The 46956-nt window shown below is 69.6% G+C and carries 52 protein-coding genes (1 of these 52 only partly in view); 31 read left to right on the top strand and 21 right to left on the bottom strand.

Features of this window, described 5'->3' with window-relative positions:
• The 6 genes from IE307_RS44175 to IE307_RS44200 form a co-directional block, all read left to right on the top strand.
• A protein-coding gene (locus IE307_RS44175; protein ID WP_191305485.1) for an ABC transporter permease crosses the window boundary here: on the top strand, positions 1-878 show its 3' portion. Its footprint begins 121 nt before the window's first position; the window shows 878 of its 999 coding nt (coding positions 122-999); its start codon lies off the left edge, out of view; its stop codon occupies positions 876-878.
• On the top strand, positions 871-1803 hold the full coding sequence (locus tag IE307_RS44180) for an ABC transporter permease (protein ID WP_373306090.1): 933 nt from the start codon (positions 871-873) through the stop codon (positions 1801-1803). Before IE307_RS44175 ends, IE307_RS44180 begins: the two co-directional genes overlap by 8 nt.
• Positions 1803-2963, top strand: coding sequence for an ABC transporter ATP-binding protein (locus tag IE307_RS44185; protein ID WP_191305486.1), 1161 nt, complete (start codon positions 1803-1805; stop codon positions 2961-2963). Before IE307_RS44180 ends, IE307_RS44185 begins: the two co-directional genes overlap by 1 nt.
• A complete protein-coding gene (locus IE307_RS44190) occupies positions 2960-3952 on the top strand; it encodes an ABC transporter ATP-binding protein (RefSeq protein WP_191305487.1) in 993 nt (330 codons plus the stop codon). The genes IE307_RS44185 and IE307_RS44190 overlap by 4 nt, the downstream gene beginning before the upstream one ends.
• A 77-nt stretch (positions 3953-4029) precedes the next feature.
• Complete coding sequence (gene mshB / locus IE307_RS44195; protein WP_191305488.1) at positions 4030-4860, top strand: N-acetyl-1-D-myo-inositol-2-amino-2-deoxy-alpha-D-glucopyranoside deacetylase; 831 nt, start codon at positions 4030-4032, stop codon at positions 4858-4860.
• Positions 4857-5282 carry a hypothetical protein gene (locus IE307_RS44200; RefSeq protein WP_191305489.1) on the top strand — a complete coding sequence of 142 codons (426 nt, stop codon included), beginning with the start codon at positions 4857-4859 and terminating at the stop codon, positions 5280-5282. Before mshB ends, IE307_RS44200 begins: the two co-directional genes overlap by 4 nt.
• Here the strand turns inward: IE307_RS44200 and IE307_RS44205 are convergent.
• The gene (locus IE307_RS44205; RefSeq protein WP_444543469.1) at positions 5258-6025 is read right to left on the bottom strand and encodes a GNAT family N-acetyltransferase; all 768 of its coding nucleotides are present in this window, start codon (positions 6023-6025) and stop codon (positions 5258-5260) included. The genes IE307_RS44200 and IE307_RS44205 overlap by 25 nt on opposite strands.
• Before the next feature lie 87 nt (positions 6026-6112).
• Here IE307_RS44205 and fdxA point away from each other — a divergent pair, with 87 nt between their 5' ends.
• Both fdxA and dapC read left to right on the top strand, forming a co-directional pair.
• Positions 6113-6442: a ferredoxin gene (gene fdxA / locus IE307_RS44210; protein ID WP_218159521.1), complete on the top strand. Its 330-nt coding sequence runs from the start codon at positions 6113-6115 to the stop codon at positions 6440-6442.
• On the top strand, positions 6439-7536 hold the full coding sequence (gene dapC / locus IE307_RS44215; RefSeq protein ID WP_308436451.1) for a succinyldiaminopimelate transaminase: 1098 nt from the start codon (positions 6439-6441) through the stop codon (positions 7534-7536). Before fdxA ends, dapC begins: the two co-directional genes overlap by 4 nt.
• A 3-nt stretch (positions 7537-7539) precedes the next feature.
• On the opposite strand, the gene IE307_RS44220 is transcribed toward dapC, so the two are convergent.
• The 3 genes from IE307_RS44220 to IE307_RS44230 form a co-directional block, all read right to left on the bottom strand.
• Complete coding sequence (locus IE307_RS44220; RefSeq protein ID WP_191305492.1) at positions 7540-8445, bottom strand: hypothetical protein; 906 nt, start codon at positions 8443-8445, stop codon at positions 7540-7542.
• A gap of 37 nt (positions 8446-8482) precedes the next feature.
• Positions 8483-9439 (bottom strand): 2,3,4,5-tetrahydropyridine-2,6-dicarboxylate N-succinyltransferase, encoded by a 957-nt coding sequence (gene dapD / locus IE307_RS44225; protein ID WP_373306091.1) that lies wholly within the window; start codon positions 9437-9439, stop codon positions 8483-8485.
• A gap of 139 nt (positions 9440-9578) precedes the next feature.
• Positions 9579-9992: a hypothetical protein gene (locus tag IE307_RS44230; RefSeq protein ID WP_191305493.1), complete on the bottom strand. Its 414-nt coding sequence runs from the start codon at positions 9990-9992 to the stop codon at positions 9579-9581.
• Between the two features lie 60 nt (positions 9993-10052).
• Between IE307_RS44230 and dapE the strand changes: the two genes are divergently transcribed.
• The 3 genes from dapE (at position 10053) to IE307_RS44245 (ending at position 12547) form a co-directional block, all read left to right on the top strand.
• On the top strand, positions 10053-11120 hold the full coding sequence (gene dapE, locus IE307_RS44235; RefSeq protein ID WP_191305494.1) for a succinyl-diaminopimelate desuccinylase: 1068 nt from the start codon (positions 10053-10055) through the stop codon (positions 11118-11120).
• Between the two features lie 17 nt (positions 11121-11137).
• Complete coding sequence (locus IE307_RS44240) at positions 11138-11920, top strand: LOG family protein (protein WP_191305495.1); 783 nt, start codon at positions 11138-11140, stop codon at positions 11918-11920.
• Positions 11921-12013: 93 nt separating this feature from the next.
• On the top strand, positions 12014-12547 hold the full coding sequence (locus IE307_RS44245) for an LOG family protein (protein WP_191305496.1): 534 nt from the start codon (positions 12014-12016) through the stop codon (positions 12545-12547).
• Here IE307_RS44245 and IE307_RS44250 read toward each other — a convergent pair.
• Both IE307_RS44250 and IE307_RS44255 read right to left on the bottom strand, forming a co-directional pair.
• The gene (locus tag IE307_RS44250) at positions 12518-13570 is read right to left on the bottom strand and encodes a winged helix DNA-binding domain-containing protein (protein WP_191305497.1); all 1053 of its coding nucleotides are present in this window, start codon (positions 13568-13570) and stop codon (positions 12518-12520) included. The two genes, IE307_RS44245 and IE307_RS44250, sit on opposite strands and share 30 nt — an antisense overlap.
• Before the next feature lie 10 nt (positions 13571-13580).
• Positions 13581-15077, bottom strand: a complete 1497-nt coding sequence (locus tag IE307_RS44255; protein ID WP_191305498.1) for a CocE/NonD family hydrolase — start codon at positions 15075-15077, stop codon at positions 13581-13583.
• A 117-nt stretch (positions 15078-15194) separates the two neighbouring features.
• Between IE307_RS44255 and IE307_RS44260 the strand changes: the two genes are divergently transcribed.
• Together IE307_RS44260 and IE307_RS44265 are read left to right on the top strand one after the other, a co-directional pair.
• Positions 15195-15533, top strand: a complete 339-nt coding sequence (locus tag IE307_RS44260; protein ID WP_191305499.1) for a hypothetical protein — start codon at positions 15195-15197, stop codon at positions 15531-15533.
• Entirely contained in the window at positions 15533-16444 is a 912-nt protein-coding gene (locus IE307_RS44265; protein ID WP_191305500.1) for a glucosyl-3-phosphoglycerate synthase, read from the top strand. Before IE307_RS44260 ends, IE307_RS44265 begins: the two co-directional genes overlap by 1 nt.
• Here the strand turns inward: IE307_RS44265 and IE307_RS44270 are convergent.
• The 4 genes from IE307_RS44270 to IE307_RS44285 are packed head-to-tail and all read right to left on the bottom strand — an operon-like array spanning position 16376 to position 20776.
• Positions 16376-17677: an amino acid ABC transporter ATP-binding/permease protein gene (locus IE307_RS44270; RefSeq protein WP_191305501.1), complete on the bottom strand. Its 1302-nt coding sequence runs from the start codon at positions 17675-17677 to the stop codon at positions 16376-16378. The two genes, IE307_RS44265 and IE307_RS44270, sit on opposite strands and share 69 nt — an antisense overlap.
• Complete coding sequence (locus IE307_RS44275; RefSeq protein ID WP_191305502.1) at positions 17674-19023, bottom strand: ABC transporter ATP-binding protein/permease; 1350 nt, start codon at positions 19021-19023, stop codon at positions 17674-17676. Before IE307_RS44275 ends, IE307_RS44270 begins: the two co-directional genes overlap by 4 nt.
• Positions 18993-19616: a cytochrome d ubiquinol oxidase subunit II gene (locus tag IE307_RS44280; protein ID WP_191305503.1), complete on the bottom strand. Its 624-nt coding sequence runs from the start codon at positions 19614-19616 to the stop codon at positions 18993-18995. The genes IE307_RS44275 and IE307_RS44280 overlap by 31 nt, the downstream gene beginning before the upstream one ends.
• Positions 19616-20776: a cytochrome ubiquinol oxidase subunit I gene (locus IE307_RS44285; protein WP_191305504.1), complete on the bottom strand. Its 1161-nt coding sequence runs from the start codon at positions 20774-20776 to the stop codon at positions 19616-19618. Before IE307_RS44285 ends, IE307_RS44280 begins: the two co-directional genes overlap by 1 nt.
• Positions 20777-20908: 132 nt before the next feature.
• Between IE307_RS44285 and IE307_RS44290 the strand changes: the two genes are divergently transcribed.
• Genes IE307_RS44290 through IE307_RS44305 form a run of 4 tightly spaced genes read left to right on the top strand, consistent with a single transcriptional unit; the run spans position 20909 to position 22764 of the window.
• A complete protein-coding gene (locus IE307_RS44290; protein ID WP_191305505.1) occupies positions 20909-21247 on the top strand; it encodes a PadR family transcriptional regulator in 339 nt (112 codons plus the stop codon).
• Positions 21232-21909 carry a permease prefix domain 1-containing protein gene (locus tag IE307_RS44295; protein ID WP_191305506.1) on the top strand — a complete coding sequence of 226 codons (678 nt, stop codon included), beginning with the start codon at positions 21232-21234 and terminating at the stop codon, positions 21907-21909. The genes IE307_RS44290 and IE307_RS44295 overlap by 16 nt, the downstream gene beginning before the upstream one ends.
• Positions 21906-22214, top strand: a complete 309-nt coding sequence (locus IE307_RS44300; protein WP_191305507.1) for a DivIVA domain-containing protein — start codon at positions 21906-21908, stop codon at positions 22212-22214. Before IE307_RS44295 ends, IE307_RS44300 begins: the two co-directional genes overlap by 4 nt.
• Positions 22198-22764 carry a DNA-3-methyladenine glycosylase I gene (locus IE307_RS44305; RefSeq protein WP_191305508.1) on the top strand — a complete coding sequence of 189 codons (567 nt, stop codon included), beginning with the start codon at positions 22198-22200 and terminating at the stop codon, positions 22762-22764. The genes IE307_RS44300 and IE307_RS44305 overlap by 17 nt, the downstream gene beginning before the upstream one ends.
• Here IE307_RS44305 and IE307_RS44310 read toward each other — a convergent pair.
• Together IE307_RS44310 and IE307_RS44315 are read right to left on the bottom strand one after the other, a co-directional pair.
• Positions 22751-23536 (bottom strand): enoyl-CoA hydratase-related protein, encoded by a 786-nt coding sequence (locus IE307_RS44310; RefSeq protein WP_191305509.1) that lies wholly within the window; start codon positions 23534-23536, stop codon positions 22751-22753. The two genes, IE307_RS44305 and IE307_RS44310, sit on opposite strands and share 14 nt — an antisense overlap.
• Before the next feature lie 10 nt (positions 23537-23546).
• Entirely contained in the window at positions 23547-24344 is a 798-nt protein-coding gene (locus IE307_RS44315) for a PaaX family transcriptional regulator (protein WP_191305510.1), read from the bottom strand.
• Positions 24345-24564: 220 nt separating this feature from the next.
• Here IE307_RS44315 and IE307_RS44320 point away from each other — a divergent pair, with 220 nt between their 5' ends.
• The 3 genes from IE307_RS44320 to IE307_RS44330 all read left to right on the top strand — a co-directional run bounded on the left by IE307_RS44320 (position 24565) and on the right by IE307_RS44330 (position 28124).
• Entirely contained in the window at positions 24565-24732 is a 168-nt protein-coding gene (locus IE307_RS44320; protein WP_065914675.1) for a DUF3117 domain-containing protein, read from the top strand.
• Positions 24733-24814: 82 nt separating this feature from the next.
• A complete protein-coding gene (locus IE307_RS44325) occupies positions 24815-26281 on the top strand; it encodes a leucyl aminopeptidase family protein (RefSeq protein ID WP_191305511.1) in 1467 nt (488 codons plus the stop codon).
• A 244-nt stretch (positions 26282-26525) separates the two neighbouring features.
• The gene (locus IE307_RS44330; RefSeq protein ID WP_191305512.1) at positions 26526-28124 is read left to right on the top strand and encodes a membrane dipeptidase; all 1599 of its coding nucleotides are present in this window, start codon (positions 26526-26528) and stop codon (positions 28122-28124) included.
• Here the strand turns inward: IE307_RS44330 and IE307_RS44335 are convergent.
• Positions 28106-28999, bottom strand: coding sequence for a LysR family transcriptional regulator (locus tag IE307_RS44335; RefSeq protein ID WP_229905630.1), 894 nt, complete (start codon positions 28997-28999; stop codon positions 28106-28108). The two genes, IE307_RS44330 and IE307_RS44335, sit on opposite strands and share 19 nt — an antisense overlap.
• Positions 29000-29051: 52 nt before the next feature.
• Here IE307_RS44335 and IE307_RS44340 point away from each other — a divergent pair, with 52 nt between their 5' ends.
• A complete protein-coding gene (locus IE307_RS44340) occupies positions 29052-30296 on the top strand; it encodes an MFS transporter (protein ID WP_229905631.1) in 1245 nt (414 codons plus the stop codon).
• Positions 30297-31628: 1332 nt separating this feature from the next.
• Here the strand turns inward: IE307_RS44340 and glgA are convergent.
• Entirely contained in the window at positions 31629-32780 is a 1152-nt protein-coding gene (gene glgA / locus IE307_RS44345) for a glycogen synthase (RefSeq protein WP_191305514.1), read from the bottom strand.
• Positions 32781-32868: 88 nt separating this feature from the next.
• Between glgA and glgC the strand changes: the two genes are divergently transcribed.
• Complete coding sequence (gene glgC / locus IE307_RS44350; RefSeq protein WP_191305515.1) at positions 32869-34083, top strand: glucose-1-phosphate adenylyltransferase; 1215 nt, start codon at positions 32869-32871, stop codon at positions 34081-34083.
• 452 nt (positions 34084-34535) lie between these two features.
• Here glgC and IE307_RS44355 read toward each other — a convergent pair whose 3' ends face one another.
• Positions 34536-35168 (bottom strand): O-methyltransferase, encoded by a 633-nt coding sequence (locus IE307_RS44355; RefSeq protein ID WP_191305516.1) that lies wholly within the window; start codon positions 35166-35168, stop codon positions 34536-34538.
• Positions 35169-35366: 198 nt separating this feature from the next.
• Between IE307_RS44355 and sigE the strand changes: the two genes are divergently transcribed.
• The 4 genes from sigE (at position 35367) to tatB (ending at position 38474) form a co-directional block, all read left to right on the top strand.
• Positions 35367-35969, top strand: coding sequence for an RNA polymerase sigma factor SigE (gene sigE, locus IE307_RS44360; protein WP_189257209.1), 603 nt, complete (start codon positions 35367-35369; stop codon positions 35967-35969).
• Positions 35966-36496, top strand: coding sequence for an anti-sigma factor (locus IE307_RS44365; protein WP_229905632.1), 531 nt, complete (start codon positions 35966-35968; stop codon positions 36494-36496). The genes sigE and IE307_RS44365 overlap by 4 nt, the downstream gene beginning before the upstream one ends.
• 65 nt (positions 36497-36561) lie before the next feature.
• The gene (locus IE307_RS44370; RefSeq protein WP_191305517.1) at positions 36562-38082 is read left to right on the top strand and encodes a S1C family serine protease; all 1521 of its coding nucleotides are present in this window, start codon (positions 36562-36564) and stop codon (positions 38080-38082) included.
• A 17-nt stretch (positions 38083-38099) separates the two neighbouring features.
• Positions 38100-38474: a Sec-independent protein translocase protein TatB gene (gene tatB / locus IE307_RS44375; RefSeq protein ID WP_191305518.1), complete on the top strand. Its 375-nt coding sequence runs from the start codon at positions 38100-38102 to the stop codon at positions 38472-38474.
• Between the two features lie 64 nt (positions 38475-38538).
• Here tatB and IE307_RS44380 read toward each other — a convergent pair whose 3' ends face one another.
• Positions 38539-39684, bottom strand: a complete 1146-nt coding sequence (locus tag IE307_RS44380) for an Mrp/NBP35 family ATP-binding protein (protein ID WP_191305519.1) — start codon at positions 39682-39684, stop codon at positions 38539-38541.
• Between the two features lie 102 nt (positions 39685-39786).
• Between IE307_RS44380 and IE307_RS44385 the strand changes: the two genes are divergently transcribed.
• Together IE307_RS44385 and IE307_RS44390 are read left to right on the top strand one after the other, a co-directional pair.
• Positions 39787-40254 carry a MarR family winged helix-turn-helix transcriptional regulator gene (locus tag IE307_RS44385; protein ID WP_229905633.1) on the top strand — a complete coding sequence of 156 codons (468 nt, stop codon included), beginning with the start codon at positions 39787-39789 and terminating at the stop codon, positions 40252-40254.
• On the top strand, positions 40251-40649 hold the full coding sequence (locus IE307_RS44390) for an NUDIX hydrolase (protein ID WP_191305521.1): 399 nt from the start codon (positions 40251-40253) through the stop codon (positions 40647-40649). Before IE307_RS44385 ends, IE307_RS44390 begins: the two co-directional genes overlap by 4 nt.
• Here the strand turns inward: IE307_RS44390 and IE307_RS44395 are convergent.
• The 4 genes from IE307_RS44395 to IE307_RS44410 are packed head-to-tail and all read right to left on the bottom strand — an operon-like array spanning position 40639 to position 43553.
• Complete coding sequence (locus tag IE307_RS44395) at positions 40639-41124, bottom strand: DUF1003 domain-containing protein (protein ID WP_189158272.1); 486 nt, start codon at positions 41122-41124, stop codon at positions 40639-40641. The two genes, IE307_RS44390 and IE307_RS44395, sit on opposite strands and share 11 nt — an antisense overlap.
• Entirely contained in the window at positions 41117-42370 is a 1254-nt protein-coding gene (locus IE307_RS44400; protein WP_191305522.1) for a magnesium transporter MgtE N-terminal domain-containing protein, read from the bottom strand. Before IE307_RS44400 ends, IE307_RS44395 begins: the two co-directional genes overlap by 8 nt.
• 14 nt (positions 42371-42384) lie before the next feature.
• Positions 42385-43221 carry an aminoglycoside phosphotransferase family protein gene (locus IE307_RS44405; RefSeq protein WP_229905634.1) on the bottom strand — a complete coding sequence of 279 codons (837 nt, stop codon included), beginning with the start codon at positions 43219-43221 and terminating at the stop codon, positions 42385-42387.
• Positions 43218-43553, bottom strand: a complete 336-nt coding sequence (locus IE307_RS44410) for a hypothetical protein (protein ID WP_229905635.1) — start codon at positions 43551-43553, stop codon at positions 43218-43220. The genes IE307_RS44405 and IE307_RS44410 overlap by 4 nt, the downstream gene beginning before the upstream one ends.
• Positions 43554-43663: 110 nt before the next feature.
• On the opposite strand from IE307_RS44410, the gene IE307_RS44415 reads away from it, so the two are divergent.
• A complete protein-coding gene (locus tag IE307_RS44415; protein ID WP_191305523.1) occupies positions 43664-44623 on the top strand; it encodes an HpcH/HpaI aldolase/citrate lyase family protein in 960 nt (319 codons plus the stop codon).
• A 145-nt stretch (positions 44624-44768) separates the two neighbouring features.
• Positions 44769-44945 (top strand): hypothetical protein, encoded by a 177-nt coding sequence (locus tag IE307_RS44420; protein ID WP_191305524.1) that lies wholly within the window; start codon positions 44769-44771, stop codon positions 44943-44945.
• Between the two features lie 33 nt (positions 44946-44978).
• Here the strand turns inward: IE307_RS44420 and IE307_RS44425 are convergent, their stop codons facing one another.
• A complete protein-coding gene (locus IE307_RS44425) occupies positions 44979-45353 on the bottom strand; it encodes a DUF4190 domain-containing protein (protein WP_191305525.1) in 375 nt (124 codons plus the stop codon).
• 198 nt (positions 45354-45551) lie between these two features.
• Between IE307_RS44425 and IE307_RS44430 the strand changes: the two genes are divergently transcribed.
• Positions 45552-46748: an acyl-CoA dehydrogenase family protein gene (locus IE307_RS44430; RefSeq protein WP_191305526.1), complete on the top strand. Its 1197-nt coding sequence runs from the start codon at positions 45552-45554 to the stop codon at positions 46746-46748.
• Positions 46749-46956 lie beyond the last annotated feature (208 nt).

A 46956-nucleotide genomic window follows, 5' to 3' on the forward strand; every position in this document is an offset into this window, starting at 1 on the left:
CCGGTGTCACCGAAGCGGACCTCAAGGCCGCCGAGGCCGCCCTGGGCCTCGACCAGCCCGTGGTCATCCGCTACTGGAACTGGCTCACCGACTTCCTGTCCGGTGACTGGGGCCAGAGCATCGCCCTCGGTCAGGCCAAGACCGCCGTCTTCCCGGCCGTCACGGACGCGCTGTGGACCACCGGCCGCCTCGTCATCGGGGCCGAACTCCTCGCTCTGACACTGGGCGTCTCGGTCGGCGTGCTCGCCGCCGTGCGCCAGTACTCGATCTTCGACTACCTCGCCACCAGCACCGCGTTCCTCATGTTCTCGATGCCGATCTTCTGCGTCGCGGTCATCGTGAAGAACTACGGCATCCAGTTCAACAACGTCCTGGAGTCGATGGGGCTGGACCGCTGGCTCACCACCGCGGGCCCGCGGCCGGGCGGCTTCAGCGGCAGCTTCGGCGAAGTGATCTTCAAGTACACGGGCACGTTCCTGCTGCCGACGGTCGCGCTGATGCTGATCAGCTTCGCCGCGTACAGCCGGTTCGAACGCGCCTCGATGCTCGAGATCCTGCACTCCGACTTCGTGCGGACCGCGCGGGCGAAGGGCATCTCGCAGGGCCGCGTGATCTTCCGGCACGCGTTCCGCAACGCGCTCATCCCCGTCGCCACTCTGTTCTCGCTGAACTTCGGCGCCGTGCTGTCCGGCGCGATCATCACCGAGACCGTGTTCGGCTGGTCGGGCATGGGCACGCTGCTGGTGAACTCCGTGCGGCAGTTCGACCCGCCGATGCTGATGGGCTGGCTCGCGGTGACGGCCACCCTGATCGTGCTGTTCAACCTGTTCGCCGACATCGTGTACGGCTTCCTCGACCCTAGGATTCGCCTTGGCTAACATCAACTTGGCGTCCGAGGGCGGCGTGGTGAACAGCGCTCCCCAGTCCGACTCGCACGAGTTCGACGCCTCCAAGACCCGCACGCAGGGCCAGCTCGTCCTGCGGCGCTTCCTGCGCCACCGGCTCGCGATGGTGAGCCTCGGCGTCTTCGTCTTCCTGATCCTGTTCGCGTTCGTCGGTCCCTTCATCTGGACCTACGACTTCGAGGACGTGACCAGCAAGTCCTACCAGCCGATGAGCGGCACCCATCCGCTCGGCACCACCCAGGTCGGCAAGGACATGCTCGCGCTGCTCATGCGCGGCACCGGCTACTCGCTGCAGATCGCGTTGATCGTGGCCGCACTGGCGACCGCGGTGGGCGTGACCTTCGGCGCGCTGGCGGGATACCTGCGCGGGTTCGTGGACACCGCGCTGATGCGTCTCGTCGACCTGCTGCTGATCATCCCCCAGATCGCGGTCGCCGCGATCGTCGTCAAGGGGTTCTCGGGCAGCTGGTACGTCGTCGCGCTGGTGCTCGCCGCGTTCGCGTGGATGCAGATCGCCCGCATCACGCGCGGTGAGACGCTTTCCCTGGCACAACGGGAGTTCGTCGAGGCCGCGCGTGCCTGCGGTGCCTCGACCACGCGCATCATCTTCAAGCACCTCGTGCCGAACATGATCGGCAGCATCACGGTCAACGCCACGCTGGCGATCGCCGCCGCGGTGCTGACCGAGGCCGCGCTGTCGTTCCTGGGCCTGGGAGTACAGCCCCCGGACACCTCGCTCGGCGTGATCGTGCTGGAGAACTACGGCCAGTTCATGAACCGGCCGTGGCTGTTCTGGGGTCCGTTCATCGTGCTCGTGTCGCTCTCCCTGGCCGTCAACTTCATCGGTGACGGCCTGCGCGACGCGTTCGACCCGAGGCAGACGAAGGTGCGTGCCTGATGAGTGTTTCCGAACTGACGGAGGACTTCCTGCCCTCCGGCACCACCGCACCGCTGCTCTCGGTCAAGGACCTGTCGGTCACCTTCCCGACCGACGACGGCGACGTCCGCGCCGTGCGCAACGTCTCGTTCGACCTCAACGCCGGCGACGTGCTCGGCATCGTCGGCGAGTCGGGCTCCGGCAAGTCCGTGTCCTCCATGGCGATCATGGGCCTGCTGCCCAAGAACGCCGTCATCGAGGGCTCGATCCGCTACCGCGGTGAGGAGCTGAACGGCCGCACCTACAAGCAGATGCAGCCGTTCCGCAGCAAGCACATCGCGATGATCTTCCAGGACCCGATGACGTCGCTGAACCCCGTCTACACCGTGGGGTGGCAGCTCGCCGAGACCTACCGCGCGCACCACGACGTCTCCAAGAAGGCGGCGTGGGCCAAGGCGGTCGAGGCGCTGGAACTGGTCGGCATCCCGCAGCCGGACAAGCGCGCGTCCCAGTACCCGCACGAGTTCTCCGGCGGCATGCGGCAGCGCGTGGTGATCGCGATGGCGATCATCAACGACCCCAGCGTGATCATCGCCGACGAGCCGACCACCGCCCTCGACGTGACGGTGCAGGCGCAGATCCTCGACACCATGCTGCGCCTGCAGTCCGAGACCGACGCGGCGATCATCATGATCACGCACGACCTCGGCGTGGTCGCGGGCATGGTCAACCGCGTGCAGGTGATGTACGGCGGCACCGTGGTCGAGTCCGGCCCGGTCGACGACGTCTTCGAACGCCCGCGGATGCCCTACACGGTCGGGCTGCTGGGCTCGGTCCCGAACCCGTCCACCCTGGGCAAGCGGCTCACGCCCATCAAGGGCGCGCCGCCCTCCCTGGTGAACCTCCCGACCGGCTGCTCGTTCTCGCCGCGCTGCCCGCTCGTCACCGACGTGTGCCAGGAGTGGGAGCCGGAGCTCGAGGAGGCCGGCGCCGCGAACCACCGGACGCGGTGCCACCGCTGGGAGCACCTGGCGACGATCGAGACGCCGCAGAGGCTGTTCCTGCACGACGAGATCGGCACGGTGGAGAACCCGGCGGCGTTCGCCGCGGCCAACCCCGACGAGTCGCTCGAAGTGACCGCCGTGCACGGGTCTTTGATCACGGATGAGGAGGCGAAGTGACCGCGCCACTGCTGGAGGTCACCGACCTCGTCAAGGAGTTCCCCGTGCGCGGCAAGGGGATCATCCCGCGCAACATCGGCACCGTGCAGGCCGTGTCCGGCGTGTCGTTCACCCTGCACCCCGGTGAGACCCTCGGCCTCGTCGGCGAGTCGGGCTGCGGCAAGTCCACGACCGGGCGCGCGATCCTGCAGCTGCACAAGCCGACCTCGGGCTCGGTGAAGTTCGAGGGCCGCGAGCTCACGTCCATGAGCACCAAGCAGCTGCGGCCGCTGCGCAAGGACATCCAGATCGTCTTCCAGGACCCGTACGCGTCGCTGAACCCCAAGTGGCAGGTCAACGACATCATCGCGGAACCCCTGGTGATCCACGGTGTCGAGGGCGGCGTGCAGCGGCGGGTCAACGAGCTCATGGAGCTCGTGGGCCTCAACCCCGAGCACCGCAACCGCTACGCGCACGAGTTCTCCGGCGGTCAGCGGCAGCGCATCGGCATCGCCCGCGCCCTGGCGCTGAACCCGCGGTTCCTGGTGCTGGACGAGCCGGTGTCCGCTTTGGACGTCTCGGTGCAGGCCGGTGTCGTGAACCTGTTGGAGGAGCTGCAGGAACGGCTCGGGCTCGCCTACCTGTTCGTCGCGCACGACCTCTCGGTGGTGCGGCACATCTCGGACCGGGTCGCGGTCATGTACCTCGGCAAGATCATCGAGATGGGCGAGCGCGAGGCCATCTACACCAAGCCGATGCACCCGTACACGCAGGCGCTGCTGTCCGCGGTGCCGATGCCGGACCCCAAGGCGGAGCGCCAGCGCCAGCGGATCGTGCTGACCGGTGACGTGCCGTCGCCCGTCAACCCGCCGTCGGGGTGCCGGTTCCGCACCCGCTGCTGGAAGGCGCAGGACATCTGCGCCACCGAGGAACCGAAGCTGGAACGGCGTGGCGGCCCGGACGGAACGCTGTCCGCGTGCCACTTCGCGGAAGAACGCTCGGTGGTGTGACGGTGTCGCCGAGCGACACAGGTCATTAGCAAAGGCCGCCTTCATCAACTGATGAGGGCGGCCTTTACTCTGTTTCAGTGACCCTGACTGCCCCACCGCGGTTGCTCTTCGTGCACGCCCACCCCGACGACGAAAGTCTGTGGACCGGCGGCACCATCGCGCGCTACGCCTCGGCCGGCGCGCACGTCACCGTGGTCACCTGCACGCTGGGCGAAGAGGGCGAGATCATCCCGCCCGCGCTGGCGAACCTCGCCGCCGACGCCGCAGACCAGCTCGGTGGCTACCGCGTGGGAGAACTCCGCTCCGCCTGCGCCGCACTCGGCGTGACGGACCACCGGTTCCTCGGCGGCATCGGGCGGTGGCGCGACTCCGGCATGGTCGACGTGCCGTCCAACGCGAAGCCGCGCGCGTTCGTCCAGGGAGCGCTCGAGGACCAGACCGCCCAACTGGTCGAGATCCTGCGCGAGGTCAAGCCACAGGTCGTCGTGAGTTACGACGCGTTCGGCGGCTACGGCCACCCGGACCACATCCGCGCGCACGAGATCACGGTCGCCGCGTGCGCCCAGGTCTCCGACGTCGAGCGGGTCTTCTACGCGGTGACGTCCCGCGACGCCACGGAAGCGGGTGTGCGGGAGCTGGAGAACGTCCCCGAGGCGTTCCGGCTGCCCGAGCCCGGTGAGCTGCCGGTCACGCCGGATGAAGAGATCACAACGGTTGTCGACGTCCGGGAGCACCTGACCGCCAAGCGGCGGGCGTTGAGGGCACACTCGACGCAGGTCAGTGTGTGGGACGGCGGGTACGCGTTGTCGAACGACATCGCGCAGCCGCTGGTCGGGGGCGAGTACTACGTGCTCGCGAAGGGCTCACCGGAAGGTGTGGCCACGGATCTGTTCGGAGGACTCGGGTGACCGCTGGCTGGCGAGTCGTTCTGCTGCTGCTCCTGTGCGTGGAGGCAGCGGTGCTCGCCGTGCTGGAAGCGTTCTTCCTCCCCCTCAGACTCGACGGCGTGATCCTGCCGAGGCTGGGCGACATCCCGTTCCCCGTCACGATCGTCGTGGCGGTCGTCACGACGCCGTTGCTCGTGCAGTGGGCGGCCGGCCTGTCGACCAGGGTCGTCGGCGCCGCGGCCCCGCTGATCGTGTGGTTCTTCACGATCTTCGCGCTCGGGTTCCTCGAGCCGGGCGGCCAGGGCCAGTTCCTGCTCGGCGACTGGCGGACGCTGCTGCTGATCGCGGGCGGCGCGATGCCCGGCGCGGTGGCCGTGGGCGCCGTGATGGCACGCAACGCGGCGAACCGGCCGGGCCTCTACGAGACCGCGGGGATCCAGTAGCGGTAGCGGTGGTGCTCGGTGCAGCCGAGCTCCTCGTACAGCCTGATCGCGGGGGTGTTGTGCTCCGCGACCTGCAGCACGCACGTCGTGGCGCCCTGCTCCAGGCCCCAGCCCGCCAGTTCGCCCATGAGCTTTCGAGCGAGGCCCTGACGGCGGTGTGACGGCCGCACGGCCAGGCGGGCGACGTGCAGCACGTCCTCGACCACCGCGCCCCGCACGGCCGCGATCACGACGCCGTCCTCGGTGAGGCTCGCGAAGCAGACGTTCCCGCCGCCGCCCAGCACGTGCCGGTGGACGTCGGAAACCTCCGATCCCGCCGTGAGTTCCCACCATCCGGGAAGATCGAGACTCTCGGCTACGCCGTCGGCGAACTTCTCCAGCGGACCGGTCATCACCAGCGACTCCGAGCCGCCCGGATGATCGAGGTCGACGCGCCAGCCGGCGGACTCGATCGCGGCCTCGGCCGCTGAGCCGTTCACCACGTGAGCTGTGGGTTTGATGCCGTGCTCGCGAGCGAACCCCTGGACGGTCCTCAGCGCGCCGGGGACGGGCATGCCGGGGTCGCCGCAGGTCACCGTGCTGTTCGCGCGGCCGGTGAAACCGGCTGCGGCGCGCATCAACCAGTCTCCGAGCGGAACTTCTGCCAGCGCGGGCCATGCTCGCGCGCAGAGTGTTTCGAGATGATCCACGGTGTGCACGCGTTCATCCTGTCCCACCAGGTGTTGTGACGTGGCACACCACACAGCTAAGGCAAGCCTGACCGGGTGATACTCGAACGTGCCGCGTACTCTCCGGCTTGCGCGGTGTGACCGATGAAGTTGGAGAGCGCAGTGACTTATGTGATCGCCCAGCCGTGCGTGGATCTGCTCGACAAGGCGTGCATCGAAGAGTGCCCCGTCGACTGCATCTACGAAGGCGACCGGATGCTCTACATCCACCCCGACGAGTGTGTGGACTGTGGCGCGTGCGAACCGGTGTGCCCGGTGGAAGCCATCTACTACGAGGACGACGTCCCCGACGAGTGGAAGGACTACACCAAGGCGAACGTCGACTTCTTCGACGAGCTCGGTTCGCCGGGTGGCGCGTCGAAGGTCGGCAAGGTCAGCAACGACCCGCCGTTCGTCAAGGCGCTCGAGCCGCAGCAGGCCGAAGGGCATTGATCATCGCAGGCAGGGGCCCGGCGCTGCCGGACTTCCCGTGGGACCAGCTGGCTGACCACGCCGCCAAGGCGCGCAAGCACCCCGGTGGCGTGGTCGACCTGTCCGTCGGCACACCCGTCGACCCGGTTCCCGCGGTGATCCAGTCCGCACTGTCGTCGGTCTCCGACGTCCCCGGCTACCCGACCACCCACGGCACTCCCGAGCTGCGCGCGGCCTTCGTCGCCGCGGTGGAGCGCCGGTACGGGATCGTCGGGGTGCCGGAGGCGGCGGTGCTGCCCACGATCGGCTCCAAGGAGCTCGTGGCGTGGCTGCCCACCCTGCTCGGTGTCGGGCCCGGTGACGTCGTGGCCGTGCCCGCCGTCGCGTACCCCACCTACGAGGTGGGCGCGCTGATGGCGGGGGCCGAGGTCGTCCGCCTGGCCGACGGGGAGCTCCCGCCCGCCGGCACGAAGCTGGTCTGGCTGAACTCCCCGTCGAACCCGACGGGGCGCGTCCTGTCCGCCCAGCAGCTGCGCGACGCCGTCGCCGCCGCTCGCGCGGTGGGTGCGGTCGTGGCCTCCGACGAGTGCTACCTGGCGCTGCCGTGGGACTCCTCACCGGTGTCCGTGCTGCACCCGTCCGTCGCCGACTCCTTCGACGGCGTGCTCGCCGTGCACTCGCTGTCGAAGTCGTCGTCGCTCGCGGGCTACCGGGCCGGGTTCGTCACCGGCGACCCGGAACTGGTCGCGGGTCTGCTGGAGCTGCGCAAGCACGCGGGCATGATCGTGCCGCGGCCGGTGCAGGAGGCCATGCGCGCCGCCCTGGAGGACGACGCGCACGTGGCCGAGCAGCGGGGCCGCTACCTGGCCCGGCGTGAGGTGCTCAAGCCCGCGCTGGAGGCGGCCGGGTTCACCGTGTCGCACTCCGAGGCGGGGCTCTACCTGTGGTCCTCGCGCGGTGAGGCCGCCTGGGAGACGATCTCCTGGCTGGCCGACCGCGGGATCCTCGCGGCCCCCGGCACGTTCTACGGACCGGCCGGCGCCCAGCACGTGCGGGTCGCGTTGACGGCCACGGACGAGCGGGTCGCGGCCGCGGCGGAACGCCTCAGCGCCTGATCCTCAGGGCTTGAGGGCCGACCACACCCGTCGTGTGAACTGGTTGGGCGGCACGGCATCCGTTGTCAGCCGCACCGACGTGCTGATCTCCTCGCCGCTCAGGCCGAGGCCCAGCACGAGGTGCCAGTGCAGGTCCCACAGGTCCGCGAACGCGTCCAGTTCCACGTCGGCGTCCGCGCTCACGTGGAGCACGGCCGGTTCCGCGACGCGCACCACGCGTTCGACCGCCCGCACGTCCCGCGTGTTCGTGCGGAAGCTGAACTGCAGGTCGACCGTCTCGCTGTCGAGCCCGTACGTCGCGTACGAGTGGCATCTGTGGTGCGGCAACGACAACGGCTGGTTCGTCTCCAGGTAGAGGTCGCCCTCGAACCGCAACGTCGGCGAGTGCTGGCTCAAGGTCGCGCGGGCGCTGACGAACTCCCAGCCGGGCATGTCCAGCTTGGGCACCAGCAGTTCCAGCACCTCGCCGCGCCGCGCTGACCGCGTGCGCTCACCCGAGCGCCACGGGATCTCCCTGCTGTACGGCTCTTTCTTCGTGACGAACACGTACGGCGCGTTGTCCGTCTGCAGTGACAGCACCACGACCGTGCGGCCACGGGCCCAGTCGAACGCCACGGTCGTGAGTCCCGGTGCGACACCGTCGAAGTGGCTCTCGACCCGCGGCCACCACGAGGACAGCTCCTCGGCCGGCGCGCCCTTGACGTACCGGCCCTTCTCGTCGACGCCGACGATCCACATGGCCTCGGACCCGCGCGCGGCGTTGCACAGCGCGGCGATCTGGCGGGCGGCCTTGCCGTGGTCGACGGGCCACTGCGTCTTGAACTCCACGAAGGAGTCCTCCGACTGCGCCCCCTGGAGGGCACGCTCGATCGCGGCGCGAGCGTTCAACTCGAGTCGCTGTTTCAGCACGTGCACCTCCTTCGGGGCAGCAGGAACCCCGCCCTGCTCAGTCGTTCGCGTGCAGCGCCGCGTTGAGCTCGACGCCGGTGCCCTTGCGGGGCTTGACCAGGACCGTGCCGGTGACGGAGTCCCGGATGAACAGCAGGTTCGACTGCCCGCTCAGGGACACGGCCTTGACGACCTCGCCGTCCGGGGCGGTGACCTTCGTGCCCGCGGTGATGTAGAGGCCGGCCTCGACCACGCAGTCGTCGCCGAGCGAGATGCCCAGACCGGCGTTCGCGCCGAGCAGGCAGCGCTCGCCGATGCTGATGACCTGCTTGCCGCCGCCGGACAGGGTGCCCATGATCGACGCGCCGCCGCCGACGTCCGAGCCGTCGCCGACCACGACACCGCCGGAGATGCGGCCCTCGACCATCGAACCGCCGAGCGTGCCGGCGTTGAAGTTCACGAAGCCCTCGTGCATGACCGTGGTGCCGGACGCGAGGTGGGCGCCGAGGCGGACCCGGTCCGCGTCACCGATGCGGACACCGGACGGGACGACGTAGTCGACCATGCGCGGGAACTTGTCGACGCTGAGGACCGTCACCGGGCCGCGCACGCGCAGGCGGGTGCGGGTCTGCTCGAAACCGTCGACCGCGCACGGGCCGTGGTTCGTCCACACGACGTTCGTCAGCAGGCCGAAGAGACCGTCGAGGTTCGCGCCGTGCGGCTTCACCAGGCGGTGGCTGAGCAGGTGCAGGCGCAGCCAGACGTCGTAGGTGTTCTCCGGGGCCGCGTCCAGGTCGATGCCGACCTTGACGCCCACGACCTCGACGCCGCGCTCCAGGTCCTCGCCGAGCAGTTTCGCGGCGGACTCGCCGAGCGCCTCCGCGATCTCGGCGGACGACACGCGGACGGTGCCGAGCTCCGCCTCGCCGCCCAGGGCGGGGGACGGGTACCAGGTGTCGAGGACGGTGCCGTCCGGGGTCACAGTGGCCAAGCCGATGCCGTATGCGGTGCTCACGGGTATCGAGCTTAGTCCGCCGGTCAGCCCCGCCACCGTTCGGCGGGGAAGTGCGACGTGCCCTCCGAACCGTGGTCGGCCGGGCTGTGTCCGCCGCGCCGGCGGTAGTGCTCGTGAGGCCGAGATCGCCGCTGGAAGGTCAGTCCGGGACCTCGGCGCTGAAGTACAGCGAGCCCAGGTCTCCCCGCGTGGCGATCAGGGCCTCGTTGCACTTCGCCTGCAGGGCGTCGGTGCTGGACACGTTGTCCACGTCGACCACACCGCACTTCAGGTTCTCGAAGTCGCCGACCGCGGTCATCAGGCGGGGCAGGACCTCGCTCACGTCGTCCTGGACGTGCTTGCCCTGCAACGACTCGTCCAGCTGCCGGGTCATGGAGCTGACCTCGCCGACCCACGCGGCGCAGTCGGCAGGGGTGCCGCTGTGCTGCGAGCCGCACGGCGCGGTGAACAACGCCCGGATCTCGCCGCACTGCCGGTCGCAGGCGGCAGGGGCCTCACCGCAGCCGGTCGCGAGGAGCAGCAGGGAGATGACCAGGAGTGTTCGCTTGATCACGCACAGCACGGTATCGGCTGAACGGCCCAGCGCCCAAGCCGCCTGAGTAGGGTGAACCGCGTGTCCGACACCCTTGACCTCCTCGCCGATCCGATCGACCTGACGACCGCGCTGGTGGATGTGCGCAGCGTGTCGGGGGAGGAGGCGGAGATCGCGGACCTCGTGGAGCGGTCGCTGCACCTCCACGCGCCCCACCTGGAGATCACCCGATCGGGCAACTCGGTGCTGGCCCGCACGAACCTCGGCCGCGAACGCCGTGTCGTGCTCGCCGGGCACCTGGACACCGTGCCGATCAACCGGAACTTCCCGAGCCGGCGCGAGGGAGACGTCCTGCACGGCTGCGGCACCGTCGACATGAAGGGCGGCGACGCGGTCATGCTCGCGATCGCGGCCCTGAGCGAGAACGCGCGCCACGACCTGACGTTCGTCTTCTACGACTGCGAGGAGATCGAGGCCGAGCGCAACGGGCTCACCCGGATCCAGCGGGAGTCGGAGGACTGGCTGCGGGGTGATCTGGCGATCGTGTGCGAGCCGTCCAACGGCACGGTCGAGGCCGGCTGCCAGGGCACCCTGCGCATCGAGATCAGGACCTCGGGGAAGCGCGCCCACACCGCCAGGGCGTGGATGGGCGTCAACGCCATCCACTCCCTCGGTGAGGCGCTGCGCCGGCTGGAGGCCTACGTCCCGCGGCAGCCGGAGATCGACGGCTGCCAGTACCACGAGGGCCTGCAGGCCGTGAAGATCAGCGGTGGCGTCGCGGGCAACGTCGTGCCGGACGAGGCCGTGCTCACCGTCAACCACCGGTTCGCCCCCGACCGTTCCGCCGAACAGGCCGAACAGCACCTGCGCGAGGTGTTCGAGGGCTTCGACGTCACCGTGACGGACTCCGCCGCCGGCGCGCTGCCCGGCCTCGGCGCCCCGGCCGCCCAGGAGCTCGTCGTCGCCGCCGGCGGCACCCCGGTGGCCAAGCTGGGCTGGACGGACGTGGCGCGGTTCGCCGCACTGGGAATGCCCGCCGTCAACTTCGGGCCGGGCGACCCGACGCTCGCGCACACCCAGGAGGAGCACGTGCCGGTCCAACAGATCACCGGGTGTTTCGACGTGCTTAAGCGATTTCTGTTGAGCTGATCACTAGAATCTCAGTGATGACGGAAGAGAAGAAGAACGGCGCCGTCGACGAGCGCCCCACCGAGAAACAGCGCGGCCCGGTCGTGGAGCGGCGTGATCGCAAGGACGACCGCACCACCACCACGGACCAGCGGCTGCTCGACTCCCGCGGCCCGTCCGACTGGGTGCACACCGACCCGTGGCGGGTGCTGCGGATCCAGGCCGAGTTCGTCGAGGGCTTCGGAGCGCTGGCCGAGGTGCCGAGCGCGGTGACCGTGTTCGGATCGGCCCGCACCGGCCGTGACCACCCGGAGTACCAGCTCGGCCGCGACCTCGGGGCGGCGCTGGCCGAGGCCGGGTTCGCCGCCATCACCGGTGGTGGGCCCGGTGCGATGGAGGCCGTGAACCGCGGGTGCTCGGAGGCCGGCGGGTTCTCGATCGGGCTCGGGATCGAGCTCCCGTTCGAGCAGGGGTTGAACCCGTGGGTCGATCTCGGGGTGAACTTCCGGTACTTCTTCGTGCGCAAGACGATGTTCATCAAGTACTCGCAGGCGTTCATCTGCCTGCCCGGCGGGTTCGGGACCTTGGACGAGCTGTTCGAGGCTTTGACGTTGGTGCAGACGAAGAAGGTGACGAAGTTCCCGGTGGTGCTGTTCGGGACCTCGTACTGGCAGGGGCTTTTCGACTGGATCCAGAACTCGGTGCTCGAGGGTGGGAAGGTCGGGGAGAAGGACCTGGCCCTGCTGCACCTGACCGATGACATCGATGATGCGGTTCGGGTTGTGAAGGACGCGCACAAGGCCTGGGCTGACGCGCACTGACGCTCGCGCCGGGGGCGGGCCGCGCGCCTGGATAATCGGGCGCCTGTTCGTTCGGACAGGCCCGCACCCCTCGAGCACGGGAAGCCAGGACTGATGTACGTAGCTGTTTATTGCGGAAGCCTCGCGACCGTCCCCCAGAGCTATGTCGACCTCGCCGCCGAGGTGGGCCGCCAGATCGCCGCACGCGGCTGGCACCTCGTGTGGGGCGGTGGGCAGACGTCGATGATGGGTGCGGTGGCCCGCGAGGCCCGTGCCGGTGGCGCGCACACCTACGGCGTGATCCCGAAGGGCCTGGCCACCAGGGAGATCGCCGACCGCGACTCGACCGAGCTGCACGTGGTCGACACCATGCGCGAGCGCAAGAAGATGATGGACGACAAGGCGGACGCGTTCCTGACCTTGCCCGGTGGCATCGGTACCGCCGAGGAGTTCTTCGAGGTGTGGACGGCCGGGGTGCTCGGCATGCACGGCAAGCCCGTGGTGCTGCTGGACGTCGACAACCACTACAAGGGGCTCGTGGAGTGGCTGACCGAGTTGCGGGACAAGGGGTTCGTGTCGCACGCCGCGTTGAAGTCGCTGATCGTCACGGACGACGTGTCAGTCGCTCTTGACGCTTGCGTCGTCTAGGCCCTTGGCCTTGGCCAGGAGCTGGGTCTCCGGCAGGAGGTCCGGGAGCGGGCGGTACGGCGTCGCCGTCACCTCGAAGCGCTTGCCGGACACCACCCTGCCCTGCCAGGAGCCCGCGATCTCGCCGTCGACCAGGATCGCGCCGCGGCGGCCGAGGATGCGGAAGATGTCCTTCTGCGCGGCCTTGTCCGGGAGCAGCAGGTCGCGGTCGCGCGCTTGCAGGTACGGGTCGGTCGGCGGGAGCAGGCGGACGTCCGGTGGTTCGGCGTCGGCGATCTCCAGGTCTTCCGGCAGCCACGCCTTCTGGCCCTCGACGGTCACCTCGACGAGGCCTTCCGCGGGCCAGCGCTTCTTGACCTCGCGGGTCGACGTGCCGAAGTAACTGGCCACTTCGGACGGTCCGGCCGGGCCGTGCAGGGTCAGGTAGCGGTGCACCAGCTCGTCGAAGCCCGCGGTCTTGCGCGGGACGCCCGGCCAGCCGTGGATGCGTTCGAACGTCACGGTCTTCTCCTCCGGGATGATCCGGAGGCCCGCCGGGAGCGCGCCGAGGCGGAAGATCGGGTCGCTGACGTGCTCGGTCTGGCAGCCCCGGCACGGTTCGACCGTCTGCCTGGGCGCCAACGGGGTCAGCGCCGCGCTGAGGTCGCCCTTGGCCATCGGCTTCGTGACGATGGACCTCATCGCGGTGGCGATGTGCCGCAGCGCGTCCAGCAGGTCGTCGACCTTCGGGCGTGCCGCGCGGGCCCTGGCGTCGGCGTCGCTCCACGGCCACAGCGCGCGGGAGAACGCCTTCAGCTCGCCCGCCCTGTGCAGGTGGGGCGCGCCGCGCACGGACCAGGTCACGGTGAAGTCGTCTGTCGTGGGTGCGTCCAGCCTCGCGGCGAGACTCAGCAGGGCCGAGCCGGAGGTGTTGTCCTGGACGCCCAGGGAGAACACCGCCAGCTCGGTCGCGTCGCTGATCCGCCGGTCCAGTTCGTGCTGGTGGATCCGGTGGAGGAGCACCTGTTCCCGGGTGAGGTCCACCCGGACATTCTTACGCCTTCGGAACCGTGAGGCTCGACGGTCCGAAGGTGACGGTTGAGCCACGCGTCGATTCCGACAGATAACGCGGGTCCACCGTGTCGATCACCAGTGCGATCCGGTTGTCCGCGCCGACGTTCCACACCGTCGGTTCGAGCTCCACGTCGAGCGTCTGGGTGCGGCCCGCGCCGGTCACCTTGACCGGCTTGTGCGTGATCAGCGCGCCCAGGCCGAGCGGGCCCACCTCGTACAGGTACGCGAACAACGTCGTCGTCTCCGCACTCGGGGTGACCTGGAGCTTGAGCTTCGGCGTGCCGGCGAGTGTCGCGCCGCTCCAGTACTGCGGGCCGCTCCACACGCCGGCGACGTTGCGGTCGACGAACGGCAGCGAGACCCCGGTGGGGATGTTCAGGAACCCTTGCAGCGCACCGGAGAGCAGGATCGTGCCGCTGTCGGCGACCGTGTTCCAGCCCGCGTGGATCCGCTTTCCCCCGAGCGGCACGGTGTCGACGTTGCCGTTCGGCCAGGCGCCGAACTTCTTCCACGTGCCGCCGTTGTTGGGCTTGAGCTGCACCGGCTGCTCGGCGTCGATGCCGTTGGCCGTGCCCTTGACGTAGCGGTCGAACCAGCGGCCGACCGACTCCCAGATCTCGTTGGGCAGCCCCGCCGCGCCGAACAGCTCGGCGGTGGCGTGGTCGCCCGGCGAGAGCATGAGCCGCTTCGGGCCGGTCAGCCTGCCGTAGAAGTCCGCGATCTGGCCCGGAGCGAAGATGCCGTCGTTCCAGGCGTTGCCGAGCATGACCGCGGTGCCGTTGGCGTTGATCTGGGCGATCTTGTTGGCGGCGGAACGCTCCGCGGAGATCGGCACGACCTCCCAGAACCTGCCGTCGCGGTAGGCGTCCTCCGCCTCCTGGAGAACGGGCCCGGGACGTCCGGTGGCCTTGCCCGCCGCGAGCAGGACCTCGACGGCCTGCTTGTTCACGGTGCTGTTCGGGTAGAGCGAGCGGGCCAGGTCGGTCCACGTGCTCAACGCCGCCGCAGCCTTGATGCGCTTGTCGCTCGCCGCGGCCAGCAGGGACTGCCCGGCGCCGTAGGAGATCCCGGCCGCGCCGACCTTGGTGCCGTCGGCGTGCGCGTTCGCGATGGCCCAGTCGATGACCTTGGTGACGTCCCCGACGGTGTCGGGGCCGGCGACGTCGATCTGGCCGCCGGAGTCCCAGAAGCCGCGGCTGGTGTAGCTCACCACGACGTAGCCGGACTCCTTGGCGAGCTTGGCCGCCGCGCCGACGTACTCGATGTTGGGAACCGCCCAGCTGGACGGCATGACGAGCAGCGGGAACGGCCCGCCGCCCCGGCCGGTCGGTTCGACGACGAGGGCCTTCAGGGTGGTGCCGCCGACGCCGGGGATGGACCGGTAGGTGATGAGGTGCCCCGCGGCCGCCGTGGCGGCGACCGGAGCACCGAGCAGGGTTGTGAGGAGCACCAGCACCAGAACAAGTGATCGTCGCACTCTGGTCCTCCTTGACCATGACGTAGATCACACAGGGTTGTTACTGGGGAGTAAAGCAGGGTGCTACTCGTGGGTAGCAAGAAGCTGTGAGTCAGGTCACTGTTTACGCTGGGTGGCGTGAACCGATTCCGAGTCACTGAGCTGCCGGAAGACCGGGTGCTGGTGGTCGCGCATCTGACCAGCGCGGACGCCCTGGCGCAGGCGGTCGAGGACGGCGCCGACGTCGTCGAGTTCGACGGCGGGCTGGAATTGCCGTCGCTCACGGAGACGTTGGACGTGGTGACGGTCCCAGCAGGAGACGAGGACCAGACGCTCGCGGCTGCCACAGTGGCCGCGATGTCCGGAGCACGTGCCGTTCGCGCGTCCGACGTGCGGCAGGCGAGGAAGGTCGTGGAGATGGTGGCGAGCGTGATGGGGACCCGTCCGCCGGCGCGGGCGATGCGGGCGCTGGCCTGATGCTGCCCGCCGTCGAAGCGTGGTTCGCCTCGCACACCTGGCAGCAGCCGTCCTGGACGGTGGACGAGCTGGTCGCGTTGAAGCGCGGCCGGACCGTGTCCGTGGTGCTGCCCGCGCTGAACGAGGAGGAGACCGTCGGGGACGTCGTCTCCGTGGTGCGTCCGTTGCTCGGGACCCTGGTCGACGAGCTGGTGGTGGTGGACTCCGGGTCCACGGACCAGACCGTTGCCGTCGCTTCAGCCGCCGGGGCCCGGGTCGTGCTGCGCGAGGACGTCGTGCCGTGGCTCGAGCCGTTGCCCGGCAAGGGCGAGGTGCTGTGGCGGTCGCTGGCCGCGACCTCCGGCGACCTGATCGTCTTCCTGGACTCCGACCTGGTGGATCCGGAGACCGCGTTCGTCACGGCGTTGCTCGGGCCGTTGCTGCTGGACCCGGACGTGCACCTGGTGAAGGGCTTCTACCGGCGGCCGTTGCGGCTGGAGAGCACCGGCGGCGGGCGGGTGACCGAACTGGTGGCGCGGCCGTTGCTGAACACGTTGCGGCCCGAGCTGTCCGGTGTCGTGCAACCGCTCGGCGGTGAGTACGCGGCCACCCGGTCCTTTTTGGAGTCCGTTCCGTTCGCGGCCGGGTACGGCGTGGAGATCGGGCTGTTGCTGGACGTGCACCGGGTGCACGGGCTGTCCGCCCTGGCCCAGGTGAACCTGGGGGTGCGCAAGCACCGCAACCGGTCGTTGCTGCAGCTCGGCGCCATGTCGTCGCAGATCATGGGGACCGCTCTGGCCCGGTGCGGTGTCGAGGCCGAGTCCGGGCCGTTGACGCAGTTCGTGCAGGTCGACGGCGAGTGGCTACCCGACTCGACCGACGTGCTCGTGGCCGATCGGCCGCCGATGATGCACGTGGTCGAAAAGGGCTAGCTGCTCCTCGCGGTGCGTGACGACCAGTGCCGTGCCCTGGCAGTCGTCGAGGACCTTGGCGAGCACGCGGTCGGCCTGGTCCGGGTCGAGGCCTTCGGTGGGCTCGTCCAGGAGCAGGACCTGGGGGTGCGCGAGCACCGACCTGGTGAGGACCAGGCGCTGGCGCTGGCCGCCGGAGATCTCCTCGCCGCGTTCGCCGACGACCTGGTCCCAGTCGAGGTCCAGCTCGGTGATCCCGGCGGCCCAGTCGAGTTCCGCCTGTGTGGCACCGGGTCTGGCCAGCAGGACGTTCGTGCGGACCGTGGTGTGGAAGACGTGCGCGTCGGCCAGCGCGCCCTTGCTCGGTTCGAGGCGGCGGGCCAGGGCGTTGAGCACCGTGGTCTTGCCCGCGCCGCTCGGGCCGACGATCGCCGTTCTGCCGTGGAGGTCCGGGACTTCCGGGCAGTACGCGGGTTCGGGCTCGTCGGTGGGTTCCGGGGCGGGCCGGGACAGTGCCGCGAGCGGGACGGTGATCTCGAACGCCGCGACGGCGGCCATGATCAGCCACGCCGGTTCGTGCTGGGCCAGCATGAGCAGCGCCGCGCCGAACTGGACGGCGATCGCCAACGGGGTCAGGTCTCTCGTGCGTTCCTTGCGGGACAGCTCCTTCGCGGTCTTGGTGGCGTGGGAGAGCTTCTCGTCGAACAGGCCGTAGGCGATCAGTTCTTCTTTGCTGTGCACCAGTTCAGTGGTTTGTTCGGTCAGCCTGGCGCGCAACGGGGTCAGGTCCTGCGGCGCGCGGATCGCGAGCCAGGGGAGCAGGGCGAGGTTGATCAGCAGTCCGGCGACCAGCGGCACCGAAAAGCCTGACGCCGCTGCGACGACGGCACCGACCAGGGTGGCGGTGATCCACGGCAGCGTCGCGCGGAGCCTGGTGTCGAGGTGCTGGTCGACGTTGGTGACGATGCGGGTCAGGGCGGTGCCGGACGGGACGTGCCTGCGGTGCGCGAGGTCGTCGTAGACCTTGCCGCGCAGCTCGACGGCCTCGCTGAGCACGGCCCTGTGGCTCGTCAGGCGTTCCAGGTAGCGCAGGGCGCCCTTGGCCAGCGCCAACGCGCGGACGGCGACGATCGCCACGGTGAGCGCCTGCATCGGCGGGTGTTCGGCGGCGCGCAGGACCAGCCAGGTCGCGGTCGCGGTGAGGCCGACGCCCGCCAGTTCGGCGAGCGTTCCGACGAGGATCGCGAGCTTCACACCCGCACCACCCTGTCGACCTCGCCCAGCAGCGCCGGGCGATGCGCCACGATCACCGCTGTGCGGCCTCGGGTGAAGTCGCGTGTTGCTTGGAGCACCAGTGTTTCCGTTTCAGCGTCGAGGTGGGCGGTCGGTTCGTCGAGCAGGAAGAGCCCGGCTTCCTGGCGGTTCAGGGCGTTCGCCAGCGCGACCCGCTGCTGTTCGCCGGACGAGAGGGCCGCCGGGACGAGCATGGGCCGTTGCGGCACCCACGACAGCGCTTCCAGCCACAGCTTGCGGTCGATCTCCCGCAGGTCGACGCCGCCCACGAGCACGCGTCCGTCGTCGGGACGCACGAAACCCAGCAGCAGCCCGAGAACCGTGCTCTTGCCCGCGCCGCTCGGACCGACGAGCGCGATCCGTTCACCGGGCCGGATGCGCAACGAGAAGTCCTTCAGGCTGCGGACGCTCACGTTGTCGAACACGATCTCGGCGTGGGCCAGGTCCGGCGGTGCCAGGCCGGTGATGTCCTTCCGCGCCGGCACTTTCGCGAGCACCTCCCGGCCCTGCGCGCTCGCGTGGTACTGCGCGCCTGCGGCTCGTAGTGGCAGGAACGCTTCTGGGGCCAGGAAGAGCACGAGCAGTGCGGTGTGCAGCGGCACTCCGCCGTCGAGCAGCCTGAGGCCGACCGGCACGGCGACAAGTGCCACCGACATCGTGGCCACGAGCTCCAGCACGAAAGCCGACAGGAACGCGACGCGCAGTGCCGACATCGTCTCGGTCATGTGCTGCGCGGCGAGCTTGCGGACCATCGCGGACTGCGCCTCCGCCCGTCCGAACGCCCGCAGCGTGCCGATTCCCTTGACCACGTCGAGGAAATGGCCGCCGAGAGTGGCGAGCGCGTCCCATTGACGGGCGGTCCGCTCGCGGGTGTGCGCGCCCACCAACGCGCCGAAGACCGGGATCAACGGCAGCGTCACGAGGATCGTCACGGCCGCTGTCAGGTCGGCGAAAGCCAACCTGATCACCACCGCGAGCGGCACGACTACGGCCAGGACCTGCATCGGCAGGTACCCGACGACGTACGGCGTCACGTCGTGCACGCCCCGCGTCACCAGCGTGGCGACCTCACCGGCCTTGGTGCCGGGCGAGCGCAGGAACGCCTCCCGCAGGCGGGTGCGAGTGCGTTCGGCGGCGCGGTGAGACCACTCGCGGTGCAGCCACCACACGAGTACTCGCGCGCCGATCACCAGGCACAGCAGGAGAAGCCCGGTTCCACCGCTGAGCACCGACGCCAGCAGTTCGGCCTGGGCCAGCACCAGGAACGGGATCGGGATCAGCGCGAGGAGAGGGCGACGATCGACCACTGCGACACCACCACCAGCGGGATGACCGGGATCGCGACCCAGGCGAGCAGGCTGAGAGTGTCGTTGTGCGCCATGAGTCCCGTGACATCGATCGAGCTGAACGCCAGCGGGATCGGCAACGCGCAGAGTGCCGCTGTCACGGGGAACAAAGTCCACCGCCGCATCTGGAACACCCAGCCGTGCACCGCGAACAACACCGGCATCACGAACGCGACGGGCCACGGCGCGTCGAGCAGGTGCACCAGGAACAGACCCCAGCCCACGGACACCATCAGCGCGCCCGTGAACACCAGCCACCACCACAACCGCAGCTGCACGGCCGCCATGAACAGCACCAGCCCGGCCAGGAGCAGGGTGAACGTGCTGTGGGCGCCGGAGAGCAGTTCACCTTCGAGGCGCGGGAAGGCCGCGAACAGCACCCCGACCGCGGCGACCAGCCACACCTCGTTGCCCAGGAAGAACGGGTTCATGCGCCGCAGAGCCACTTCTCGTCTCCTGAACGGCAGCAACAGCCCGGAGCCGTAGTCGAAGCCGGCCAGAGCGAAGTACCCGACGGTGAGCACACCCAGCACCGTCAACCAGAGCGTTTCCATCAGAGAGTCACCACCATCGGCGAGACGGGAGCCGGCGCGACGTCCGGACCACGACGGACCGCACGCGCGATCAACGCCCAGTCGACGCAGGCCAGCACCACGAACAGGAACGTGAACACGATGAGCGACAACAGGATCTGCGAAGCGTCCACATGCGACACCGCGTCCTCGGTGCGCAGCAACCCGTAGACGAGCCAGGGCTGCCGGCCGATCTCGCGGAACATCCACCCGAAGATCGCCGCGGCGAACGGGAACGGGATGCCGACGACCATGAGGTACAACGGGAAGCGCATCCGGATCACGGCGTCCCTGAACAGCAGCGGGAGCGTGAGCCAGCTGATCATCGTCAGCCCCATCCCGATCAGGATCATGAACCCGAGCGGTGCGCCGACCCACGGCGTGGCCTCGGTCTTGCCCGGTTGATGGGCGGCGATCACCGGGAACTGCGCGAACCCCGCGCCGAGCAGCACCGGTGTGGCCAACGCCGTGGTCACGACGCCCATCCGCAGCGACCGCCGGAAGAAGTCGGCTTCGGGCGTCCGCTTGATGAAGTGGTACGCCGAGACGCCGGTCAGGAACACACCGCCGGCCGTGATCGCCGCGAAGACCACGTGCACGAACGCGGAGGTGAACGTCGGGTTCGTCAGCAACGCGCCGAAGTCGTCCAGCCGCAGCACGTTCCCGTCGACCCGGTAGCCGACGGGGTTCTGCAGGAACCCGTTCGCCGCCATGATCCAGAACGCCGACGCGAACGCGGTCAGCGCCGTCAGCCACAGCAACGTCAGGTGCACCCAGCGGTTCAGCCTGCCCCAGCCGAAGATCCACAGGCCGAGGAACGTCGACTCCAGGAAGAACGCGATCAGCGTCTCCAGCGCGAGCGGCGCCCCGAACACGTCACCGGCGTAGGTCGCGAGCCCCGACCAGTTCAGCCCGAACTGGAACTCCATCACGACGCCGGTCACGATCCCGAGCGCGTAGTTGATGACGTAGATGCGGCCCCAGAACCGCGTCATCCGCTCGTGCACGGGCGCGCCGGTGATCGTGAACCTCGTCTGCATGATCACCAACAGGGTGACCAGACCCAGTGTGAGCAACACGAACAGGAAGTGGAACGACGTCGTCGTCGCGAACTGGAGCCGGGCGAGGTCTGCTGCGCTCATGAGTGGCGACGGTATGTGTAGGCCGCCTACTTATTAAGGCCTGAAACCGCATCTCAGGGGGATCTCAGGGCAGACCCTGACCGAGGATTTCAGGGCTCACACCGAGAGCCCGGATCAGTAGAGTCGCTACTCATGAAGCCCGACGCGCTCCGCGGTCACCTCGACGCGTTGCTGCTGGCCACGCTCGACGGCAGGCAGCTGCACGGCTACGCGATCATCGAGGCGTTGCAGGAGGGCAGCGGGGGTGCGCTGGACCTCCCGACGGGCACGGTCTACCCCGCGTTGCGCCGGCTCGAGCGGGCTGGGCACGTCACCAGCGACTGGAGCACGGTCGGCGGGCGCAAGCGCCGCACCTACGAGCTCACGCAGGCGGGGCGGCGCGCCCTGCAGGCGGAGCGCAGCGCGTGGCGCGAGTTCACGACGGTCATCGACGGGGTGCTGGGAGGTGGGGGCAGGTGGGCGCAGCAGTGATCGACCGGTACGTGACCGACCTCGGGTCGCGGTTGCGAGGCTCGAGGAAGCAGGTCCGCGACCTGCTCACCGAGACCCGCGACAGCCTCACCGACGCCACCGAGGCGCACGTCGGCAGCGGGCTCACCGAACAGGAGGCCCAGCAGCGCGCGGTCGAGGAGTTCGGTCCCGTGCGCGAGATCGCGAACGAGTACCAGGCCGAGCTCGCCGTCGCCTATGGCACGCGCACGCTCATCTGGCTCGCGATCGTGCTGCCGTTGATGCACATGGCGTGGGAGTACGGCCGGATGCTGCTCATCGGTCCGTGGCAGGATTTCGGGTCGGTGCCGCCGGCGTGGTACCTGTTCATCGCCAAGGCCAACGACCTCACGAGCGGCATCGCGTCCGGGGTGGCGCTGGTGGCGTTGGTCCTCGGCCGGGTGCTGGCCCGCAAGTACGACACGAGACTGGTCGCCAAGGCCGGCGCGGCCATCGCGCTCACGGCCGTCGGCGCGGTCCTGCTCGGCAACCTCTCGATCATCCTGGCCACCGCGCACCTCGACGTGGCGCGGCTGCTGCAGTCGTCGCCGATGACCGTCGCGACCGCGATCACCTGGGTCGTGATCGTTCGTCTCGGTCTGCTCGCTCGCCGCTGCCTGAGCTGTGCCACGATCGTCGCGTGACCAACGCCCTGATCTACCTGATCGTGATGATCGCCGTCGCGGCAGTGGTGTTCCTGCTCGCGGCGTTGGTGTTCGGGCGCGGCGAGGAGCTCGCGCCGCTGCCGCCCGGTGCCTCGCCCACCCGGCTGCCCGCCGAGGACATCACCGCGCAGGACGTCCGCGAGCTCAAGTTCCAGCAGGTCTTCCGCGGCTACAAGATGACCGAGGTGGACTGGGCGTTGCAGCGGCTGTCGGCCGAGGTCGAGACGCTGCGGGCGCGCGTCGCGGAACTCGAGGACCGGGAGAGCAGTGAGCACCCGGCCTGAGCCGCTCTCCCGCTGTCCCTGGGGCGACTCGACCCCGGACTACGCCGAGTACCACGACACCGAGTGGGGCGTGGAGCTCCACGGCACCAGCGAGCTGTACGAGCGGATGTCGCTGGAGGCGTTCCAGTCCGGGTTGTCGTGGATCACGATCCTGCGCAAGCGCCCGGCGTTCCGCGCCGCGTTCGCCGGCTTCGACCCGGCGCGGGTCGCGGAGTTCGGGCCGGCCGACGTCGAAGCGCTGATGGCCGACGCGGGCATCGTCCGGAACCGCCTGAAGATCGACGCCGCGATCCACAACGCCCGCCTGATCGTCTCGGACGAGGTCGACCTGGACGCGCTGCTGTGGTCGTTCGCGCCGGCGGACCACGTCCGGCCCGCCACGTTCGCGGACGTGCCGGCGATCACGCCCGAGTCCACGGCGATGGCCAAGGAACTGAAGAAGCGCGGCTTCAAGTTCCTCGGCCCCACGACGTGCTACGCGCTGATGCAGGCGACCGGCATGGTCGACGACCACATCTCGACGTGCTTCCGAGCGGCTAGCGCCCGATGAACTTCGGCGCCCGCTTGTTCACGAACGCGTCCACGGCCTCGCGGTGGTCCTCGGTCGAGCCGCAGTCGGCCTGGGTGCGGCGCTCGGCCTCCAGCGCGTCCTCCAGCGTCCCGTCCGCCGCCGCGGCCAGCGCTTCCTTGATCTTCGCGTAGGCCGTCGTCGGGCCCTTGGCGAGCTTGGCGGCCAGCAGGTGCGCGGTCTCCAGCAATTCCTCGTCCGGCACGACCTGGTTGACCATGCCGACCCGCAACGCCTCCTCGGCGCCGACGGGCTGCGCGAGCAGCATCATCTCCATCGCGCGGCCGTGGCCGATCAGTCGCGGCAGCGTGTACGACGCGCCGGAGTCCGCCGTCAGGCCGACGTTGGCGAACGCCATCAGGAACTTCGCCGACGCGCCCGCGATGCGCAGGTCGGCGGCGTAGGCGAAGGACGCGCCCGCGCCCGCCGCGCTGCCGTTGACCGCGGCGATCACCGGCTTCGGCATGCCGATCAGCTCGCGCACGATCGGGTTGTAGTGCTTCTCGACGGTGTGCAGCGGCGCGGGGTCACCGGCCTGCAGCAACCCGATGTGCTCCTTGAGGTCCTGGCCCGCGCAGAACGCCCTGCCCGCACCCGTGATCACCACGGCGCGCACCTCCGCGTCCGCCGCCGCGGCCTTGAGCTCGGCGAGGAACGCCTCCTTCAGCGTGACGGTGAAGGCGTTGAACGACTCGGGGCGGTTGAACGTGAGCGTGCGCACACCATCGGCGTCGTCGACGAGGAGCTCGGACACTGGACCTCCATCAAGCAGTGGAAACGTTGCGGACCGGCCGCAGGCACTCGTCGACGAATCGGCTCGTGCCCGGTGCCAGCCGCAGCGTCTGTTCGTCGAAGAACGTCGCTGCCGCGTGCCCCGGCCAGTCCGGTGGCAACAGTTCAGCAGGAAGACCGGGATCGCGGAACAGGAACTTCCGCCACGAGTGCAGCAGCTGCTGCGAGGCCGCGAACGCCGCCGCGTCGTCCGTTTCGTCCACAACGGACACCGTCTCGTGCCAGTGCGCGACGAACGCGGCGTAGTCGCGGCCCAGCTCGGCCAGGTCCCAGGCCTTCGCGGCGAGCTCGGCGTCGCCACCGTCGTGTGAACCGTGAAAAGTTCGTGCGGCGACTTCCTCGGCGGCCAGCACGTCGGCCAGTTCGGGGGAGGGCCGGGGAGCGATCCACGTCACAGGACCGAGCGCGCCGTAGCCGAGCAGCTGCAGCTCCGACGCCAGGTGGTCGCGCGAGTCGCGGCCCGGCAACTCCTCCAGCACCACGACGTGCCAGCGACCGTCCCACGTGGACGGCCCGGTGCGGTAGATGCGTGCGGCGGCCTCGTCCAGGCGGCGTTCCCCGCGGGGCGTCATGGCGTATCCGGGCCCGTCAGGGAGCCGGGACGGCTGCAACCAGCCCTGCCGGACCGTGCGCGACACGGCGGTGCGGACGGCCGGCGCGGCGAAACCCAGGGGCTCGAGCAGCCGGACGAGCGCGGCGATGGTGGCGGCGCCACCGCGTTCGCGGAGGTGGCCGCCGTAGACGTCGAAGAGCGCGGAACGGGCTCGCACCCGGCCCAGTCTGTCACGCCGCGCCCGGCGGAGTGCCGTGCCCGCCCAAAGTGTTGCGAGGTCGTGAAAACGGGTATTGATCAGGGACAAGTCAAGATCGACAACTGTCACCCGAACTCGCCAAAAGATCGGTTCGGTTTCGCCCCTGAGTCGCGATAGGGGAGAATGGAGCAGATCCGGCCTGGCCGGACGGGGAAGATGTTGACGGAGGGAGCACGCGATGGCGGCCATGAAGCCCCGGACCGGCGACGGTCCCCTCGAGGTCACCAAGGAGGGACGCGGCATCGTCATGCGCGTGCCGCTCGAGGGTGGTGGGCGCCTTGTCGTCGAGATGTCGGCGGACGAGGCCAGCGCCTTGGGCGACGCGCTGAAGGCCGCCGCCGGCTGAGGCACCCGGCGAGGAAGCAGTGTTGAGCCCCGGTTTCCACAGTGGAGACCGGGGCATCGCTTCGTTCTCGCCCCAGGTGAGAATGAACGGTCGTCAATGCAATAGGGGAGGTCCAACCGTGGCGTCGACGGTTCCGTCAGTGCCCACCAAGCTCGTGGACGTCGAGGTGGCCACCACCTCGCGCCGTGGCGTTCCGGCGGTCGTGCTCGCGGCCACGGGACCGGCGCTGGGGCCGGGCGGCGACGGCATCGACGTCTCCGACCTGACCGGCAAGGCCGGTGAGGCGGTGCGGCACGACGAGGCCTGGACCCTCGGTGTCGGCACCGGCACGGCCGCCGACTACCGCACCGCGGGCGCCTCGCTGGTGCGCGCGCTGAGCGGCGAGGACGCGCCGAAGACCGCCGACGTCCTGCTGACCCCGGACTTCGACGCCGAGAAGGTGCGCGCGTTCGTGCTGGGCGCGGCGCTCGGCGGCTACCGCTTCAAGGTCACCGGCGAGGACGCCCCGAAGCGCGTCGGCTCGCTGCGGCTGATCACGGCGGACACCGGGTTCGAGGAGGTGCTGACGTCGGCCGCGCTGAAGGCCCACGCGCTCGCCACCGCCACCTCGCTGACCCGTGATCTCGCCAACACCCCGTCCAACGTCAAGGACCCGCGCTGGCTCGCCACGACCGCCGCGAAGCTCGCGGACAAGGTCGCCGGGCTGACGGCCACCGTGCGCGACGAGAAGTGGCTGGCGCAGCAGGGCTTCGGCGGCGTGCTGGCCGTCGGAGGCGGCTCGGCCCGCCCGCCGCGGTTCCTGGAGATGACCTACGGCACCACCGGCCCGCACCTGGTGTTCGTCGGCAAGGGCATCACGTTCGACACGGGCGGCATCTCGGTGAAGCCCGCCGACGGCATGCACCTCATGCGCACCGACATGGCGGGCGGCGCCGCGGTGATCTCCGCGCTGCTGGCCGTGGCCCGGCGGCAGCTGCCGGTCAGGGTCACCGGGCTCGTGCCGTGCGCCGAGAACCACGTCTCGGGCTCGGCGTACCGGCCGGGCGACGTCGTGCGCCACTACGGCGGCGCGACGACCGAGGTCACGAACACCGACGCCGAGGGCCGCATGGTCCTGGCCGACGCGATGGCGTACGCGGTGAAGAACCTGGAGCCCGACCTCGTCGTCGACGTGGCGACGCTGACCGGTGCGATGAAGGTGTCGCTCGGCCTGCGCACGGGCGCGGTGTTCAGCGCGTCCGGCGAGATCGCGGCCGAGGTCGTCGCGGCGGGGGCGAACGTCGGCGAGAAGTGGTGGCGGATGCCGTTGCTCGAGGAGCACGCCTCCGCCGTCGCCAGCGAGATCGCGGACTACAAGCAGTGCCCGCCCGGCCCCGGCGGCATCACGGCGGCGCTGTTCCTGCAGAAGTTCGCGGGCGACGTGCCGTGGGCGCACCTCGACATCGCGGGTCCCGCACGGTCGGAGAAGGTCTACGACGAGGTCGTCGCGGGGGCTACCGGCTTCGGTGCCCGGACCCTGGTCGAGCTGGCTGAAGAATATTCGCGCTAGGGCGTGTGTCGAAGTCCGGTTCGATGAGAGCTGCGCTTGAGGTGGTTCCTGGTGGTGCGGCCGGAGGGCCCGCGTACCGGTGTTGTACGTGGGCCCTCCGGCCGTGCCGCCAGGGGCCGCCTCGGGCCCGGCTATCGCGGATCGGACTTCGACACAGGCCCCAGGTCCCTACTTATGGCCATACGAGACGGCGGCGTTCCACGGCATGATGTGAGCTCCTTCACAACGCCGTAGAGGAGCTCTCGTGTTACTCCGCCTGGCTCTCGCCGTCTCGCTGGTCCTAGCGTCGTTGTCCCCCGCCACGGCCGCGACGCCCTGGTGGGAACCGGTGGCGCGGCCCGCGCCGGACTCGCAGATCAACGTGACGGGCGAGCCGTTCAAGGGCGTCGACGGCCAGGGCAGGGTGCGCGGGCTCGTCGACGCGCACAACCACCTCATGACCAACGAGGGCTTCGGCGGCAAGCTGATCTGCGGCAGGCCGTTCTCCGAGAAGGGCATCGCGGACGCGCTGAAGGACTGCCCCGAGCACCACCCGGCGGGTCTCGGCGCGATCTTCGAGGCGATCGTGACGGGCGACCTCGACGGTCACGACCCGGTGGGCTGGCCGACGTTCAAGGACTGGCCGTCCTCCACCACGGTCTCGCACCAGCAGAACTACTACGCCTGGCTGGAACGGGCGTGGCGCGGCGGCCAGCGCGTGCTGGTCCAGGACCTGACGAGCAACGCCACGCTGTGCGTCATCCACCCGTTCAAGGACAAGCCCTGCGACGAGATGGCGTCGGTCCGGCTGCAGGCGCAGCGGACCTACGAGCTGCAGGCGTTCGTCGACAAGCAGTTCGGTGGCGCGGGCAAGGGCTGGTTCCGGATCGTCACGTCGTCCGAGCAGGCGCGGGACGTGATCACCCAGGGCAAGCTCGCGGTGGTGCTCGGCATCGAGACCTCCGAGCTCTTCGGCTGCCGGACGTTCCTCGACATCCCGTTGTGCAGCAAGGCCGACATCGACCGCGGGCTCGACGAGGTCTACGCGCTCGGCGTGCGCAGCGCGTTCCTGTGCCACAAGTTCGACAACGCGCTGTGCGGTGTCCGGTTCGACTCGGGCACGCAGGGCGGCGTGATCAACGCGGGCCAGTTCCTGCGCACCGGCCAGTGGTGGCAGACCGAGGTGTGCAAGGGCCCGCAGCAGGACAACCCGATCGGCACCGTCGGCCCGAACGCGCTGATCCCCGCGGGTGTCGTCGCGCCGAAGTACGACCCGGCGAAGCGGTGCAACGTGCGCGGCCTGACCTCGCTCGGCGAGTACGCGGTGCAGGCCATGATGCGCCGGCACATGATGATCGAGGTCGACCACATGAGCGTGAAGGCCGCTGGTCGCACGCTCGACCTCGCGGCCCAGGCGCGCTACCCCGGCATCGTGTCCAGCCACAGCTGGATGGACGCCCAGTGGACCGAGGAGGTCTACCAGCTCGGCGGGTTCATCGCGGGCTACGAGAACGACCCCGGCGGCTACGTCGCGCAGGCCGCCGCCGCGGAGCCGTTGCGCCGCAAGTACGACGTGGGCATCGGGTTCGGCTCCGACTACAACGGCGTGGGCTCGCACCCGGCGCCGCAGACGGGCGTGACCTACCCGTTCCGCACCTACCCGGACGGCCCGCTGGTCGACCGGCAGCGCACCGGTGAGCGCGTCTGGGACATCAACGTCGACGGCGGCGCGCACATCGGCCTGCTGCCGGACTGGGTGGAACGTGTCCGCCAGCTCGGCGGTGACCAGCTCGTGCGGGACATGCTGAGCGGCGCCGAGTCGTACCTCCGCACGTGGTCGGGCACTCAGGCCTGGACGCCGTGAGTCCGGAACGCGTGCTCGCGGAAGGCCCGGACGGCGGGCGGCAGCGGGTGGTCCCTCAACCACGCCAGCGCGAAGACGCGGGCCGAGCGCGGCGACAGCGGTAGCTCGCGCAGGCCTGGTGGCGGGGTGAACTCGGCGTGCGTGAGGATCGCGACGCCGAGCCCGGCCGCCACCAGGCCGCGCACGGTCTCGATCTCCTGGCTCTCGAACGCGACGCGAGGGGTGAGACCGGCCTTCGCGAACAGGTCGTCGGTGATCTGCCTCAGGCCGTAGCCGTGCTCCAGCAGGATGAGGTCCTCGTCGACGAGGTCGGAGAGCCGGACGACCTCGCGCGAGGCCAGCGGGTGCGAGACCGGGGCGACGACGATCAGCGGTTGCTCGAAGATGACCACCGACTCGACCTCCGGCTCGTCCGGCGGCGGGGCGACCAGCGCGAGGTCGATCTCGCCCTGCAGCAGCTTGTCGACCACGGTGTAGCGGGCGTTCTGCACCAGCCCGAACCGCACCCGCGGGTGCTCGGCGCGGAACCCGCGGACGAGCTCGGGCACCACGGACCGGCCGAGCATGTGCAGGAAGCCCAGCACGACGCGGCCCTTCTCCGGGTCGAGCTCCTCCTCGACCTCGCGCAGACCGGGTTCGAGGGCGGCCAGCGACCGCGTCGCCGCTTCGGCCAGGAGACGGCCGGCGCGGGTGAGGCGGACCCGTCTGCCGCTCTTCGTGATGATCGGCGAGCCGAGCTGCTCCCCGAGCTCGGCGAGCCAGCGGCTGACGGTGGGCTGGGGCAGCCCGACGCGTTCGGCGGCACGGGTCACGTGCTCGTCGGCGGCAAGCGCTTTCAGCACTGCCAGTTTCGGGGCCAGCTCCAATTCGTCCACGGATCGATTCTGGCGCATTTCCGTATTGGACGTATGGCTTAGCGTCAGACGTGTGAACAGGTTGACCGCGTCCATCGCCGCTTCGGGGTTCGCGTGCTTCGCGCTGCTGTACACCCCGCAGCCGGTCATGCCGCAGATCGCCGCCGAGTACGGGCTCGGGCCGGGCAGCGCGTCGCTCGCCCTGTCCGCGGCGACGCTCGCGCTCGCGGTGGTGGTCGTGCCGATCGGGATGCTGTCCGAACGGGTCGGGCGCCGTCCGGTGATCGTGGTCAGCGTGCTGGTGGCGGCCCTGCTCGGGCTCGTGCTGCCGCTCGCGCCGAACTACGAGGTGTTCCTCGCCCTGCGGGTGCTGCAGGGCGTCGCCGCGGCCGGGGTGCCCGCCGCGTCCATGGCCTACCTCGCGGACGAGCTCTCCAAGAAGAACCTCGGCGCCGCGATGGGCGCGATGATCGCCGGCAACAGCCTCGGCGGCATGTCCGGGCGCCTGATCACCGGCATGACCTCCGACTGGCTGGGCTGGCGCGGCTCCGTGCTGCTCGCCGGCGTGTTCGGGCTGGTCGCGGCCCTGGTCGTGGTGTTCTTCCTGCCGAAGGCGCAGGCCCGGCCGACACGGGCGCCCGCCGGCATGAAGGCGGCTTTGAAAGACCCGGTGCTGCTCGCGTTGTACGTGGTCGCCGTGCTGCTCGTGGGCACGTTCATCTCGTTCTACAACGTCGCGGGCTTCCAGCTGTCCGGCCCGGCGTGGCTCGAGACGCTGGTGTTCCTCTTCTACGGCTTCGGCAGCACCTCGGCGGCGTTCGCGGGCAGGCTGGCCGACCGGTACGGCCGCGGCCGCGTGCTGTTGCTGTGCATCGGCGTGGTCGCGGTGGGCGCGCTGGCGAGCCTGCTGTGGGTGCCGCTGGGTCTGGCGATCGTCACCGCCGGGTTCTTCGCCTCGCACACCACGGCGAGCGGCTGGGTGGCCGCGCGTGCCCCCGCGCACGCCCGCGGCCAGGCCTCCGGGCTCTACCTCGCCGGGTTCTACGTGGGCAGCAGCATCGGCGGGACGTCCGGCGCCACCGCGTACGAGGAGTGGGGCTGGACCGGGCTGGTGCTCGTGATCCTCGGCTGGCTGGCTCTCGCCGCGATGCTCGCTCAGAACTCCAGGGCGAGGGTGACGCGCGAGTCGACCGGGGAGATGGCGGTCCTGCCGAGCCTCGGCAGGTCCAGCGAGCCCTCGACCATGCCGACCGAGACCGAGCGGGTGTCCGCCGGGACCTCGACCACGACCGCGAAGGGCAGCGGCCCGCCGTCGTAGCGGGCGCCGACCTGCTTGGCGGCCGACCCGTCCGGCAGCGTGACGGTGATCAGGTCCTTGGTCAGCAGGCCGCCCGCGGTGTCGGGCAGGTTGCCGGCCGCCTCGACCCGCACCTCGAGCAACGCCTTGTCGGGCGCGGAGATCGTGGCCACGTCGTACTGGCTCTCGCCGAGCTTGACCGGGCGCTGGCGGCCGATGCGGACGCCGGTGACCTTCATGCCGAGCTCGCGGTCGCCGAAGCGGATCTTCTGCGTCTGCTCCTTGAACTGGGCGGGGGAGGCGGCGCGCTGCAGCACGTGCGGCGGGGAGTCGGTGCGCTTGCCGGACGGGACCTCGGCGCGCTGCTCCAGCGACTTGGCGCCGAGCGTGCCGAGCGCGAGGTGCTCGGCGCCCTCCTGCGGGTCGGGCACGGTGTAGACGACGAAGACCGAGCCGTTGGCCGGCAGCCGGTCGGCGGGCAGGACCTGGCGCTTGCCGGGCACCTCGAGCGCGAGCTCCGAGGGCTGCGGGGCGAACCCCTGCCAGTTCGTGCGGTGGAACCCGCTGTCGGTCTCGTTGAGCTTCTCGACCTTCATCCTGATCACGCGCAGCCGCGACCCGGACTCCGCGCGCAGCGTGCCCTCGGAGGTGAACCAGATGTCCGGGTTCGCCCAGCCGGTGACGGCGGTGCCGAGCAGGTCGTCGCGCAGCTTGATGTCGGCGTCGCCGAGGCCCAGGTCGAGGTTGGAGCGCTTGCCGTCGTCGGGCAGCACGGCGAGGAAGTCGCGCCCGGCCGTCGTGTCCTGCTGCTTGGACGGGTCGTACTCCTTGCCGTCGGTGCGCACGAGCATCCCGCTCGGGGTGCTGCGGTTGCCCTTCTCCGGCACCTGGGGCGACTGCACCTCGTAACGGATCTCGTCATCCGTCTTGGTGACTTCCTTGAGCGGCACGGGCACCCAGTCGGTGCCCGCGCCGGTGCCGGGGACCTGGACCGGTCCGCACCACAGCCGCTTGTCGACCTCGGACTCGACGCCCGTCTTCGCGAACCAGCAGCTGACCGCGGCGGCGCCCGCCCGTGCCACGTAGCCGTACTCGAGCGTGTAGGCGACCTGCGCCTCGGCGTTCGCCTGCAGGTCAGAGGCGTCGGAGAGTTTCTTGCCGTCCACCGTGAGCTGGACCGCGCTCGGCTGGCCGGCGGGGGCTGAGGTGGCACATCCGGTCACTGCCAGGAGGACCGCCAGACCCAGCACCGCACAACGCACAGTCCTCGCGCCCCTCACCAGTTGAAGTCATAACATCACTACTGGTTAAAGGCGGTCGTCACTCCTACGGGTTGCCCCGGCCGAGTGTGGCTCAAATCACACTGCGGTAGACCTCGACCGTCTGCTCGGCCATCGCGGACCAGGAGAACTCCTGCTCGGCCCGTGTGCGCCCGGCGGCGCCGAAGCGCTTCGCGCGCTCGGGGTCTGTGATCAATTCGTTGATCGATTCCGCGAGCTGGTGCCGATATGTCGACAAATCCTGCTCGTCGTAGTGGACGAGGAGGCCCGTTTCGCCGTGCACGACGACCTCGGGGATGCCGCCGACGTCACTCGCGACGACCGCCGTGCCGCACGCCATCGCCTCCAGGTTCACGATGCCCAGCGGCTCGTAGACCGACGGGCACACGAACACCGTCGCGTGGCTCAGGATCTGCCGCACCTCGGCCGGTTGCAGCATCTTCTGGATCCAGAAAACCCCAGGTCGCGACTGGGAGAGCTCGCTGACCGCCTGCCGGGTCTCCTCGGCGATCTCCGGCGTGTCCGGAGCCCCCGCGCACAGCACGACCTGCGCTTCCGGGTCGATGTGGTGCGCGGCCGCGACGAGGTGGCCGACGCCCTTCTGCCGGGTGATCCGCCCCACGAACGCCACGATCGGCTTCGCGGGATCGATCCCGCGCGACGTGAGGGCGTCCGACTCGGTGACGGGGTGGTAGGCGTTGCTGTCGATGCCGTTGCGCACGACGTGGACCTTCGCCGGGTCCAGCGCGGGGTAGGCGTCGAGCACGTCGGTCCGCATGCCCTCGCTCACGGCGATGACCGCGTCTGCGTGTTCGTAGGCCGTGCGCTCGGCCCAGGACGAGATCCGGTACCCGCCACCGAGCTGCTCGGCCTTCCACGGCCGGCGCGGCTCCAGCGAGTGCGCCGTGACCACGTGGGGGATGCCGTGGAGGAGTTTGCCCAGGTGACCGCCCATGTTGGCGTACCAGGTGTGCGAGTGCACGAGGCCCGCCGCGGAGATGGCGCTCGCCATCTCGAGGTCCACCGCGAGGGTGGTCAGAGCCGCGTTCGCCTGCTCCAGGCTGTGCGGCGGGTTGTGGGCCGTGGCGTCCGATCTCGGCGCACCGAAGCAGTGCACGTCGACGTCCACGAGTTTGCGGAGATGGGGCACGAGGAAACCCACGTGCACACCTGCCCCACCGTAGACCTCTGGCGGATACTCCCTTGTCAACAGCGCAACTCGCACCCACCCACCGTAGATCACAGATGTACTTGTTGGGACGAACCGGTTTGCGTCTGGTTCGAGAACGATCGCACGGATAGGGTCACATACCGTGAAGGGGCAGCCGCACGTTCTCGGAATTGTGCTTGCCGGTGGTGAAGGCAAGCGCCTCTGGCCACTGACGGCCGACCGCGCGAAACCGGCTGTGCCCTTCGGGGGCAACTACAGGCTGGTCGACTTCGTGCTGTCGAACCTGGTCAACGCTGGGCTCGCGAAGCTCTGCGTCCTGACGCAGTACAAGTCGCACTCACTGGACCGCCACATCTCGACCACGTGGCGCCTGTCCAATGTGCTCGGTCAGTACGTGACCCCGGTCCCGGCGCAGCAGCGCCTGGGTCCGCGCTGGTACACGGGCTCGGCCGACGCGATCTTCCAGTCCTTGAACCTCGTCCACGACGAGAAACCGGACCACGTGGTCATCTTCGGAGCCGACCACGTGTACCGGATGGACCCGGGCCAGATGATCTCGCAGCACGTCGAGTCGGGCGCGGCCGTGACCGTCGCCGGCATCCGCGTGCCGCGCAACGAGGCGAAGGCCTTCGGGTGCATCGACAGCGATGCCTCCGGGAAGATCACCCGGTTCCTGGAGAAGCCGTCCGAGCCGCCGCACGTGCCGGACGACCCGGATGTCACTTTCGCTTCGATGGGCAACTACATCTTCACCACCGAGGCGCTGCTGGACGCGCTTCGCGGGGACGCGTTGAACCCCGACTCGGACCACGACATGGGTGGCGACATCATCCCCATGCTGGTGGACCGGGGTAAGGCGCACGTCTACGACTTCCAGGACAACCAGGTTCCCGGCGCCACCGACCGAGATCGTGGGTACTGGCGGGACGTGGGGACGATCGACGCGTACTACGACGCGCACATGGATCTTGTTTCGGTCCATCCGATCTTCAACCTGTACAACCAGTTGTGGCCTATTCGGACTGCCACGCCTCCGTTGCCTCCGGCCAAGTTCATCGCTGGAGGGTCTGCTGAGGACTCGATGGTGGGGCCTGGGTCGATCATCTCCGGGAAGATCCACGGGTCTGTGATCTCTTCCGACGTGACCGTTGAGGTCGGGTCGGTGGTTCAGGGGTCTGTGTTGTTGCCTGGGGTTCGGATCGGTAAGGGTGCTGTGGTTCGGCGGGCCATTTTGGACAAGAACGTGGTTGTGCCTGATGGGGCGTTGATCGGGGTGGATGCTCCTATGGATCGGGAGCGGTACACCGTGTCTGCTTCCGGGGTGACGGTGTTGGGGAAGGGTGTTCGGGCTTACTGATTCGGCCGCTTGGGTTGGTGGGTTGGGTTGCGTGCGGCCTGGTTTGTTGTGTGCTTCCCCTGGGGCTCTGCCCCAGACCCCGGCAATCTGAGATGGGGGCCTGCGCCGTTCGTGGGTTGATGGCACGCCTGTTGCGTTGGGCGGCTGCGCGTTGCTTAGTCGGGTGCGTTGGCGGTGGGTCCCATCACGAGTCGCACCAAGAGCGGGCCACATGCAGGTAGGGGTGTCAAGCGGACGAAGAGCGTGTCCGCTTGACACCCCTACCTGCATGCAGCAAGAGCTATGGCGCGACTCGTGATGGGACCCACCGCCTGAGCCTCTTGGTAAGGACGGCTCGCCTTCGGCATCGCGTGTGAGGACGGCTCGCCTGCGGCATCGCGTGTGAGGACGGCTCGCCTGCGGCATCGCACCAGCAACCGGCTCGCCTGCGGCTTCGCGTTGATCAGGTGTGCCTACGGCTTGCGGGCTGCCACCAGCAGGCCGTCTCCCAGCGGGAGGATCACCGGTACCAGGCGGGAGTCCTCCTTCACCAGGCGTGCGATGTCCCGCATCGCCTGGGTCGACTCGTCCCGCTTCGCCGGGTCCACCACCGCGCCGTGCCACAGGACGTTGTCGAACGCGATTACACCGCCCGGCCGGAGCATGCGGACGCCGTGTTCCAGGTACTGCGGGTACTCGGGCTTGTAGGCGTCCACGAAGACGAGGTCGTAGGCGGCGTCGGTGAGGCGGGGGAGGACTTCCAGGGCCTTGCCCATGATCAGGCGGGTGCGGGACGGGGAGATGCCTGCTGCCGCGTAGGCCTCGCGGGCTGCGCGTTGGTGTTCGGAGGCCACGTCTATGGAGGTCAGGATGCCGGACTTGGGCATGCCCGCCAGGAGGTAGAGGCCGCTGGTGCCCGCGCCGGTGCCCACTTCCACCACTGCCCGGGCCTGGAGTGCGGTCGCGAGGAACCGCAGGGCGGCGCCTCCGCCCGCGCCGATGGGCACGCAGCCCAGTTCCTGGCCGCGTGCTCGCGCCGCCAGGTGCACGTCGTCCTCGGGGAGGTACTGCTCGACGTACTCCCGCAGGGCCGATTCCGTGGTCACGGTCTAGCAGGCTAGTGCGTCCAGTGCCCAAAACGGGTGAACGCGGCCCGAACCGAAATTCTCAGGGTGCTCTCAGCCCACTCTCACGATCGTTTAAAGAGCGCGGGAGAAGGTACAGAGGCAAGAAGCCAGGCTCGTGTCGGGAACATGCCGGACCCGTCGCTCGTTGAGCCGCACAAGGGTCGCCGGGCGGCCCACATGGAGGTGCCGAAACACCTGATGCGCACGCAGTCGAGTTCGCCGGAGGCCGTCGCGCCCATCGAGACGGCCGACTGGACGCCGCCCTCGTGGGACAGCATTGTCCGCGAGCACGCGGACAGGGTCTACCGGCTCGCGTACCGCCTGACCGGCAACCAGCACGACGCCGAGGACCTCACGCAGGAGACGTTCATCCGCGTGTTCCGGTCGCTCGCGTCGTACAAGCCGGGCACCTTCGAGGGGTGGCTGCACCGCATCACCACCAACCTCTTCCTGGACATGGCACGCAGGCGTTCCCGCGTGCGCATGGAGGCGCTGCCCGAGGACAACGACCGCCTCGAGGGTGACGACCTGTCCCCCGAGGAGATCTACGACGAGAACCACCTCGACCCCGACCTGCAGGCCGCGCTCGACGAGCTCCCCCCGGAGTTCCGCGCCGCGGTCGTGCTCTGTGACGTGGAAGGACTCTCCTACGAGGAGATCGGCGCCACGCTCGGGGTGAAGATGGGTACCGTGAGGAGCAGGATCCATCGGGGCCGCCAGGCTCTGAAGGTCGCGCTCGAACGCCGTCGTCAAGAATCGTTGCTGGAGGACTCTGCATGACCGACCTCCGAGGTTGGGGCCTGCCTGAGCAGCATCTCTTGCCGGATGCCGTGGTCGCGTTCGTGGACGGAGAACTGTCCTCGACCGCCCACGAGCGTGCATCCGCGCATGTTCAGCGCTGTGGCTTCTGCGCTTTCGAGACCTACACGCAGCAGCAGGCGCGCTCAGCCGTGCGCACCGCTTCGGCGCCCACGGCGTCGGCGTCGCTGCTGGACAGGCTCGGAGCGATTCCTCAAGAGGTCGAACTGCCCTCCGCTCCGGACGGGCTCGCGATCACCGAGGACGGCCAGTTCGTCGCCGTCCAGCGCACGGACAAGCCCGCGTTCGGTGCGGGGCCCGTGCTGGGGTCGTCGAGACCGCTGGGGAGCAACGGCTGGTTCAGCGGCCGCCGCGCCCGTCAGGGTGCCGGGGTCGTCGTGAGCGGCATGTTGCTCGGCGCGCTCGCGTTCACCACGCCGGAGAGCGACACGCCCGCCCCCGCCCCGGCGCCGCAGAACGCCGGCGCGGTCTTCGCGACCACCCCCTGACAGTCATTTCACCGTTCGTCAGGCACGCTGTAGTTCAGCACTCCTAGCGGAAAACTCGGGGAGAGATGAGCCAGCAGTCGCCCAACGGCCAGACGTCCACACCCGTTTCCGGAGTGGACGACGGAGCTCATCGCAGGCTCCGGCCACGGCCCCTGGTGCAGCCGCCGGTCGACCCCGCGCACGCCACCGCCTTCGGCCGCCCCGACGGTGTTCCCGGCGCGTTCGCCTCGCGCGACGTGCCCGTGTCCCAGCTCCAGTCCGCGCCGCCGCCTCCCGAGTCCCTCGTGACGGCGTTCGGCCGCCAGGGCTCGGCGGAGCTGTTGCAGCGGCCGCCGCAGCCCACGTCCGACCCGGACCCGGACATCGATCCGGTGTTCTGGGGCGACAAGCCCGCCGGCGACCCGTGGCGCGACCCGGCCTCCGGTGCCGTGATCGGCCCGCCCGCCGTCGGTGAGGACCCTCCCGGCGAACCCGAGCGCAAGCCCGCGCCCGGCCCCCAGCTGAGCGTTCCCGAGCTGCTGTTCGGCCGTCGCGTCAAGCCGACGGCCCTCGCGTTGCTGCTCACGGTCGCTCTCGTCCTCGGCGCCGTCGGCGGTCTCGTCGGCTGGCTGATCGGACGGGCGGGGAACCCCCTGACCGACTCCACCGTCACGCTGTCCGAGGTCGCCCAGGGCAAGGAACGCCCCGCCGGCTCGATCTCGGACATCGCCAAGCGCGTGACCCCCAGCGTCGTCTCGATCGAGTTCAAGGGCGCGAACGTCGCGGGCGTCGGCTCCGGCGTCGTCATCGAGGGCGGCGGCTACATCCTCACCAACGACCACGTGGTCGCCCCGGCGGCCCAGGACTCGTCGGCCAAGCTCAGCGCCGTCTTCACCGACGGCACCCGCGCCGCGGCCCGCGTGGTCGGCCGCGACCCGAAGACCGACCTCGCGGTCATCAAGGTCGAGGTCACCAACCCGACCGTCCTGCAGTTCGGCAACTCCGACGAGCTGCAGGTCGGCGACAGCGTGATCGCCATCGGCTCGCCGCTGCAGCTGTCCAACACCGTCACAGAGGGCATCGTCTCCGCGCTGCACCGCCCGGTGACGGCGGCGGGCGAGAACGGCGGCCCCCAGGTCACCTACGACGCGATCCAGACCGACGCCGCCATCAACCCGGGCAACTCGGGTGGCGCGCTGGTCGACTCGCGCGGCGCCCTGGTCGGCATCAACTCGTCGATCCGCACCGAGACCGGGGGCTCCGTCGGCCTCGGCTTCGCGATCTCCGGCAACCAGGCCCGCAAGATCAGCCAGGAGCTGATCCGCAACGGCCAGGTCAAGCACGCGGACATGAACGTCAACGTGAAGTCCGTGTCCGCGGAGACCTCCGAGGGCGCCCAGGTGCAGAACGTCCCGGCCGGTGGCGCCGCGGCGGCCGCGGGCATCCAGGAGGGTGACGTCATCACCAGGGTCGGCGACCGCATGGTCCGCAACGCCGCCGAACTGGTCGTCGCGGTCAGGGAGCACGAAATCGGCCAAACGGTGCAGGTGACGCTGGCGCGCCAGGGCCGTGAGCTCAAACTGGACGTCACACTCAAGAGCGACTGACAAGTAGGCTGGGGCCTGTGTTCGACAGCATCGGATGGGTAGAGATCCTCATCATCGTCGTCGCGGGTCTCTTCATCCTGGGGCCCGAACGCCTGCCATCGGCCGCGGCCTGGCTGGGCAAGACGGTGAGGCAGGTCCGCGAGTACGCGACCGGCGCACGCGAACAGCTCAAGCAGGAGATGGGGCCGGAGTTCGAGTCGCTCCGCAAGCCCCTCGAGGACCTGAGGGAGCTGCGCAACTTCGATCCGAAGCGCGCTGTCACCAAGCACCTCTTCGAGGACCCGGAGCCCACGAAGTCCAACGGCTACCCGGCGCCGTCGACCCCGCCCGCGGCCGAGCAGCGTCCGCTCGCACCGGGCGAGCGCCCGCCGTACGACCCGGACGCCACCTGAGTTCCCGAGAAACGCACGAGGGGCCCTTCGCGGTGATGCGAAGGGCCCCTCGTGCTTTGTGGTTCTAGCGGCCAGCGGGCGAGACGTTCAGCAGACGGCCGGCCAGGCCGCGCGAGCGCACCGAGAGCTTCGTCGCCACCTCGGTGAGGACCTTCGCGGCGGCCGAGTCCGGCACGGCTTGCACGATCGGCGTGCCCGAGTCGCCGTTCTCCCGCAGGCGCGGGTCGAGCGGCACCTGGCCGAGCAGCGGCACGTCGGAGCCGATGGCCGTGGTCAGCGACTCGGCGACGGCCGCGCCGCCACCGTTGCCGAAGACCTCCATGCGCGAGCCGTCGGGCATCTCCAGCCACGACATGTTCTCGATGACACCCGCCACCCGCTGACGGGTCTGCAGCGCGATCGACCCGGCGCGCTCGGCCACCTCGGCGGCGGCCTGCTGCGGCGTGGTCACCACGAGGATCTCCGCGTTCGGCACGAGCTGCGCGACGGAGATCGCGATGTCGCCGGTGCCGGGCGGCAGGTCGATCAGCAGCACGTCCAGGTCGCCCCAGAACACGTCCGCGAGGAACTGCTGCAACGCGCGGTGCAGCATCGGCCCGCGCCACACGACCGGGGTGTTGCCCGGCGTGAACATGCCGATCGAGATGACCTTCACGCCGTGCGACTGCGGCGGCATGATCATCTTCTCGACCTGGGTGGGACGGCCGTCGGCGCCCAGCATGCGGGGGATCGAGTGGCCGTAGATGTCCGCGTCGACGATGCCGACGGACAGGCCGCGCGCGGCCATCGCCACGGCGAGGTTCACGGTGACCGAGGACTTGCCGACACCGCCCTTGCCGGACGCGACGCAGTACACGCGCGTCAGCGAGCCCGGCTGGGCGAACGGGATGACCGGTTCCTCGGTGCCGCCGCGCAGCGTCTTGCGGAGCTCGGTGCGCTGGGCGTCGCTCATCACGTCCAGGTCGACGCGCACGGACGAGACGCCGTCCAGTGCCTCGACGGCCGCGGTGACGTCCTTCGTGATCTTGTCGCGCATCGGGCAGCCGGCGACGGTCAGGAAGATGCCCACGACCACGGCACCGTCCGTGCCGACCTCGACGTCCTTGACCATGCCGATCTCGGTGATCGGGCGGCGGATCTCGGGGTCCTGCACACCGGCGAGCGCCTTGCGGACGTCGTCGACGGTGGGGAGGGGCTGCGTGGTGGTCACCGATCCATGCTACGTCCGGTTCGTGCCCGTCCTACCGGCCGGTCACTTTCCAGACAGGCCCAGGTCGTAGCCGGGAGCACGCTGTCCGTAACATCGACGCCCGTGCCGGAATCGGGTAGTTCCCGGTTGCCCACCCGTGTCGAGCTCGGGGTGTGGCGATCGTTCCTCCGCGCGCATGCACGGATCACGAGGGTCCTCGAGGCCGAACTGATTGCTGAGCAGCGCCTATCGCTCGCGGCGTACGACGTGCTGGTTCAACTGGCCGAGGCGCCTTCCACGCGCATGCGCATGACCGAGCTGGCCGATGCCGTCCTGCTGTCCCGATCGGGCGTGACCCGCCTGGTGGACCGTTTGGAACGTGCCGGTCTCGTCGGGCGCGAACGCGCCGACGGTGACGGACGCGGCATCGTGGCCGTGCTCACACCGCTGGGCGCCGAACGCCTCCGCAGCGCCTCCACCACCCACCTCGCCGGCGTCGCCGAGCACTTCGGGGAGAGCTTCGGCCCCGGTGAGCTCGAGGCGTTCGGCCGCACCTGTGACCGCTTGGCGTCGGACGACGTGTTCCCGTGATCACGGTGGTGGGACTCGTGCACGTCGAGGCCGGCCGCCTCCTCGTTGTGCGCTCACGCAACAAGAAGGCCTTCTACCTCCCCGGCGGCAAGATCGAGGCGGGCGAGTCCCTGGAAGACGCGGTGCGCCGCGAGGTCCGCGAGGAGCTCGGCGTCGAGATCGACGGCCCCTCGGAACTGAAGCGCTACGTCTCGCTCGCGTACGGCGAGGGCGAGGGCGCGATGGTCGACATGACCTGTTTCACCGCGCGGCTCGTGGGCGAGCCGCGGCCCACGGGCGAGATCGCCGAACTGACCTACGTGACGCGTGACGAGTACCGCGAGCACGCCGAGACGGCTCCCGCGATCCACGAGGTCTTGGACGACCTGGTCGCGAGCGGACGGGTCAGGGCCTGACCTTCTTCAGGTTGTTCTGCTCCTTCACCAGCTTCTCGAGCTCCCCGCGGATGAAGTCGCGCGTCGCCACCTCGCCGAGCGCCAGCCGCACCGCCGCCAGCTCCCGCGCCAGGTACTCGGTGTCCGCCTTGGTCTGCGCCGCCCGCTTGCGGTCCTCCTCCAGCGACACCCGGTCCCGGTCGTCCTGCCGGTTCTGCGCGAGCAGGATCAGCGGCGCGGCGTAGGCGGCCTGCGTGGAGAACGCGAGGTTCAGCAGGATGAACGGGTACGGGTCCCACCGCAGCGACACCGCGACGAGGTTCACCGTGATCCAGGCGACGACGAGCAACGTCTGCCAGAACAGGAACTTGCCGGTGCCGAGGAAGCGCGCGAGCCGTTCGGAGAGCTGACCGAACGTGTCGGGGTCGACCGAGAAGCGGAAGCCGCGGGGTTCGCGGGGCTGGTCGAGTCTGCGCCGGGGCAGTACTTCAGGCATGGCTCAGTCCCGTCTCGCGCCAGTTGTCCGGCAGCAGGTGGTCCAGCACGTCGTCCACGGTGACGGCGCCGAGCAGGTGCTCGGTCTCGTCGAGCACCGGGGCGCACACCAGGTTGTAGGTGGCGAAGTAGCGCGTCACGTCGCTCAGGGACGCCCCCGGCGACAGGTACGCCATGTTCGTGTCGAGGACGCCGGCGACGAGGTCGAACGGCGGTTCGCGCAGCAGGCGCTGGATGTGCACGCACCCCAGGTAGCGGCCCGTCGGCGTCGCGGAGGGGGAGCGGCACACGAAGACCATCGACGCGAGCGCCGGTGTCAGGTCGGGATTTCGCACCCGTGCCAACGCTTCCGCGATCGTCGCGTCCGGCGTGAGGATGATCGGCTCCGGTGTCATCAGGCCACCGGCGGTGTCGAACGAGTACTCGAGCAGCCGGCGGACCGGGGCCGACTCCTCGGGTTCCATCAGTTCCAGCAGCCGGTCCTTGGTGCCCTCGGACAGCTCGCTCAGCAGGTCCGCCGCGTCGTCGGGGTTCATCGCCTCCAGGATGTCCGCGGCGCGTTCCTCGTCCAGGTGCGACAGGACGTCCTTCTGGTCCTCTTCGGACAGTTCCTCGATGACGTCCGCGAGCCGTTCGTCGTCGAGCGCGTCCGCGACCTCGTGGCGGCGCTTGGGCGGCAGCTCGTGCAGCGCGTGCGCCACGTCGGCCGCGCGCATGCCCTCGAACACGGCGACCAGTTGCTGTGCGCCCTGCGGCTGGCCCGCGAGCTCGTTCACGCTCAGGCCGCTGACGTCCTCCCACGGCCAGACCTGCACCGGGCCCTTGAGGCTGAACCGGCCGGTGCGCTCCCGGCCCGCGACGCGGACCATGCGCCAGTCGCGGGTGCGGGTCAGCTCCATCGCGGCGTCCACGACCACGGCCGTGCCGCCGTCCTCGAGCTGGATCCTGGCGTCGAGCAGCTCGCCGATCACCGTGACCTCGTTGACGCGCTGGTGGAACGGCCGCAGGTTGACCGACCCGGTCGCGAGCGTCACGGCGTTCGGCTCGACCGAGGTGACCCGCAGCATCGGCACGAAGATCCGCCGGCGCGTCACCATCTCGACGACCATGCCGAGCACGCGCGGCGGTTGCCGGTCGATGCGGAGGCTGATCACGACGTCACGGGCCTTGCCGATGGGTTCGCCGTCGGGGCCGAACACGGGAAGTCCGGCCAGCTGAGCGATGAAAACCCGGTTCACAGCCACCACGACACCAGGCTAGATCACGGCCGGGCCGCCCACCGGGCGATCTCGGCGCAGATCACGGCTTGGTCCCGCATGTCCTCTTCGAGGCACCAGATCCAGTTGGTGACGGCACGGTAGAGCGTCCAGTCCCGTGATTTCGCCACGTCCAGCTCGCCCGCGTCGCACAGCGCGAGGAACCGCGCCGTCAGCCCCTTGGGCCCGTCCATCTCCTCGAACCTGTTCCACAGCAACGGCAGGACGCACCGCTCGCGATCACCGGACAGCGGCTTCGGGTCGATCATCAGCCACGGTTCGCGGTCGCCGCGCAGCACGTTCTCGTAGTGCAGGTCCGCGTTGACCAAAGTGGTGCCCATCGGCCGGGTGGCCACCTCGCGCGCGGCGTCCAGCAGTGCGCGGGGCACCGCCGGGTGGTCCGCGACGTGGCTCTCGAACCTGTGGATCCCGGGCGGCGCTTCCAGATGGCGGTGGCGGCGCAGCAGCGAGCCGATCACGCCGACGGCCGTCTCGATCGGTTCGTCGAGCAGCGAGTGCGTGTGGTCCAGGCGTTCCAGCAGGAGTGCGCCGAGTTCCTCGTCGTGGTCGAGCAGTTGGACGGCGCCGTTGCCGTCGTAGGTCCGCAGAGCGAGCGGTTCGTGCTCCGTCTCCCGGTCGACCCAGGTCAGCTTGAGCACGGCAGGGTGCCCGTCGGCCCGGCGCACCGGCAGCACGACCGCGCAGAACCCGTTCATCAACGGGCCGTCCGGCGTCAGCCGCCACCGCGAACAGGCTTTCGTGGCCAGTCTCGGCAGCGTCGCCACCCACGCCGGTGCGCCGTCACCGAGTCCCTCGCCGAAGCCCTCGGGCACGGTGATCACGAGGTGAACTCCAGGCGGTACACGGCATCCCACCGCGGCTCGGTGTTGAGCCGCGCGGTCCGCAGGGCCTGCGCCGTCTCGTCGTCGGGCTCGGTCAGGTGCGCGACGGCCTGTGCGTCGATCAGGTGCGAGTGCGTGCTGGGGGAGCGGACGGTGACGGTGACCTGGGTGCCGTCGCTCAGGGGCACGTCCGGTTCGGTGCCGCCGGAGATGACCCACAGGGAGTCGGCTCGCCAGTGGGCGTGCACGAGGCGGGGCTCGTGGCCCGGTGAGGTGATCCAGACGGCCGCGGCCTTGCGCAGCGCCGAGTCGAGGATTCGCGTGATCTCCACCGGTCAAGACTGCCAGGGTCTGTGAAACGGGACTCAGCGAATATGCGCCCGGAGATGATGCGTGCCACTGTGGCGCACGTAGTTACCGGCCGGTACAAGGAGGTACTCCCGTGGTCGACCAGCAGCGTCCCCGTCGCTCGTGCCTTGCGGTCCCCGGCTCCAGCCAGAAGATGATCGACAAGGCGCGCACGCTGCCGGCGGACCAGGTGTTCCTGGACCTGGAGGACGCCTGCGCCCCGCTGGCCAAGCCGGACGCCCGCAAGACCATCGTCGCGTCGCTGAACGAGGGCGGCTGGGGTGACAAGGCCCGCGTCGTGCGCGTCAACGACTGGACGACGGAGTGGACCTACCGCGACGTCACCGAGGTCGTCGAGGGCGCCGGTGCCAACATCGACTGCATCATGCTGCCGAAGGTCCAGACGCCCGAGCAGGTCGTCGCGCTCGACTTCCTGATCACGCAGATCGAGAAGACCATGGGCTACGAGGTCGGCAAGATCGGCATCGAGGCGCAGATCGAGAACGCCCTGGGCCTGAACAACGTCAACGCGATCGCCACCGCGTCCCCGCGCGTCGAGACGATCATCTTCGGCCCGGCGGACTTCATGGCGTCGATCAACATGAAGTCGCTGGTCGTCGGCGAGCAGCCGCCCGGCTACGACGTCGGCGACGCCTACCACTACATCCTGATGCGGATCCTGATGGCCGCGCGGGCCCACGACAAGCAGGCCATCGACGGCCCGTACCTGCAGATCCGCGACGTCGACGGCTACAAGCGCGTCGCCGGTCGTTCCGCGGCGCTGGGCTTCGACGGCAAGTGGGTGCTGCACCCCGGCCAGATCGAGGCGGCCAACGAGGTCTTCAGCCCGAAGCAGGAGGACTACGACCACGCCGAGAACATCCTCGACGCGTACGAGTTCTACACCTCGGAGGCGGGCGGCAAGCGCGGCGCGGTGATGCTCGGCGACGAGATGATCGACGAGGCGTCGCGCAAGATGGCGTTGGTGATCTCCGGCAAGGGGCGTGCCGCGGGCATGTCGCGCGCGAACGTGTGGTCGCCGCCGGAGGACTGATCTCGTCACGGATTGTGCTCTACTTCACCACGAATGTGACCGCACGTGGTCGTTCGTCACAGGTTGCGTTCGAAACTGGTGAAGTGGCGCACAATCCGTCACCGGAGTTTGCGATCTCGCCCCGGTGCGGGTGCATGCTCTGGACATGTCACGTTCAAGTAACGGCAAGACGAGCAAGCGGTTGCGGCTCTTCAAACGCCGTGAGGACGACCTGCTCGAGCGCAGCTTCCGCAGCTGTCCCGGATGTGCCGCCGACGTCCACGTGTTCGCCGACGTCTGCCGTCACTGCGGTGGCGCGCTGGAGATCGCACTCGCGGGCTGAGCGTCCTCCCGGCCCTCGCGGGCTGAGGTCCCGTCAGTAGGTGTTGCCGCTGATCACCGCGGCCATGATGCCGATGTAGAACAGCACGAACAGCAGATAGCCGACGATGACGACGTAGCCGACGATGATGCCCGCGAGCGCCATCCCGTAGCCGTCCTCCTCGCCCCGCTTGATCTTCCCCATCGCGATGTGGCCGAAGATGACGCCGACGATCGACGTCACGCCGCAGGTCGCGAAACCCACGACCGACAGCACGAGCGACACGATGGCGTTCGTCTGGGACTTCGGCGGGACCGGGTAGCCGTAGCCGTACATCGGCTGCTGGCCGTACGGGTCCGGGTGGCCGTAAGGCGGTTGCTGGCCGTACGGATCGCCCGGCTGCTTCGGGTTGTACGGGTCGTACGTCATCGCGATCCCCCTAGATGTGTGAGCGGGATCTTAAGGTCCTGCCGGGGCGTTCGTCGCGCGGGTGAGCGATTCCACTGGCGGGGGAAGCTGTTTCGGTACAGCGGGCACGCGCGTTGTTGCGGAGAGCACACCCCGGTCGCAAACGAGCGTTAACCGGTCCATACTCGCCGGTAACTCTTGCTTCGGAAGGGAAGTGCGATGGCGCGCCTCGCCCAGACCGCGGGTCTCACGGACATCCAGGAAGAAATCCTCGCGACCGTTCGCACGTTCGTGGACAAGGAAATCATTCCGCACGCCCAGACGCTGGAGCACGGCGACACGTACCCCGCCGACATCGTCGACGGCATGAAGGAAATGGGCCTCTTCGGCCTCACGATCCCCGAGGAGTTCGGCGGCCTCGGCGAGTCGCTGCTGACGTACGCGCTGGTGGTCGAGCAGATCGCGCGCGGGTGGATGAGCGTCTCCGGTGTCATCAACACCCACTTCATCGTGGCGCACATGCTCAAGCAGCACGGCACCCCCGAGCAGAAGCAGAAGTACCTGCCGCGCATGGCCGCGGGCGAGGTGCGCGGCTCGTTCTCCATGTCCGAGCCCGAACTCGGCTCCGACGTGGCGGCGATCCGCACCCGCGCGGTCAAGGGCTCCGAGGGCTACACCATCAACGGCCAGAAGATGTGGCTGACCAACGGTGGCACGTCGAACCTCACCGCCGTGCTGGTGAAGACCGACGAGGGCGCCGAGAAGCCGCACCAGAACCTCACGACGTTCCTGGTCGAGAAGCCCGAGGGCTACGGCGAGGTCCTGCCGGGCCTCACGATCCCCGGCAAGATCGACAAGATGGGCTACAAGGGCGTCGACACCACCGAGATGGTGTTCGACGGCTTCGAGATCGCCGCCGACCAGGTGCTGGGCGGCGTCACCGGCCAGGGCTTCCGCCACATGATGGACGGCGTCGAGGTGGGCCGCGTGAACGTGGCCGCCCGCGCGTGCGGCATCGCGATCCGCGCGTTCGAGCTCGCGATCGAGTACTCGCAGCAGCGCAGGACGTTCGGCAAGGCCATCGCGGAGCACCAGGCCATCGCCTTCAAGCTCGCCGAGATGGCCACCAAGGTCGAGGCCGCGCACCTGATGATGGTCAACGCCGCGCGCCTGAAGGACTCGGGCCAGCGCAACGACGTCGAGGCCGGCATGGCGAAGCTCATCGCCTCCGAGTACTGCGCCGAGGTGACGCAGGAGTCGTTCCGCATCCACGGCGGTTACGGCTACTCCAAGGAGTACGAGATCGAGCGCCTGATGCGCGAGGCCCCGTTCCTGCTGATCGGCGAGGGCACGTCCGAGATCCAGAAGACGATCATCTCCCGGGGCCTGCTCCGCGACTACCAGTCACGCGGCTAGGCGCTGTCCTGCAAGTCTCGTCGGGCGACAGCGGCGGACGAGGGCCCCGGAGACGGCACCGCCGCCACGCCCGAATACGCCCGGTATGAGGGCGTGGCGGCGGCACCGCCTCCGGGACTCTCGCCCGCGTCTCTCACCTGACGAACTTGCAGGACAGCGCCTAGCTTGAGTTTTAACCTGTTCGGCGGGGTCGCGGGTTGCTGGATCT

The organism is Lentzea cavernae, from assembly GCF_014653695.1.
Taxonomy (GTDB): domain Bacteria; phylum Actinomycetota; class Actinomycetes; order Mycobacteriales; family Pseudonocardiaceae; genus Lentzea; species Lentzea cavernae.

Excerpts from the sequence above, each read along its gene's own strand:
- IE307_RS44185 (WP_191305486.1), top strand. The coding sequence starts at position 1,803 with ATGAGTGTTTCCGAACTGACGGAGGACTTCCTGCCCTCCGGCACCACC.
- IE307_RS44240 (WP_191305495.1), top strand. The coding sequence starts at position 11,138 with ATGACGGAAGAGAAGAAGAACGGCGCCGTCGACGAGCGCCCCACCGAG.
- IE307_RS44245 (WP_191305496.1), top strand. The coding sequence starts at position 12,014 with ATGTACGTAGCTGTTTATTGCGGAAGCCTCGCGACCGTCCCCCAGAGC.
- IE307_RS44265 (WP_191305500.1), top strand. The coding sequence starts at position 15,533 with ATGCTGCCCGCCGTCGAAGCGTGGTTCGCCTCGCACACCTGGCAGCAG.
- IE307_RS44280 (WP_191305503.1), bottom strand. The coding sequence starts at position 19,616 with ATGGAAACGCTCTGGTTGACGGTGCTGGGTGTGCTCACCGTCGGGTAC.
- IE307_RS44285 (WP_191305504.1), bottom strand. The coding sequence starts at position 20,776 with ATGAGCGCAGCAGACCTCGCCCGGCTCCAGTTCGCGACGACGACGTCG.
- IE307_RS44290 (WP_191305505.1), top strand. The coding sequence starts at position 20,909 with ATGAAGCCCGACGCGCTCCGCGGTCACCTCGACGCGTTGCTGCTGGCC.
- IE307_RS44320 (WP_065914675.1), top strand. The coding sequence starts at position 24,565 with ATGGCGGCCATGAAGCCCCGGACCGGCGACGGTCCCCTCGAGGTCACC.
- IE307_RS44325 (WP_191305511.1), top strand. The coding sequence starts at position 24,815 with ATGAACGGTCGTCAATGCAATAGGGGAGGTCCAACCGTGGCGTCGACG.
- sigE (WP_189257209.1), top strand. The coding sequence starts at position 35,367 with ATGGAGGTGCCGAAACACCTGATGCGCACGCAGTCGAGTTCGCCGGAG.
- IE307_RS44365 (WP_229905632.1), top strand. The coding sequence starts at position 35,966 with ATGACCGACCTCCGAGGTTGGGGCCTGCCTGAGCAGCATCTCTTGCCG.
- IE307_RS44370 (WP_191305517.1), top strand. The coding sequence starts at position 36,562 with ATGAGCCAGCAGTCGCCCAACGGCCAGACGTCCACACCCGTTTCCGGA.
- IE307_RS44395 (WP_189158272.1), bottom strand. The coding sequence starts at position 41,124 with ATGCCTGAAGTACTGCCCCGGCGCAGACTCGACCAGCCCCGCGAACCC.
- IE307_RS44420 (WP_191305524.1), top strand. The coding sequence starts at position 44,769 with ATGTCACGTTCAAGTAACGGCAAGACGAGCAAGCGGTTGCGGCTCTTC.
- IE307_RS44425 (WP_191305525.1), bottom strand. The coding sequence starts at position 45,353 with ATGACGTACGACCCGTACAACCCGAAGCAGCCGGGCGATCCGTACGGC.
- IE307_RS44430 (WP_191305526.1), top strand. The coding sequence starts at position 45,552 with ATGGCGCGCCTCGCCCAGACCGCGGGTCTCACGGACATCCAGGAAGAA.